Origin of the sequence: Neorhizobium sp. NCHU2750, assembly GCF_003597675.1 — a bacterium.
GTDB lineage: Bacteria > Pseudomonadota > Alphaproteobacteria > Rhizobiales > Rhizobiaceae > Neorhizobium.
The window spans coordinates 57,672-113,766 of record NZ_CP030829.1 but is presented as its reverse complement, the minus strand read 5'-3'; the positions used below and the strand labels follow the sequence as shown (position 1 = coordinate 113,766).

The following is a 56,095-nucleotide window of genomic DNA, read 5'->3' as shown; positions in this document are numbered from 1 at the left end:
GACCCAGCGCGAGCATTGGAGGGCCGTTTGGACAGGCGCGGCCAGCAACGAACTGGCCGAGACGATCGTCATAGAGACGACGGCCGTCGCACTTCTTACCATCTCCCCTCAAGACTACGATTTCGAGATGGCCAAGGCCAGGGCCTCGGCACTCTGGGCGCAGCGCAGGCGGCTGGCGGGCTGACCCGCCCTCTTCTTCGCCGCCTATTCGCCTGACAAGACGCGCGTTTTCCCGCAGCTGAGGTTGCCAACCGAGCCGTCTCACGATGGCGCCGGCCGGTCATCTGAGACCACCCTCCCGTCGCATTTTTATTCTCGAAATTGGCTTCGAGGGCTGCCGACCGGCATCTCGTGCCAGCCCCTGCCGTCGCCTAGTGAAAATTGGAACCGTTATAAACTATAGAGTTTGCCCGGCCTCGTTCACGTAAATATGAACCTTTTCATCATATTTAAATCTGAATGAAAGGCCCACCGAATGGTTGTGATACGCCGGTCCCGGAGACCCCTTGCAGTCGGGAGACTGAACAGGACCACGGCGCTTGTCGTCGTGCTTCTTGCCGCCTCGTCGGCTATGGCCCAGGAAGCCCAGCAGACGCAGGCGGACAAGGACAACACGGAGCTCAAACCGATCGTGCTCAGCGCCGGACAGCAGCTCAAGCAGATGCCGGGCGTTTCGGTCATTTCACGTGATGACCTTGAGAAAAATCCGGTCACCAACGATATTTCAGAGATCATCCGCAAGATGCCGGGTGTCAACCTGACGGGTACGACATCGACCGGGCAGCGCGGCAACCAACGCCAGATCGACATCCGCGGAATGGGTCCTGAAAACACCCTCATTCTGATCGACGGCAAGCCGGTCCTGTCGCGTAACTCTGTGCGCATGGGCCGCGGCGGTGAGCGCGATTCACGCGGTGACAGCAACTGGGTGCCTGCGGAGGCAATCGACCATATCGAAGTCATCCGTGGGCCGGCGGCTGCCCGCTACGGCTCCGGTGCCGCCGGTGGCGTCGTCAACATCATCACGCGCGAGCCGGAAAAATGGACCTCCACCGTCTCGATCTTCGGCGAGACGCCGGAGCATAAAAGCGAAGGCACGTCGTGGCGCACGACCGCCACGACCGGCGGCAAGCTGACCGACAGGACGTCGATCTTCCTGATGGGCAGCTACAACCGGACGAGCCCAGACGCCTATGACATCAACAGTTCTGTTGATGGCGGAAGCCCGGTAGCGGGACGCGAAGGCGTCATCAACAAGGACGTCCGCGGTAAGTTCAAGTTTGATCTCGACGCACAGAACAGTTTCGATATCGAGGGCGGTTACAGCCGCCAGGGCAATCTCTATGCCGGCGATTCGCAATTGAGCGTGCTCAAGGGCGAGGCATCGACGCTGGTGCCAGCACTCTATGGCCAGGAAACCAATTCGCTGACGCGATACGATCTTTCCGTCACGCATCACGGCAACTACGACTTCGGTGATTCCCTCAGCTATCTGCAGTGGGAGCGCACGCTGAACAAACGCCTGGGTGAAGGCCTGACGGGCGGGATCGAGGGTGCGATCAATACCGAGGACAGTTCCACGATCCAGCTCGACAACGTGACGGGCAAGACGGAATGGAACATCCCGTTCACGCTCGGGGTCGATCAGACTGCTACGCTTGGTGCCGAATTCCGCGGCGAATACATGGACGATTCCGCTTCGATCACACAGACCACTGGCGCTATCGTCATTCCCGGCACCTCCTCGGATCCGGCAAACCGCGATCCCAAGACCGACAAATGGGATTTCGGTCTCTACACCGAGGACAACCTCCAGATCACGGATGACTGGACTGTCACGCCGGGGCTGCGCTTCGACTACGATACGAGCTTCGGAACCAATTTCAGCCCAAGCCTCAACACCAGCTATGCCGTCACCTCCGAGATCTCGATCAAGGGCGGCATCGCGCGGGCATTCAAGGCGCCGAACCTCTTCCAGCTCAATCCGAACTATGTCTACAAGTCCGCCGGCAATGGTTGCCCCGTGAACTACACCCTGTCCGGTGGCTATAGCGGCTATAGCAGCGATGCGGGATGCTATGTTGTCGGCAATCCCGATCTCGATGCCGAGACCAGCTGGAACAAGGAAATCGGCATCAACTACAATGACGACGGTGGCATCAACACCGGGCTCACCTATTTCCGCAACGACTATCACAACAAGATCCAGGCCGGCACGGAGGCCTATGGCGGCGACGGCAGCTACTATTACTTCAAGTGGGACAACATACCGCGAGCCGTCGTTTCCGGCCTCGAGGGCAATTTCTCCATGCCGGTCGGCGAGCAACTGACTGCTTCGCTCAATGCGACCTACATGATCGAAAGCAAGAACAAGAGCGATAACCAGCCTCTCTCTCTCGTGCCGAAATATACGCTCAATGCGGGTCTCGACTGGAAGCCGATCGAGAGCGCAACGATTACGCTGTCCGGCACCTATTACGGCAAGATTTCGCCAGCGACGGTGAACTCATCCACCGGGAAGGCGATTGACGCGGCGGTGGCGCGGGATGCCTATGCGGTGGCAAACATCAACGTCAAATATGACGTCAATGATCATTTCTCGGTCAGCGCCGGGGTGAAGAACATGTTCGACAAGCGCCTGCTGCGCTCCGGCGACGGTGCCAACAGCTATAACGAGCCAGGCCGTTCCTTCTATCTGGGTCTTAATACGACGTTCTAAGCTCAGGGTAGTCTATTCCTCCCAAGGAAAAAACGGCTGGATCCTCCATGGATCCGGCCGTTTTTGCGTGAAACGGAGAAATGGCAGGCTCAGCCCGTCCTACGATTGGAGCGCGACGGCTCCGATCGCCAACCTGGTTGCGGAGATCTATCGAAGACTACAGCGCGGCTGACAGGATGATGCGTGGCGTTGTGGTGAGGCGGATACCACCATTCTCGCCGACGACCACCGTTTCGCTGAAGCCGAGGCCCTTCGCCGTCGCGTAGAGATGGAAGACCATGCCTTCTTCGAGCGCCCAGTTGGATGTCGGCAGGAAGGTGCCGGAAAAATCGCTTGTGCGCGGCGTGCGGGTATAGAGGCCGAGCGTGTAGGCGGTGACGTTGTCATAGACCGGGCGAAGCCCGGCATCGAGTGCGCCCTGCCGCATGATCGCATCGACATCGCTTGCGATCGCGCCCGGCTTCATGGCCGCAATCTGGTGATCCTGCAACTCGACCAGTTTTTCGGCCGTTGCCGCAAGTTCTGCGGACGGCCTTCCAACAACGATTGGCCGCATCATCCGCGCACCGTAATTGCCGACGCGTGGAATGAGTTCGACATGCAGAACGTCGCCCTCCTCGATCGCCTCGGTCTTGAACGCGCCGTGGAGGAATTCATGGCTGCCGGAAGCCTTGACGATCGGCCCCACCTCACCCGTATCGGCCCCTTCCCGCAAGAATACACCGGAGGCGATTGCCGCTGCATCCCGCGTGGTGATGCCGGGCTTCGCGTTCCTTGCGATCTCGGCCATGGCCTTGTCGGCAATAGCGGAGGCCTGGGCAAGCACGGCGATCTCTTCGGCGGATTTCACCCAGCGCAGGCTGTCGCTCAGGCCCGACATGGGGACGAATGTTGCTTCGGGCAGGAGCTGAGTCAGCCGCATGAAGGTCGCCGCGCTCAGGCTGTAGGAATTGGTGTCGAGACCGATCCGGGCCTTGCCGAAACCGTGGTCGAGGATGCTCCTGGCAACGGCCGCCTGTGCCTCATCGGTATCGGCAAAGCCGGTCACGTCGGTAATCCAGCTCTTCTCGCGGCACGGGGCTTCATCGAGTGCGCGCAAGGTGAACCAGGCGCCGCCCTCGCGCGGCAGGAAGGCCGCGCGATACATGGTTTCGGAGACAGTATAGCCCGTAAGCCAGGCCAGCAGCTCGCCACTGTCGACGAGCAGCAAGTCTACGCCACCCTCGGGGCCGGAAGACGCCATGGCGTTCCGGGCGAGAGCGATACGACGATCATAATCCGCCCGGGAAAACATTTCAGGCGACCTCGCAGATGTCGATTATGGTCAGCATGTAGACGCGGATCATGTCGAGGAAGTCGATGATGTCGACGCGCTCGTCAGGCATGGTGTTGTAGCGACCGCCCGGACCGCAGACGATGCCTTCCATGCCGAGCTCATGATAGAGATGGCCGGCATCCGTGCCGTAGAAGCGCGTCGGGGTGATCGCACCGGTCGGCTGCTTTTCACCGCGCACCGCTTCATAGGCGGCATTGATCGACTTAACGATGCGGCTTTCCGGCGAAACCTCGAAGGGCGGCATCAGCGGACGGCCGTCGATCTTTTCCGGGACGAGCTTTGCCTTCAGGCCGGGGAAACGGGTTTCCAGCGCACGCAGTTCGCGGTCGAGGTCGGCGAGAACGCCTTCCTGGGTCTGGCCCGGAGCATAGCGGCACGAGCCCTTGAGGCGGACGAAGTCGGCCACCTGCGGCGGACGCCATTCTTCCAGGTCACGACCGAGTGCGCCGTGCACGACGCCGACATGGCCGCGGTTGATCGAACGATGCACGTCGCTGCGCGCGCCGCTGAAGGTCATCGCATTGATGCGCGGAATGATATCGCAGGCAGCTGCGATCGCATCGACGGATTCCTCGCGCTTCGACAGGTGGCGCGTGTCACCGGTCAGCTCGATGACATAGCTCAGCGCCGCCGCATGCATGGTGACCGCTACGAGGTCGCTCGGCTCGCTGTTGATGAAATAGTCGGCCTTCACGCCGCTCTTGATCGCTGCCAGCGTGCCGACGCCACCTTGCAATTCGCCGACGACGAAGGTCAGCGTCACGTCGCCTTTCAGCTTCACACCGGCTTCCAGCAGCGTCTTGACCGCGCAGAAATAGGCGGCGTCACCGGCCTTCATGTTGGAAACGCCGATACCATAGATGAACTTGTCGTCGACGAGACCGGCGTAAGGGTCGACCGTCCAGCCCTCGGTCACCGGATTGGTGTCGAGATGGCCGTTGAACAGCAGGCTTTTGGCTCCGCCCTGGCCCTTCAGGCGGCCGATCGTGTTGAAGCGGCGGCCTTCGTCGAAAGCCTGCAGCTCGGCCTCGACGCCGATCTTCTCAAGCTCCTTGGCCATCCAGCGGGCGAGATCCTTCTCGCCTTCGGTTTCCGAATGGCTCTTGTGCTGGACCATTTTCGACAGGAAATCGAGGCAGGCCTTTTCGTCGATCCGGTCCAATAGGGACTTCGGGTCCATTGTCATGCTCCTTGGTGCATTGTCACTGGCATTTTGGTCATTGAAATTTGGCGGCGGCGCGTGGCACCGCCTCGATCAGCCGGCGGGTATAGTCGGCCCGATCAGGGCTATCGATCTCATCTGCCTTCACCACCTCGATCAGGTCGCCGCGGTACATGACGGCAATCCGGTGGGCGATCTGGCGGATCAGGTTGAGATCATGGGTGATGAAGAGGTAAGCCGTGCCGCTCGCCTTCTGCAGGTCGAGCAGAAGCTCCACGACGGAGGCCTGCACCGAAACGTCGAGCGCCGAGGTGATCTCATCGCAAATGACGAGCTTCGGCTTCGACGCGAAGGCGCGGGCAATCGCCACACGCTGCTTCTCGCCGCCCGACAACTGGTGAGGATAGCGGTTGGCATGGGTGCGCGGCAGGCGAACCTGTTCCAGCATGTCGCCGATCTGCTTTTCCAGATTGGAGCCGTCGCCGAACAGCTTCAGCGGCCGCGACAGGATTTCGGAAATCTTCTGCCGCGGATTGAGCGAGGCATCCGGGTGCTGGAAGATGATCTGCACATCCTTGCGATAGGCATTGTCCATATCGCCGAGGTTTTTGATCTCGCGCCCGTCGAACCAGATCTTGCCTTCGAACCGGTTGAGGCCGGTCATCGCCTTGGCAAGCGTCGACTTGCCCGAGCCGCTTTCGCCGACAATGCCGAGGATCTCTCCGGGATTGACGCTGAGGCTGATGGCGTTGTTGCCGGTGACCCGTTCGGTCTTCCTGCCGGTGAGAGCCGCGAGGAATGGCTTGCGGCCGAAATGCACGCTGACATTCTCGACCTTCACCAATGGTCTGTCCGCAACGGTCACGTCATCCTTCACCAGTCGGTGGGCCGGATCGGGGACGGCCGCGATCAGTTCCTTCGTGTAGTCCTGCTGCGGGTTGGTGAAAATCCCCTTCACGCCACCCTGTTCGACAATGTCGCCGCGCTTGATCACGGCCACGCGGCTTGCCGTGCGGGCAACCAGAGCCAGGTCATGGGAAATATAGAGCGAGGCGACGCCGGTCTCCGCCTGCAATTCGACGAAGAGGTCGAGGATCTGCCGGGAGGTGATCACATCGAGCGCGGTGGTCGGTTCGTCGAAGATGATGCATTCCGGATTACAGGCGAAAGCCGAGGCGATGACGACGCGCTGCTTTTCACCGCCGGAGACCTCGTGCGGCATGCGGTGCATCATCTGCGCCGGCGTCTTCAGCCCTACATGGGCAAGCCGCTCCTCGCCTTCCTTCCAGGCCTGCTGGCGGGTCAGGCCGCGATGGCGGACGAGGACTTCGGCCAATTGGGTGCCCAGCGACAAGGTCGGGTTGAGCGAGGTACTCGGGTCCTGAAAAACCATGCTGATGCGCCGGCCGCGGATGGCTTCCATCTCGCGTTCCGACCGATCCAGCAGATTGTCGCCACCGAGCAGGATTTTGCCACCCGGCTCGCGGGCATTCTTCGGCAGGTAGCGCATGATCGACCAGGCGAGCGAGGTCTTGCCCGAGCCGCTCTCGCCGACAAGGCCGAGGATCTCGCCGCGATGAATGGCAAGATCGATCGCCTTCAGCGCGTGGTAGGGGCCATTCGCCGTCTGGTAATCCAGCGAATAGTTCTCGATTGAAAGGACCGGCTGGTTATCCGTGTTGGTCATGTCTGTTTTCATGATGGGCGCCACCTCAGGTCCGCGGATTGAGGGCATCGCGCAATCCGTCGCCCAGAAGGTTGAAGCCGATCGCGACAATAGCGATTGCCACGCTTGGCCAAATCAGGATGCCGGCCGACATATGCATGTAGCGACGTGCCTCCGAGATCATCAGGCCCCATTCGGCCGCTGGCGGCTGGGCGCCGAGACCGAGGAAGCTCAACGTGGCAAACAGCATGACGGCGAAGGATACGCGGATCGTCGTCTCGACGATGATCGGCGCGATCACGTTCGGCAGCATTTCGCGGCGGATGATGTAGCTCGAGCTTTCGCCGCGGGCGATTGCCGCATTCACATAATCCTGTTTGCGAACCGAAAGTGCCACGCTGCGGGTGATGCGGGCCATGCCGGGCGCGAACGCGATGGCAACAGCGATCAGCGCGTTGATCGTGCTGGAACCGAGCAGATTGACCACGAGCAGCGCGAACAGCAGGCTCGGGATCGACATGACCGCATCGATCGTGCGCATGATCAGTTCGTCGGCGCGGCCGCCGAGAAAGGCGGATGCGGTGCCAATCAGCGCACCGACCAGCGTGCCGGCGATCGTTGCGAGAACCGCCATGACGACGGTGGCGCGGGCCCCGATCAGCAGGCGGCTGAAGATGTCGCGGCCATATTGATCGGTGCCGAGCCAGTAGGCAGCACTTGGTCCCTTGTAGCGGGCGAGCGGCGAGATGGCTTCCGGATCATGCGGCGCGACCATCGGGCCGAAGATGACGATGAAGAGGACCAGCACGACAAGTACGGTGCCGATGGCGCCCTGCGGGGTCTTCAGGAGGCGTTTCAAAAACTCAGTCATACTGGATCCTCTTGTCGAGCCAGGCGTAGAGGATGTCGGCAATGAAATTGACGATCGAATAGGTGGCGGCCATGATCAGCACGCCGGCCTGGATGGCGGGCAGATCGCGCGCCTGTATGGCGACGATCAGTTGGCGGCCGATACCGGGAATGGCGAAGATTTCTTCCACGACGATAACGCCGCCGAGAAGATAACCGACATCGAGCGCAACGATGGTGATGGTCGGCAAAAGTGCATTGCGCAGTGCGTGACGGCGTAGCACGTGCCCGCGCGACATGCCTTTCAGCCTCGCGGCACGGATGTAATCCGTATGCAGCACATCGACGAGTTCGGAGCGCACCATGCGGGAAACGTGGGCGATCAGGATGATCGAGATGACGCAGACGGGCAGGACGAGATGGGCGATCCCTTCGGCGAAATCCTCCGTCAGCGGCACATAGCCGGTCGGAGGCAGCCATTTCATCCAGTCGGCGAAGAGCAGAACGGCAATGGTGGCGGTGACGAATTCGGGCAGTGCCACGCCGGCATAGGAAATCAGGCTCACCACCATGTCGGCGATCTTGCCGCGGCGAATGGCGGCGATGATGCCGAGTGGGATGGCCAGCACCAGCATCAGGCCGATCGACAGGACGGCGAGCAGCAGCGAACGGCCGAGCGCCTCGAACATGACCGGGCCGATCGGCTGGCCGGTGCGCAGTGACGTGCCGAGATCACCATGCAGCAGATGCCAGAGCCATGTCGCATATTGCTGCCAGATCGGCTGGTCGAGCCCCATGGTCTGGCGCAGCGCATCGAGCGCTTCCTTGGTGGCGTTTTCGCCGAGCATCATGACGGCGGCATCGGCAGGCAGGATCTGGGTGATGGCGAAGACGATGAGCGACACGACAAGGAGCGTGTAGACGATCATCACCAGCCGCTTGGCTATGTAGTTCGGAGACAGGGGCGTGTTCCTTGGTCAAGTGGGCCGGACGCTCGGCGGGTGGCAAGATAGTGACATGTAACAAAGTCCCCCTCTGGCCTGCCGGCCATCTCCCCCACAAGGGGGGAGAAGACCTGCGGCATCCGCTTCGCCTCGATTTGAGGTTGGGCGGTGCGGCTAGGTTAAGCCCTCCCCCTTGTGGGGAGGGGTGGGAGGGGCCTTCATGCACATGACATTAGCCGCCCGAAAAGCGTCTGACGTTCAGTATGTTCAGCCGCGCTTCGGTGCCTTGTCGGTGAGCGAGGCGTAGTCGAGGCGATAGACCGATGCGCGCGGATGCGCTTCGAACCCTTCGACCCAGCTGCGCTTGGCGGCCAGAACGTCGAAGAAGGACGGGATGATCGAGGGAACGTCCTCGTTCATGATCTCCTGTGCCTTGGTGTAGAGCTCGGTGCGCTTGGCTTCGTCGGCGGTGCCACGGGCCTGTGCTACCAGCGCATCGAAATCCTTGTTGTTCCAGCGCGTCTCGTTCCAGGCTGCGTCGGACGTGTAGAGCAGCTTGAAGATGCCATCCGGGGTCGGCTGCATGTTGTAGAAGCCGACATAGAACGAGCCCTTCTTCCACACCTGGTCAAGATAGGTCGCATGCGGCATGGTCTGGACGTTGATGGTGATGCCGGCTTCCTTGGCCATTTCGCGCATGGCGACGGCGAGCTGGGTGCGAACGGCCGGGCGGTCGGAGGCGATCAGCGTCAGCTCCAGGCCATCGGCATGGCCGGCCTCGGCCAGAAGCTTCTTGGCTTCCTCGATATTCTTCTCGCGCTGCTTGACCTGCTTGAAGAACTGGTAGGACGAGTTGAGCGGCGTGTCGTTGCCGGTGGTGCCGAAACCTTCGGTGACGAAACCGACCATGGCTTCGCGGTCGACGGTGAGTGCAATGGCGCGGCGGACGCGGGCATCGTTGAACGGTGCGGTGTCGCAGCCGAAATTGATGTTGCAGAACTGGCCCGACGGGGTGCGCAGCGTGGTAATGCCGTCATTGCCATCGACGCGCATGAATTCCGGCGGCTGGATGGTGGAGATGATGTCGATATCGCCGGCGAGGAGAGCCGAGCTTTCAGCCGACGTATCCGGGAAGACCTGCACTTCGATGCGGTCGACATAGGGACGGGCCGGATCGTAGTACTTCTCGTTGCGCTCGACGACGATCAGGCGATCCGGCTCGTAGGAAACGAGCTTGAACGGGCCGGTGCCGACAGCCTTGGTCGACAGGCTCTTCAGGTCGCCGGTGGCAATCGCGGCCGGGATGATGCGGGCATTGGTGTAGGCCATGGCAACCGGCATGTCGGCATAGGCGCTGGAAAGCTTGAACAGCACGGTTACATCATCGACGGCGACGATATCGGCGATCGGGCCGACATTGTTGCGGCCGGGCGATGCGGTTGCCGGGTCGAGGATCGCCTTGAAGGTGGCGACGACGTCCTTGGCGGTGAAGGCGGAGCCGTCGTGGAAGGTGACGCCCTTGCGCAGCTTGAACGTCCATTCCGTCAGATCGCCATTGGCGCTCCAGCTTTCGGCGAGATCCGGCTCGATCGACATGTCGACCTTCAGGCGCGTCAGGTTGCTGTAGAGCAATTCGGTCACCAGGTATTCCGGGTTGACGCGGGTCAGGAGCGGATGAATGACGCTGGCTGCCTGGTCGACGGAAACCTTCAGCGTGCCGCCCTTCTTGGGCGTAGCGGCCTCTGCGAACCCAAGTGCGGGGGCGGCGAAGATTGCGGCTGTGCCGGCCAGGAAGAGGCGGCGTTTCATTTCCAGCATGTCGTGTTCCCTTCGATAGTCTGGATGTCTGGTTTCAGGAATGGCGTGTTTCGGGGATCGCGTCCGCGGCAAAGTCGGCTGCGAGATAGGCGAGGATGCTCTTGGCGAGCTTGATGATATCCTGCCGGGTCGTATGCTCTTCCGGGCTGTGAATGCAGCTTTCCGGCCGTCCGAGGCCGCCGAGCAGAATTTCGGGGCCGAAACCGGCCTTCTGGACGTAGCCGAAGTCCGAGCAGCTCGCCGCGCCCCATTTGCGGAAGTCTTCCGGTCTGTAACCGAAGCCTTCCGACAGCGCCTGCTGCCAGCGCGGCCAGTGCGGTCCGTCAGGATCGTCGGTCGGGATCAGGTGGCCGACGAGATCGATTGCGAGCTTCAGGTCGCTGCCGGCGATGGCGCTGCCGATCGCAGCCTCGATTTCGGCGCGGGCTTCGTCGTAATTTTCTTCCGGGGCGTAACGGCGGGAGACGAGGATCTTGAGTTCGGCCGGCACCTGGCCACCCGCCGTGCCGCCGTTGACGGCGGCAATGGTCAGTGACGGTTGAAGCGGACCGGAGGCATGCGGCGGCGGGGCAAGCTTCGATGCTCGCTTGGCCACTTCTGGCTTCAGGGCGGCGAGTGCATTGAGCACCGGCAGCGCACCTTCGATGGCATTGACGCCGGCGCCGGTCCGGTTGCCCTCGCCCGCATGAACCGCATGGCCGGTAATCGTGACCTGCAGATTGAAGATGCCGAAACAGCCGGCCCAGATGCGCGGTGCGGCAGAGCCGTTGAAATTGAGGATATGGCCCTTCAACATGCCCTGTTCAGCAAGATAACGGATGCCGGGATAGAGCCCGCCTTCCTCATCGGTGCAAAGAAGCAGCATGGGATCATAGGCGAGCGGCACGCCGCAGCCCTTTGCGGCTCTCAGCGCCAGCAGGGTTGCGGCGATCGTGCCCTTCATATCGGCTGCACCAAGGCCGTAGAGTTTGTCGCCTTCCACCGTCAGCGACAGCGGATCGCGGGTCCAGCCGGGGGCGACCGGTACGGTATCGACGTGGTAATACAGGCCGCAGACCGGTTTGCCCGTTTGGCGGCTCGCGACGAGATTGACCCGCTCGCCGGATGCCGGGCCGCCTTCGACATGCCAAAGCTCGCGCGGCAGCGTGACGCGCTTGAAATCAAAGCCCAGAGGGGCAAGCAGGTTTGTCATCAGATCGGCGAAGGGGCCATAGCCTTCCCCAGGAGGAAAGGATGTATCGACCGAGACCATGCGTGCCAAATCCTGGACCGCGATCTCGACATCGCGCTCAATCGCTGCCATGGCAGACGTCAGCGTGTCTTGCCGGATCGGCGGTTGGTTGGTCATGGCGTTACCTCGGCACCCAAGCGCCGGCCTCCCCAGCTTGCGCTTTAATATAAACTATATAGTAATACTGCGTAGATCGACATGATGAGTCAACTCCAAAGAAGAGGCAAATAATTGCCGGAATTGCCTAATATATCATCAGATGCTGGAAAGCCTGGCGAACTTTCTCTGCCCCTTTATGAAGTGGTCAAGAGACAGCTGACCGAGGCCATCATGCTTGGCAAATTGGAACCCGGTACGGTCCTGCCGAGTGAAGTGGCTCTGTCGCAGACCTACGGGGTCGCGGTCGGCACCATTCGTCGGGCGCTGATGGACCTGACCAATGACGGGCTTTTGAGCCGCCGGCGCAAGACCGGCACTGTCGTTACCGGCCGCAAGCCGCAGCATTCGCTTAGGCTCTTCTTCCAGTATTTCCGTCTGCATGGGCTCGACGGATCGCTGAGCAAGTCGGTAACGACGGTCACCTCGCTCAACCGGGCCGGATCAGCATCCGCCGATGACGCGGTAAAGCTCCAGATCGAGAAGGGCGCGCCAGTCGTGCGTTTTCATCGCTATCGCAGCGTCGACGACAAGCCGATCATGCATGAAACGCTGACGCTGCCGCTTGAGCGCGTGCCCGATTTTCCCGACAGCAAGGAAGATATTCCGCCGCTTTTCTATCTCCATCTGCTTGAGAATTACGGCATCCGCATTTCGGCCATCCGAGAGCAGATCGGTGCCGATCTTGCGACGGATATCGACGTCCGTTGGCTAGGTGTGACGCTTCCTGCCGCAATGCTGACGATCGACGAGGTCGCGTATGACCAGATGGCCGTGCCCGTATTGATCTCGGCGCACCGTGCGACGACCGCCAACCACCGTTACGTCAATGAGGTCCAATAATCGTTCAGTCGCCGAGCAATTGGCGATCATCGCCGTCGCGATGTCGCACCAACTCCTCCTTGATGGCGCGTAGCGGCTTCAAGGCCCGGTTGCGATCGGCATAGGCCACCATGTTGGCAAGGATGTCGATCGCCGCCAGATAGGCATAGCGGGTCGAGGTCGGCCGGAAGATATTCTTGCCCTCCGGCATCTCGATGGCGATCACAAGGTCCGCCGCATCCGCCACGGGCGAGCCGGCCTGGGTCATCACGATTGTCGGAATGGCGCGTTCCTTCAGCAGTTCGAGGCAATGAACAAGCCCCGTGTCGCGACCGGTGAATGATGAACCGAAGACGACCGTGCCGGGTTGGGCCGCCGCCGAAATCATCAGGTTCATTCCGTGATCGTTCGAGGCATTGATCGGGCAGCCGAGGCGAAACAGGCGATTGTGCAACTCGTGGACGATCATCGCCGAGTTGCCGCTGGCGCCGAAGGCCTGGATGAAATCGGCGGCTCTGAGGATATTCGCTGCCTTTTCGATCACCTTCAGGTCCAGTTGGCGATGGACCTCGAAGAGCGCGTTCTGCGCCTTCGATATGATGTCATGGGCCACTTCCTCGGCCGTGGCGGTCGGCGCTTCGGGTTTGAGGTAGCGCAGGCCGACATAGGCCATCTTGGCAAGCTGCACCTTGAAGTCCGAATAACCCTGGCATCCGAGCCTTCGGCAGAAGCGGGTGACTGTCGGCGGCGACACGCCGGCCCGCTCGGCCAGTTCGATGATCGACGAATTGACGACGAAATCCACATTCTCAAGCGCGAACTGGGCGAGTTTCGCCTCAAGGCCCGAAAGCCTGCCGTCTTCGTCGGAAAGGGCGTGAAACAGGTCCATCCGGTCTTCTCCTTGGGCGGCATGCGAGAAAAATGCATCGGCCTGTGAAAATGAATTTCACCGTAGCGTAATTTGATAGCATAATGCCGGCCAGCATCAACGAAACTTGCCTTGATCGCGAAAATAAAAGCAACCTTTCCCCGTGCTGCAGCATCTGTGACTGTCGGCGCATCTTTCCAACGAGGTCTTTATCGATGAATTATCCGTGGCCCGAAACCGGCACGTCGCTCGAACAGGTCGCAACCCCGATGCCGGTCATCGACGAGGATCGGCTGGCCGCCAACATCGCCCGCGTGCAGGCCTATTGCGACAGCCACGGCAAGGCGTTTCGCCCGCATATCAAGACCCACAAGATCGCAGCGGTCGCCCGCCAGCAGGTCGAGGCAGGTGCGGTCGGTCTGAACTGCCAGAAGGTCACCGAAGCGGAAGTCTTCGCCGATGCCGGTTTCGACGACATCCTGATCACCTACAATATTCTCGGAGCCGCCAAGCTTGCGCGCCTGAAGGCGCTCAACGCGCGCGTGGCAAAGCTTGCCGTCGTCGCTGACAGCGAAACCACCGTCACGGGGCTTGCCGCGACCTTCGACGCTTCCCGGCCGCTGACGGTTCTGGTCGAATGCGATACCGGCGCCAAGCGCTGCGGCGTGCAGAGCCCGGAAGCGGCCGTGGCACTTGCCGGGAAGATCGCAGCCGCTCCCGGTCTCCGCTTCGGCGGCATCATGACCTATCCTGCCGTCGGCGGCGCCGAACAGGTCGAGGCCTTCATGGCCCGTACTATTGCGCTTCTGACTGACAAGGGAATGGATTGCCCGGTCCGCTCGAGCGGCGGTTCGCCGGACCTGTTCTTTGCCCATCTCGTGCCGTCGGCCACCGAGCACCGTGCCGGCACCTATGTCTATAACGACCGCAGCATGGTGCGTGCCGGCCATTGCACCAATGACGATCTCGCCATGCATATCCTGGCGACAGTTGTCTCGCGCCCTGCCCCGGATCGCGCTGTACTGGACAGCGGCTCCAAGGCGCTGACATCGGACCTTCTAGGCTTTACCGATTATGGCGCGATTGCCGGTTTCGACGGTGCCCGTATCGTCTCTTTGTCTGAAGAACACGCGGTCGTGGATATTTCCGCCTGCACGACGCCGTTCCCGAAGATTGGCGCTACGGTCAAGGTCGTGCCGAACCACACATGTGTGGTGACCAACCTCTTCGACCGGATGGTCTTTCACCGCGGCGGCATCGTCACCCGCGTTGAGAAGGTCGATGCACGCGGCACCGTCTGGTAGCGCTTGTCCTGAAAATTTTTATCGCGCTGTGCCGGTGGAACGGGTCTGCCGGGTACCGGCCTGCACAATCCCATGAAAAAAAGGCGCCTCATGCAGGCGCCTTTTTCATGTCTGCACATCTCCCGCGCTGGCGGCTTGCGGCGTCTGATGTTTTGGAAGGGGTTGATTTCAAAATGCAATAGGGCGCCAAGGGATCTTGCAGCCAGATCGGCAAGAGCAGGCGGGCGTGAAAATATTCCCGCTTTCGTGCGGTTTAGAAAATAAATTACAAGAATTTGGACAAAATCTGAAAATCCATTGACTTTTAGGGATTTTGACGCATTATGAAGAAAATAAATTACACCGAAACGGTGAATGGGTGAACTAAGAGAAACGGGAAATCGGATTATCCGGGAGCGCCGTGACGATCACTGAAGTGGTGGTTGCCTAGGCTGCACCGGCCAGGAATTTCAGATCAGCACAACATGGCGACGGTATCGGGCTTCCTGTGGCGGGAGCCCGCCGGCCGGCGTGTATTCGGACAAAAGACATGCGCATCTTCACGGCCTCGTTGGCAACGGAAACGAACACCTTTTCTCCTGTCCCGACCGACATGAACGCCTTCAAGGCGGCGTTCTATGCCGGGCCGGGCGAGCATCCCGAGACGCCGACCTTGTGCTCCTCGGTCGTTCCGATCCTGCGCCGTCGCGGCAAGGCGGAGGGTTTTACCGTCATCGAAGGCACGTCCTGCTGGGCGGAGCCTGCCGGCCTTATCCAGCGCCAGACCTATGAGACGCTGCGCGACCAGATTCTTGCGGAACTGAAGGCTGCCATGCCGGTCGATGGCGTCGTGCTCGGTCTGCATGGCGCTATGGTGGCCCAGGGCTATGACGATCCCGAAGGCGATTTCCTCTCCCGGGTTCGCGAGATGGTCGGTCCGGATGTGCTGATTGCCGCCGAGTTCGATCCGCATAGCCACCTGACGGCCCTGCGCGTCGCCAATCTCGACATCATGGCTGCCTTCCTCGAATTCCCGCATACGGATTTCGAACAGCGCGGCGAGCATGTGGTCGAACTCGCGCTCCAGGCGTTGCGCGGAAAGATCAAGCCGGTCATCTCCACCTTCGATTGCCGGATGATCACCATTTTCCCGACCAGCCGCGAGCCGATGCGCTCCTTCGTCGATCGGATGAAGGCGATGGAGGGTCATGACGGTATCCTGTCTGCCTCCGTCATCCATGGCTTCATGGCCGGCGACGTTCCCGACATGGGCACCCGCATCGTCGTCGTCACCGATAACGACAAGACTAAGGGCGACGAGCTGGCGGCCAAGCTGGGCCGCGAACTATACGGCCTGCGCAAGACGACAGCGATGCCGATGTTCGATACCGAGGCAGGCCTCGACCGGGCGGTCGCCGTCCGCGCCGCACATCCGGAAAAGCCGGTGACGATTGCCGATGTCTGGGACAATCCCGGCGGCGGCGTGGCCGGTGATGCCACCTATATCCTTCGCCGGATGATGGAACGCGGCATGGACGATTTCGCCGTTGCCACGATCTGGGACCCGATCGCCGTCAGCTTCTGCCATGCAGCCGGTGAGGGTGCCGAGATCTCGCTGCGCGTCGGCGGCAAGTCGAGCCCGGAGGGCGGCGATCCGCTGGACCTGCGCGTCACCGTGCAGAAGGTCTTCGATGCCGGCTGGCAGAGCTTTCGCAATTCGCGCGTCACGCTCGGCAGCGCCGCCGTCATCCGTCCGGTCGGCACCAATATCGACATCGTATTGATCACCAGCCGCACCCAGACCTACGAGCCGGACATCTTCTCCAACCAGGGGATCGATTTCACGGCAAAAGCCTACATGCTGATCAAGTCGACCAACCATTTCTATGCGGGCTTCGAGCCGGTCTCCTCCGAGATCGTCTATATCGCCGCACCGACCTCCTATCCGACCAATCCGGCAACCACGCCATACCGCAAGGCGAGCCTCAAGCTCTGGCCGCGTGTGGCCGATCCGCTGGGACTGGATGCCTGACATTCCGGCCGGACAGGAAAGCCGGCCGTAAGCACCGACCAACCGACTACGGAAAACCGAAGACGACAAGGGGATGACCATGAAGAAGAGTGCATTTGTTCTGATGACGCTGGCGGCGCTTGCGGGCACCAGCAGCCTGGCTCTCGCGCAGGCCAGCGACGGGGTGTTGACCGTTGCGACGATCGGCGAACCGCCGAGCCTCGACGTGATGCAGGCGCCGACCGATATCGTGCTGATGATCGACCAGCACATTTACGAGACGCTCTATACCTATGATGCGGAATGGAAATCCGTGCCGCTGCTCGCCGCCGCGATGCCGACGATTTCCGAAGACGGCCTGACCTATCGCATTCCGCTGCGCGAGGGCGTGAAGTTCCATGACGGCAGCGACTTCGATTCCAAGGACGTCACCGCATCGCTCGGCCGCTGGATGAAGATCAACTCGAAGGGCAAGCAGGTCGCCGATATCGTCGCCAGCATGACCGAGGATGGTCCGCATGCCGTCGTCATCAAGCTGAAGTCGCGTTACGCGCCGTTGCTGGCCACGCTCTCGCAGGCCTCCGTCATCATGCCGTCGGAAGACGTCAAGGATACGCTGACCGATTTCGTCGGCACCGGACCTTATGAGCTGAAGGAGCGCAAGCCCGACCAGTATACCCAGCTCGTCCGCTTCGACGGCTACAAGTCGCCGGAAGGCACGCCGAGCAACTATGCCGGCAAGCGCGAGGCAATCGCCAAGGAAATCCGCTTCGTCCCGGTGCCGGACGCCAATACCCGCGTCGAAGGCCTGATCTCCGGCCAGTTCGATTTCGCCGATTCGCTTCCCGTCAGCGCCTATGAGCGGGTGGAGAAGAGCGGCAGCGCGAAGCCGGTGATCTTCAAGGACAATGGCTGGGCGTCGCTCAACATGAACATGAAGGAAGGTCTGCTGGTCAAGAAGCAGATCCGCCAGGCCGTTCAGGCAGCGCTCAACCCGAAGGACATGATGCTGGCTGCATTCTCCGACGATCGCTTCTTCAGCGTCGATGCCTCGATCTTCCCGAAGGGCTCGTTCTGGCATACGGAAGCCGGTGTTGCTCGTTACGGCGAAGGCGACCCGGAAACGGCTGCCAAGCTGCTGAAGGCCGCCGGTTACGATGGTACGCCGCTGCGCCTCCTGACCAGCCGCCAGTACGAGTTCCACTACAAGATCGGCGAGGTCGCCAAGGCCTATCTCGAGGCAGCCGGCTTCAAGGTCGACATGCAGGTCGTCGACTGGGCAACGCTGACCACCCGTCGCGCCGACCCGAAGGCATGGGACATCTTCATCACCCATTCCAACTTCCCCGGCGACCCGACGACGATCAATACGATCACCGACAGCTATCCGGGCTGGTACGTCTCCGACCAGAAGACCAAGGCCGTCGCAGCCTATATGGACGCCACGACCGACGACGCCAAGAAGAAGGCCTGGGAGGGTGTCCAGACCGTCATCTATGACGATGCACCGCTCTTCAAGGTCGGTAACTTCAACTCCGTCTCCGGCGTCGCCAATGGCGTGACCGGTTACGATCCGACCTACTGGCCGCACTTCTGGAATGTGAGCCCGAAGAAGTAAGGCCGAAGCAATTCCGGCAGAACCGGGTACCGGTTTTGCCTCCGGGATTGCGTGGAAACGAAAAGATAAAGCACTTCCGCCGTTCGATGAAAGGCGGAAGTGCTTTACAGGAACCAGGAACCGACTATGGCAAGGATCGCACAGGCGCTGCTGAAACGGCTGGGGGGCATGGCTATCGTGCTCGCTCTCGTCGTGACGGTGGTCTTCATCATCGTCCGCGTGACGCCCGGCGATCCTGCCGCGGTGATGCTGGGCTCGGATGCGACCCCGGCCGATATCGCGCAGCTGCGCGCCAAGATGGGGCTCGATGCGCCGCTGATCGTCCAGTATGGCCAGTTCGTTCTGGGCATATTGCATGGCGATCTCGGCCAGTCGATCTTCCTCAACCAACCCGTGACGACGGCGCTCGCCTCGCGGGCGGAGCCGACCTTCTTCCTGACGCTTTTCTCGATCCTGATTGCGGTGGCGATCGCATTGCCGGTCGGTATCCTCTCGGCGGTCAAGCGCGGCACGATCTTCGACCAGATCGTCGTGACGCTGACCATGGTTGCGGCAAGCGTGCCGAGCTTCTGGCTCGGCCTGATGCTGATCCAGATTTTTGCCGTCAGCCAGGGCTGGTTCCCCGCCTCCGGCTATGGCGGTCCGGATACGCCCTTCCTCGAACGCCTGTATCATCTCATCCTGCCGGCGGTGGCGCTCGGCATCGTCAACTCGGCGATGATCACGCGCTTTACCCGTGCCGCGATGCTGGACGTACTGGGCGATGACTATGTCCGCACCGCCCGCGCCAAGGGCGCCGGCGAAGGCCGCGTCATCCTCAAACATGCGCTGAAGAACGCGATGATCCCGATCATCACCGTCATCGGCCTGTCGATTGCCATGCTGGTTGCGGGCGCGGTCGTCACGGAAACCGTCTTCGGTCTTCCCGGTGTCGGCAACCTCGTCGTCTCGGCCGTGCTTCGCCGCGACTATCCGGTCATCCAGGGCGCGCTGCTGGCGGTGGCCGCCATCTATGTCCTCATCAATTTCGTCGTCGACATGCTCTATATCCTCGTCGATCCCCGGGTGCGCCTATGAACACCATGGCCTCCGTCTCCATGCCTTTCGCCTCCGGTCTGCGCCGCCTCTTCGGCAATCGCGCCATGCTGTTCGGCGCCATCATTCTGGTGGTCGTCGTGCTGGCTGCGATCCTTGCTCCCTGGGTCGCGCCCTATGCGCCCAACAAGCTTTCGATCGTCAACAAGCTCAAGCCGCCGTCGATGGCGAATTTCTTCGGCACCGATGAATTCGGCCGCGATATCTTTTCGCGCGCCATCTTTGCCGGCCGCATCTCGCTGCTTGTCAGCCTCGGCGTCGTCGTCATCTCGACCATATTGGGCGTGATCCTCGGCGTTGCTGCTGGCTTCTTCCGCCGGCTCGATGCGCCGATCTCACGCCTTCTCGATGCGATGATGTCATTCCCCGACATCCTGCTCGCGATCGCGCTGGTGGCAGCACTCGGCCCGTCGCTGACGACCGTCATTCTTGCACTCGGCATTACCTATGCGCCACGTCTCGCCCGTATCATCCGCGGCTCGACGCTGGTTCTGCGCGAATTGCCCTATGTGGAGGCTGCCGTTGCGATGGGCCTGCCGACATGGCAGATCCTTGCCCGCCACGTGCTGCTCAACCTTGCCTCCCCCATCCTCGTGCAATCGACCTTCGTCTTCGCGTCGGCGATGCTGGCCGAAGCGAGCCTGTCCTTCCTCGGCGTCGGTGTTTCCACCGACATGCCGACCTGGGGCACGATGCTGGCGTCAGGGCGCGAATATATGGACAATGCGCCCTGGCTGATGGTGTTTCCGGGGCTGGCCATCGTCTTCTCGGTTCTCTCCCTGCAATTGCTGGGCGACGGCCTGCGCGATCTCGTCGATCCGCGTCTTGCCAAGGAAAGCTGATCATGACCGACACAAACACGAAAAAGCCGGTGCTCTCGGTCGAGAACCTCACCACCTCGTTCAAGACACAGGATGGCTGGAAGGCCGTCATCCGCGATATCAGCCTGCATGTCGATGCCGGCGAAACGGTCGCCATTGTCGGCGAGAGCGGTTCGGGCAAGAGCGTCACGGCGCTCTCGACCATGCGGCTTCTGCCCGTCGGCCGCTCGCGCTCGGAAGGTCGCATCCTGCTCGACGGAACGGATCTCCTGAAAGCCAGCGAGGCCGAGATGCGCAAGGTGCGCGGCGGCGCGATCGGCATGATCTTCCAGGAGCCGATGACCTCGCTCAACCCGGTCTTCACCATCGGTAACCAGATCGCAGAAGCATTGGTGCTTCACCGCGGCCTGTCTTGGGCGCAGGCCGAAGCCGAGACTCTGCGGCTGATGGAGCGGGTCCGCATTCCGGCGGCAAAGACCCGTCTGCACGAATATCCGCACAAGTTCTCCGGCGGCATGCGCCAGCGCGTGATGATCGCCATGGCGCTCGCCTGTCGACCGAAGCTGCTGATCGCCGACGAGCCGACCACCGCGCTCGACGTGACGATCCAGGCCGAAATCCTCCACCTGCTGCGCGAATTGCAGCGCGAGGAAAACATGGGCGTGCTGTTCATCACCCATGACATGGGCGTCGTCGCCGAAATCGCCGACCGCACCGTCGTGATGTTCCGTGGCGACATGATCGAGACCGGCAAGACTGCCGACATATTCGCCGCGCCGAAGGCCGTTTACACCAAGGCGCTGCTTGCCTCCATCCCGCGTCTCGGCACGATGGGTTCAGCGGTCGCCCCGAAGCGTTTCCCCGAAGTGGATGCTGCGACCGGCGAGGCTGCCGATGGTCGCGAGATGAGCGCCGTCGAAAGCACCGTCGAACCGATCCTCAAGGTCGACAATCTTGCCGTTCGTTTCGATCTGCCGAACGGCCGTGTCCATGCGGTGGAAGACGTCTCCTTCGACCTGCGCCCCGGCGAAACCCTGTCGCTGGTCGGAGAATCGGGTTGCGGCAAGTCGACCACCGGCCGAGCCATCATCCGCCTGCTCAACCCGTCCGCCGGCTCGATCGTCATCGACGGACAGGACGTGACCAGGGCCGGCGCGCGGGAATTGCGCAGCATGCGCCGTAGCTCGCAGATGATCTTCCAGGATCCGTTCGCTTCGCTCAACCCGCGCATCACCGTCGGGTCCGCGATTGCCGAGCCGATCCTGGCTCACGGCCTGATGGGTCGCCGCGATGCCAAGGCGCGCGTCGCCGAACTTCTGGAACAGGTCGGGCTTTCCGCCGCCATGGCCGATCGCCACCCGCATGAATTTTCCGGCGGCCAGCGGCAGCGCATCTCGATTGCCCGCGCGCTGGCTCTCGATCCGAAATTCATCGTTGCCGACGAAGCGGTTTCGGCGCTGGACGTGTCGGTCAAGGCGCAGGTGTCCAACCTGCTGCTCGACCTGCAGGAAAAGCGCGGCCTCGCCTATCTGTTCATCAGCCATGACATGGCTGTCGTCGAGCGGATGAGCCATCGCGTGGCGGTGATGTTCCTGGGCGAAATCGTCGAGATAGGCCCGCGTGCCGCGATCTTCGACAATCCGCAGCACCCTTACACCCGTCGGCTGATTTCCGCCGTGCCCATTCCCGATCCATCGCGCCGCGGCCAGACACCGCCGCCGTTGAGCGAAGAGATCAAGAGCCCCGTGCGGCCCTTCGATTATGTTGTGCCGAAGCGGACCTACCGGGAAGTTTCGCCCGGCCATTTCGTGCAGGATGCGCATTAAGCGCCCTGCCATCATCGACTAAAATAGAAAGACGACCCCATGAGCAGCAAGAAACTCATCCGCTACGATGTCGCCGACGCGCAGGCCGGCGGCCAGCGCCGCCCCTTTGCCAAGGCCGTTCGCGCCGGCGATTTCGTCTATGTGTCGGGCCAGGTTCCGACCGTCGATGGCGAAGTCATCGTCGGCAACATCGTTGCCCAGACAGAGCAGGTGATTGCCAACATCAAGTCGGTGCTGGCGCTTGCCGACTGCACGCTGGAGCATGTCGTCAAGGTCAATGTCTGGCTGGACGACGCCCGCGATTTCTCGAGCTTCAACGCCGTCTTCCAGAAGCATTTCATCGATCATCCGCCTGCCCGTTCGACCGTCGAATCGCCGATGATGGTCGACGTCAAGGTCGAGATGGACGTGATCGCCTACAAGCCGCTGGATTGATCGGAAGGATCGGCGAAGTTCCGCCGGCTGCTTTTCCGGGGTCGTGTTGCCCCCTTTGTTCGTCACCCTCGGGCTTGTCCCGAGGATCTGACCACGTCGCCAAAACCGCAACCTCACCGAAGCCGAAACGGCAGCAGATGCTCGGGACAAGCCCGAGCACGACGGGAGGGAGCAGGGTCGCCTCGTCCACAACGTAAACCGTCTTACAGCGCCGCCCGCTTGTCGTGCCTTGCCACCCGCGCAAGCAGGTAATCCACCTCGGCCCTGGCCGTTGCCGTCAGCATCTGGCCCGGCTTGCGCTGTGCGTCCGAGGCAATCACGCCCCGACGCTTCAGCACATACTTGCGCACCGCAAGGCCAATGCCGAGTTGCTGTTCGTAGCGGATCAGCGGCAGGTGGGCGTCAAAGAGATCATGTGCCTCGTCGCGCTTTCCAGCCGCAAACAACGACACCAGTTCCGTCAGCATGTCGGGGAACCCGTAGCCGGTCATCGCGCCGTCTGCACCACGCTCCGGTTCAAAGTCGAGAAACAGGCCGCCATTGCCGCATAGGATGGAGAAGTCCCTGAGTTCGCCGGATTTCTGCATGGCGCGCAGCTTGGAGACCTTTTCGAGGCCCGGCCAGTCTTCATGCTTCAGCATCATGCATGACGGATGGTTGGTCATGACCCTGGCGATCACGCCGGGCGCCATGATGACGTTGAGGGTCAGCGGATAATCCTGCAGAACCCAAGGCACATCGTCGCCGATGGCCTCGACCGCACCGGCGAAATAGCTGACGATCTGGTCATCGGTGCGCAGTGCCGGCGTCGGGGCGATCATCACGCCGGCAGCGCCCATGTCCATCGAGCTCCTGGCCAGGGACCGCATTGCGGCAAAACCCGGTGCGGAGACGCCGACAATGACGGGAACATTCGCACGCTCGACCACCCGCTTGATGATCGCGCGGCTCTCGTCCGGTTCGAGTTTCGGCGCCTCTCCCATGATCCCGAGAATGGTAATGCCGGTACAGCCGCTCTCCTGATAGAAATCCGTCAGCCGGTCGACCGACGCGAAGTCGATCGATCCGTCGTCGAAAAACGGAGTTGCGGCAATCGCATAGACTCCGGCCGATTTGGTATTGAAGGTCATGCTGTTTCCTCTTGGCGGCGAAGTGCTACGCTACGGTCATGTCACTGAAGGCCAGACGGGAAAATGCGGCGACACGTGTTGGAAAGCCAGCACAAACTCGATGTTGCTCGCCCCAATCTCCCGCAGGCCGCGGTCCGGATGCAGCGTGGCCGTGACACGACGTCTTTATGGCAGAGTTGCGAGACTGGTTGTTGTCGCAGCTTGCGGCTTGCTATACCGACGATCAACCGGACGAGTGCGATGGCGAGCCCCCATCGACAAGCCTTTCGCTCTTGATGGCCAGCATGTCTTTGCGAACAAATGGATATTTCCGATTTTGCCGGGGCCGCGCGGCGCGTCTCGACACTTTGCCTCGATCCGCCGCTGAAAGCCTGACCTGATGTCCACTCCCCATTGTACCTGTCTTGTCGTCCAGCCCATCGCCGCCAGTGCCATTCGCATGCTGGAAGAAGCAGGGCTTGTCGTTCATGTTGCCGCATCGACGGCATTCGAGCATCTCGAACCATATCTTGCGGTCACCGAGGCGGTGATCACCCGCAATCATGGTCTTTCCCAGCGCGAGATCGAAGCTTCTCCCAATCTCAAGGTGGTCGGCGTTCATGGCACGGGGACCGACAAGATCCACAAGCCCTCGCTTGCCGCGCGCAAAATTCCGCTGGTCAATACGCCCGGTGCCAATGCCCAGTCGGTTGCGGAGTTGACGATCGCGCTGATGCTTGCCTGTACCCGCCAACTGATCGGCGCCGACCGCGCCTCGCGCACCGGTGACCATGATTTCCGCCAGCAGCACCGAACGGTGGAGCTTTCCGGCCGTCGGCTGGGCCTGTTCGGCTATGGCCATATCGCCAAGCTGACGGCGGCATTGGCGAAAGCCTTCGGCATGCAGGTAGCCACCGTGTCGCGTTTCACTCCGGCCGAAGAACTGCAATCGCAGGGTATACAATTGATGCCCGATCTCGACAGCCTCTGCGAATGGGCCGATATCGTTTCCCTGCATGGCATTCCGGAGCCGACCCCGTTGATCGATGCCCGCCGTCTGGCGCTGATCGGCCCGAACGGTTTTCTGGTCAATACCGCCCGCGGTGCCTTGATCGATGAGCCCGCACTCGCCGTTGCGCTCAAGGAGGGGATGATCGCCGGCGCAGCCCTCGATGTGCTGACGACTGAGCCGATCAGTGCCGATCACGTGCTGCTGGATTGCCCCAATCTCGTGCTGACGCCCCATATCGGCGGCTCGACGGACGAAGCTCTGGAGAATACCGGCCTTCAGGTTGCAAGCAAGGTGCTTGCAGAACTCAAGGCGATGGATTGGAGCCCGGCGTGACCGGGCGCTGATTGCGCGCGTCGTGTCCATTCTCTGTGGCGAGCGGCAATCGCAGGCTGACGCATGAAGGGGCAGGCAGTCCCCTTCCCTCCGGTCACGTCAGTTCGGTGCCCCGGTCAGACTGTAATAGGCGTAAACAGCGGCAAATGCGACGATGACGGCCAGTACTGTCAGGACGCGCTTCAGCCATGGCGGCGCCTGCCGCGGTGGCTTCGGCTTTTTCGGGCGCTGGAATTTGATGACGTTATCGCTCATGCGATCGTTGTAGCGGAGGTCAAGGCGAAAGCCAACGAGGATCGGCCGCCCGCGACGATCACAGCCGGAGTTATCGGCGACTATTGCCTTCCCGTATCAGCCTGGTTGCCGCCGCACGATGATCGCTGAGCCATATGAACCTCTTTCGATCGCAGGGCCACAATAGACAAAAGGGCGACCCGAGGGGCCGCCCTTCAATGGAACCGAGATGACGTATGGGCCGATCAGGCAGCCTTTGCGTCGCCTTCGAACTGGCCGCACCAGTCATTCGCCGAAACTACCGGCCACAGACCACGCGAGTTTACCTCCGGCTGGGAGACCGGCGGGTTGAAGCGACAGAGGCCTGCATCTGCAGGAGCCGAACCGGCGTTTACGACGTGGTCTTCATAGAACGAGCAGGACTTGCAGGACGTATCTTTGGACATGGATAGTTCTCCTTCTTCGCAATGCCGGGGATCTAAACCTGAGCCCCGAACTCATAAATCTTAGAATGATTCTAAGATAGAGAATGCGATCTGACAACAGGGAAAAGTGAATGCGTCTGGTATTTCGTCAAAATCCGATCGCGGCATTTTGACCGACGCCTGCCGGGCTTGTCGCAAATTTCTGCGTTTAACGCGCCGTTCACCACGCTTGGGGAAATTCCGCTCCCGATGTAGCGGAGCCTAACCATGATTCTGAATTCCATTGCCGAGACGTTGAAGCGCCAGTCGAAAGACCATTTCACAGGACGGCATTTCGAGGCATGGCTGATTGTGCAAGCGGTGACGCAGCCGCGGATCGGCTGATCCGGCTCAAGCGTGGTCGGCTGACCTAAAGTCGCGAACGAGACAGACCGCTGAAACCTCGCCCTCCAAGACAGGCATGCCAAGTCCACTTGAGACTCTTCGTTGAGGTAGGCGAGACACGCCTAGCAACTGTTTCGATAAGTATCGCTGATTGCCGCCGCTTCATTCCCGATCGGCCTCAAGGGGGCGCTCGTCGTCGACGTCATAGATGCGTACATCTCCCCGCATCCGCTCATGCCAGCGTGCAATGAACGCGGCTGTGTCATCGGCATGAAGATGCGCATCCAGCGCCGCGCAGTCCTGCCAGCGCTCGGCCACAAGCAGGCGGCCGGTGGCCGCGTCCAGCACGGCGGTATCGTAGGACAGGTTTCCGTCGCGCTGTCGCACGATGGAGGCCAGGATCTTTACCTCGCCGATGAAATCGGCGAGGTCGGCAGACGGCAAGGACAGCGTGCCAGTGACGATCAGCATGGAACAGCCTTCTTCTGTGCGCTTGCGGTTGGTCAGGCGACAGTCAGCGCGATCTTGCCCTGGATGCTGCCGCGGGCAGCACGCTCGTGTGCGGCCTTTGCCTCGGCAAGCGGGAAGCTGCTGTCGATCACGACGCGGATCGTGCCATCGTGCAGCAGGGGAGCGACCTCGGCGAGCTGCGCGCCGCTGGAGCGTACCTGGACCGCCGAGACGGCGACACCGCGCGCTTCCGCTTCCGCCCAGCCGTCGAATCCGAGCGGGAAGATCGGGAACAGCGCACCGCCAGGCCGCAGCGTCTTGAGGAAGCGCGCCGAGGTTGGCCCGCCGACGGCATCCACCACCAGGTCAACGTCGCGTGCCACCTCATCTGCGGCGATCTTCGCGTAGTCGATGAACTCGTCCGCTCCCAGTTCACGCATGAGCGTCTCGTTCTTGCCGGAGGCAACGGCGATGACGCGAGCGCCCTTCCACTTGGCAAGCTGTACCGCGAAATGGCCGACGCCACCGCCGGCACCGTTTACCAGCACTGTCTTGCCGTCGAGCGGCACCGGCACGTGCGGGCGAGGGGCGACCGGGTTGGGCTCGTCGTGGCCGACCGCGATCAGGAACTGCCATGCGGTCAGCAGCGACATCGGCGCAGCGGCCGCGTGCAGATGGCCGAGATTGGCCGGCTTGATTGCCGCCTGCGAGGCGGGCACGCTGACGAACTCTGCATAGGCGCCGGCGCCTTCCATACCCATTTCAGGAAAGCGCACCATGGAATAGACTTCATCGCCGACAGCGAAACCCGAAACGCCTTCACCAAGGGCCTCGACGATGCCGGATATGTCGGTGCCGAGAATGATGGGGAAGTGCGGATGCGGGCGCCACTCGGGCGGCAGATCCTTCATGCCCTCGCGAAGATACCAGTCGGGCGGGTTCAGCCCGATGGCGTGAACGCGCACAAGAAGTTCACCCGGGGCAGGTTCGGGACGCGGCGCGACCTCGTAGCGCAGCACTTCAGGGCCGCCGAATGCGTGAATACGCACTGCATTCATCCTAGCTGACAACATGGCTTTTCCTCTGCGTCATAATCTGCATAATCGGAACGATGCTCCACATATATGGAGCAGTGTTCCGTTTTGCAAGGAAGCCATGCGCGCCGACGCCCAGAAAAATCGTGACCATATTCTCGCCGTCGCTCGCGACCTTCTTTCATCTGGCGGGGAGGAGGCATCGCTGCGCGACATCGCCCGCACCGCAGGTGTCGGGCTGGGGACGCTTTATCGGCACTATCCGACGCGTGAGGCGCTGCTGGAGGTGCTGCTGCACGACCGTTTCGAGGCGCTGACGGCACGCGCGGTCGCGCTCAAGGCGGAGGTTTCGGCAGGCGCGGCCTTGGTGACATGGCTGCGCGAGACCGTGGCCATCGCACACGATTACAGCGGCACGATCCGCTCCATGGTCGCCGCGATCGAGGACGAGGGCTCTGCGCTACACGCCTCCTGCGTCGCGATGAAAGCTGCCGGCACCCGCCTTCTGCTGCGTGCGCAGGAAAAGGGCGAGGCGCGCACCGACATGGATGGGGCGGATCTCTTCGCATTCGTCGGGGCGTTGTCCTGGGTCGCGGACCAGCCGGCCCTTGCGCCACGCTCGGACCACGTGTTTGCGATCATCGCCGATGCCATTGTCACGACACAGGCCAAATCTGCAGTTTGACGCATTGCGGTCTTTCTATCGTCTTGGAAGCTCGGAATGCAATTCGCCGACAGCGGCTTTATGGTGAAATTGCCGAGTAAGACTTACCGGAAAAGTCGCTCCTATCCCCGGAGGAAGACGAGCCGAGCTTGAGGCGCGCAGCGTCTCAGGTTGGTTTTAACCGCCACCATCCATTGCGTTCTGGTTGGCGCGTCTCTTCAAGTCGTTTCCCGCCCGGGATATTCCCGTTCGGAGTTCCATACTGTCGTTGATATCAAGTGACCAGTTGTGCGATCCGGTTGCGAAGCCAGCCAAGCGCCGGATCGTGCTGGGTTCGCTCGTGCCAGGCCAGAAGTTTGGTGAAGCCGGGCACATCGAGTGGCGGCTCCAGGACAGCAAGTTCATCGGTCTTTTCGATAAGCCGGCTTGGCAGGAGCGCACAGAGATCGGAGTCCCGCAGCAGATCCAAGATGAACATGAAACTCGGCACAGCCGTGACGACGCGCCGCTTGCGTCCGATCGCGTCGAGCGCCGCATCCGTCGAGCCGCGAAACTGCGTGCCGTCATGTGACATGATCGCCTGATCCAGCGCGCAGAATACATCGAGGTCAAATGGCGCCCGAACCGCTGGATGATCCCGGCGCAGGACGCAGACATAATGTTCCTCGAACAGTTTTCGTGCGCGCAGACGATCGTGGGCCATCTCCGGCGTCACCAGCGCCATGTCGAGCAGGCCCTGCTCAAGCTGGTTCGCATAGTTTCCAATGTCGACTGGTCGGACCGATACGCGGATCCCGGGCGCCTCGGTCCTGATGGCAAGGAGCAGCGGCAGGATTACCGCGCGCTGCGCATAATCGGTGGCTGCGATGCTTACCGTCAATTCGGCCGATGCGGGATTGAACCCATCGGGGCGCAACAGCGCTTCGATCGACTGCAGCGCAGCCTTGAGCGGCTCAGCAAGGGCCATGGCACGCGGGGTGGGCAGAATGCCGCGTTGCGCCCGCACGAACAATGGGTCGCCAAAGGTATCACGCAGTCGATTAAGCATGCCGCTTACCGCCGGCTGCGTCAGGCCCAGCCGATCGGCAGCGAGCGTGACCGAATGGGTGTCGAGCAGCGCGTCAAGCGCCTTCAGCAAATTGAGGTCAAGCGCCCTGATATCTTCCATGGTGATGACAGAAATCCACTAAACTAATTTGAGTTATTCCGAACTGCCGGCTAAATCAAGCCATCATCAGGGCCTCAACTGGCTCAAACAGGGAAGATAGCATGTCTGATATCATCTGGCCTGCCGGCTACGTCCCCGGCTTTACCGATAATTTTTGCTCGAACGAAGTTATTGTCACCGGGCTTACCGCCGCCGACATCTGGCCCTTCCTAAACCAGCCGGAAAGATGGCCGACCTACTACAAGAACTCCGCTGACGTCCGCTTCTACGACGGCAAGGGTCCCGCGCTGGAGAACGGCCTGCGCTTCTTCTTCAGCACCTTCGGCTTTCCGGTCGAATCGCGGGTTGTCGAGCATGTGGCGCCCGTCAAAGGTCAGCCGGCGCGTGTAGCCTGGCATGGATGGTCGGGTGAAGGCGACAATCGCCTCGACGTCCATCATGCCTGGCTGATCGAGGATCTCTCCGAAGGACGCGTCCGCATCCTGACGCAGGAAACGCAAAATGGTGCCCCAGCCAAGGAGTTGGCGAAGGCCGTGCCGAACCCGATGATCAATGGCCACCAGGAATGGTTGGACGGTCTGATCGCCGCCGCACGCGCATCAAAGGCGTAATGCATCCGAATAGCGGAGGCCTATGGCCTCGGCGGTCTGCAAATTCACAGGAGCGAACGATGGCGAAACTTGCCATTCTAGGATTGGGCGCAATGGGCGTGCGCATGGCACGCCGGCTGGTTTCAGCTGGAAACGAAGTGGTCGTGTGGAACCGCACCATACCGACCGCCGACGCAGTGCCGGGCGCAACGATTGGTTCGTCGCCACGGAGCGCAGCGACAGGGGCTGATGCGGTGATCGCAATGGTGCGGGACGACGCGGCATCGCGAGCCGTATGGCTTGATCCGGATCACGGCGCTCTCGCCGGTCTCTCGGCGCATGCGCTCGCCATCGAAAGCTCAACCCTTACACCCGGTTGGGCCCGCGACTGGGCAACCGAAGTTGGCAAGATCGGTGGGATTGCGGTCGAGGCGCCCGTCTCTGGCTCGCGGCCGCAGGCAGATGCCGGCCAGCTCGTCTATTTCCTCGGCGGCGAAGCCGAGGATATCGCACAGGCACGGCCCCTGCTCACTCCACTGGGCCACGCCTTTCATCACGTCGGCGCGGTCGGTGCGGGCGCAGTCATAAAGCTCGTTACCAACAGCCTGCTCGCATTGCAGGTCGGAGCTTGGTCCGAGTTGCTGCCCCTTATGCAGCGTGAAGGGCTCGACATCGATGGCGCAGTCACGGCGCTATCGACTACATCATCCTTCGCACCGGTCGGCGGCTATCTCCTGTCGCTGATGCACAGCGCCAATCACGCCCCGCAGTTCCCGATCGAATTGATCGCCAAGGACATGGCTTATGTCACCAGCATAGGCGCGCCGGGTGACCTCCCACTCGCAGAGACGATGGTCCGGCGCTTCGCCGCAGCGATCGATGCAGGCCTTGGCGGCGAGAATATGAGTGCCCTCGTCAAACTGGCCCGTCCCTGAGCCAGCCAGCACCAACTCCTACGAAAGACTAGATGATGAAGCAGATGATTATTCGGCCGGGTGGCGGTCTGAAGGCACTCACGCTGGTGGACAGCCCGGAAGCACCCGCCCCCGGTCCGGATGAGGTCCGCATTCGGCTGAAGGCGAGCTCACTCAACTATCATGACTACCTCGTCGCAAGCCTGCCGAATGCAGCCGCAGACAACCGCATCCCGATGTCGGATGGTGCGGGCGTGATCGACGCAATCGGCGAACAGGTCGAAGGCTTTGCGGTTGGAGATGCGGTCGTCTCGCTGTTTTTCCCCGATTGGCAGGAGGGACCGGATGGTCCAAGCGTCTTCACCCGCGTACCCGGCGACGGCATTGACGGCTATGCTCGTGAAACGATCACCGTTCCGGCCAATTGGGTCACCCATGCGCCCAGGGGCTGGAGCCATGAAGAGGCCGCGACCATCACGACCGCCGGCCTAACCGCGTGGCGCGCGCTGGTGGTGAACGGCGCATTGAAGGCGGGCGACACCGTCGCCGTGCTCGGCACTGGCGGGGTCTCCATCTACGCCCTCCAGATCGCCCGCGCCATGGGGGCTCGGGTCTTCGCCACCTCCTCCTCGGATGCCAAGCTGGAGCGACTAAGGGCGCTTGGCGCCGATCAGGTCATCAACTATCGCGATGTCCCGCAATGGGGATCTCGCATCAGGGAGATGACGGACGGGCGCGGGGTCGATCACGTCGTTGAGGTCGGTGGGCCGGGCACTCTGGCGCAATCGATAGAGGCGGCGCGGGATAATGGCCATATCGCGTTGATCGGTGTGCTCAGCGGCTTTTCCGGAGATGTTCCGACCGCGACGCTGATGCGACGCCAGCAGCGACTACAGGGCCTGATCGTCGGCAGCCGTCGCCACCAGCAGGATTTTGTCGCGGCTCTGGAAACGACAGGCATCCGCCCCGTGATCGACCAGACATTCCCTCTTGCCGAACTACGCTCGGCATTCGAGTGGCAGGCAAGTGGACGGCATTTCGGCAAGATCGCCATTTCAATACCCTGACGGGCGGCACAAGGCTGTGCTGGAGATAGCAATTTCCGATGTGTTGATTTTCCACGGCTCACAGGATCGACTATGACAGACTGAGATCGCGCGTTTCGCGTTGCGCGACCTCAGAACATCGGATTTGGTTGCCGCCAGAGCCACGATGGACGTTGGAGATTGTGGTGTCGACAACACGATCCCGTCCCCTCGCGGCTCAGCCGAAATCAGTCCGGATGCGAACCGCGGTCGCCGCATCAGCGGGTTTCCAACCCACTGATAAATACCCCCACGAGATGAGCGATGTGCTGTTGCGATGAACCGTCTTTCTCTGTCGCAAGCGAGATCGCGGTTGCAACGCAGACAATGTCGTCGAAGCTGATGTCCGCCCGAACAACGCCCGCGTCCTGTGCTCGTGATAACAGCCGGGATCCTTCAGCGCTGGTAGCCACGCATCCAGGCGTGCCTATCCGCAGAACCGTTCCGAGCGATGCGGCAAGGCCGCGATAGACATTCGTGTGCCGAACGAGCTCCTCCAGATAGGTGCTTAGCCCGAGAAGGGGATCGAGATCAGCATCTCGCGCGCGACTGGCCGCGGCAAACGTTAAGAACCGGGCGCTGTATGTCGCCGCCAGCAGATCTTCGCGTGTGGGAAAACGCCGGTACAGCGTACCTATTCCGACACCGGCGCGTTTTGCCACGTCGTCCAGCGAAACGCCGGCACCCTTTTCCACAAAGACCTCTTCAGCCGCGGCCAGGATCAGTTCCTTGTTTCGCTGGGCATCGGCCCGCAGGGCAATTTCGTCGGCCAAGATATTCTCCAATTTGACCCTTGTTAAGTGGAGGATATCTCCATATAAAAAGTGGAGCAAACCTCCACTTATATGAAATGGGAGCAGACGACGTGACGAAGCGATTTGAGAACAAGGTCGTGGTAATTACCGGCGGCACGGACGGCATCGGACTGACGGCAGCGAAGTCCTTTGCCGCGGAGGGTGCCCATGTCTACATTACCGGCCGCCGGGAGGATCGCTTGAACGAGGTGCTCGCCATCATCGGCAACGGTGCAGTCGGCGTTCAGGGCGATGTCAGCAGCCTGGCCGATCTCGACAGGCTCTATGGCAGGATCAAGGCCGACCATGGTCGCGTGGATGTGGTCTATGCCAATGCAGGGGTCTCCGAGTCAGCGCCGCTGGGCGGCATCGAGGAGGATCATTTCGACCGGGTCTTTGCGATCAACGTCAAGGGCACGGTGTTCACCGTACAGAAGGCTCTTCCGATGATGCCGCGCGGCGGCGCCATTATCCTGACGGGCTCGGGCGCGGGGAGCAAAGGCTTTGCCACCCTGTCTGTCTACAGCGCCACGAAGGCTGCTATCCGCTCGCTTGCCCGCACATGGACGACCGATCTGAAAAGCCATGGCATTCGTGTCAACGTCGTATCCCCCGGCATGGTCCTGACACCCGCGATGCAGTCTTACCTGAAGAACAATGCCGGCGCCGAGGCCTGGATGCACCAGGCCATTCCGTTCGGCAGGCTGGCCGAGGCCGACGAGATTGCCAAGGCCGTACTGTTCCTCGCATCGGACGAAAGTAGCTTCGTCGGTGGCGAGGAACTCTTCGTCGACGGCGGCTTTGTAGCGGTGTAAATTGATCGCTCTGCATATGCCGACGGCCCCAAGACCTCGGCACGCCCAGCTCACGCAACTGGGGATGACCAGCTTCGAATTGTTTTCTGGCGCAGGCGTGCCGCGTGTCAGAGAACATTCATCGGTGCTGACATGGGGTCCTCACTCATCCACTTGCGATGCTCGGCAAAACGTTCCGCGAGGAGGTCGATAAACAGACGGACCTTGGTCGGCAGATGGCTCCGGTTGGGATAGACCGCGTTGATGGCAAACTCGACGCCGCGATAACCAGGAAGCAGGCGCACGAGCGTTCCCGCTTCCAGATCGTCAGCGACTGTAAAACTGGGTGCGAGCCATAATGCTCGGCCGTGTACTGTCAGATACCTGAGGCTCTCGGCGCTGTTGGAAAGAAACGGCCCACCGACGCGGACGCTGTGCCGTTCACCAGCCTCGTCCTCGAACATCCATTCGTCTCCGAACGGATAGTAGCTATAGCGAAGACACGTATGTGCCGCGAGGTCCGCCGGAGAGGTCGGTGGCTTGTGCATGTCCAGGTAGGACGGTGAACATACCAGGACATGTCGCCATGCCGTGAGCTTCCTGGCAACCAGTGAAGAATCCGGTGACGGCACGGTTCGAATGACGAGATCGACCCCTTCTTCGACCATATCGATCATTCGCTCGCCAATGCTCATGTCAAGCGCGACGGAGGGATAGAGCTCGAGGAATTCGTCCATGATCGGTGAGAGAAAGCGGACGATTGCGGTTGTGCAGAATATCTTGAGCACGCCACGAGGCGTACTCGTCAAAGCGCTGGCCGCCCGATCCGCTTCATCTAGATCCGACAGGATCTGGGCGGAGCGGTCATAGTAAAATTTGCCGGTCTCCGTCAGGCTTACCCTTCGCGTCGTGCGGTTCAGAAGCCGCACGCCAAGCTTGTCTTCCAGTGACTGGACATGGGTCGCGACCATCGTGACAGACATGTTCAATCGTCGGGCCGCCGCCGAGAATCCGCCGCATTCCACGACCTTGCCGAAGACCTGAAGACTGGTCAACCGATCCATTCGCCTCTCCGATTATCCGCTCTCAGCGTATGATGCTTACGCATATACGCGGATTATCAACCGAGGAATAGCGGGGCATTTTCAGCTCAACCAAAGACAGGCCACGCGGCGCGCGGCACACCCCAGGAGAATGACCATGGTTGAACTACCCCGTAAGAATGCCTTCAAGATTTCCGACGAAGCAGAAGGCAAGATCAAGTCGATACCCGCCGCACCAACTGAAGCGCCCGCAGACGCATCGGCCGCCACAGTCAAACCCAGAAAGTCCGTCATCAAGAGAGGTGCTTTGGCCATCGTACTTCTCGCAGGCGCAGCTTACGGCGTTTACTTCGGGCACGAATACTGGACCACTGGCCGGTTTATCGTCTCCACCGACGACGCCTATGTGAAGGCCGACTACACCACCATCGCTCCGAAGGTCACCGGCTACATCAAGGATGTGCTTGTTAACGACAACGATGCGGTCAAAGCGGGGCAGGTCCTCGCGCGCATCGACAACCGCGACTTCCAGGCATCGCTCGATCAGGCTCGTGCCGACCTGAAGGCGGCCGAAGCAGCGATCGCCAATATCGACGCCCAGGTCACTTTGCAGCAGTCGGTCATAGCACAGGCCAAGGCGTCACTCGATGCCTCGAACGCTTCCCTTGTTTATGCCAAGGCAGAAGCGGAAAGAAACGCGCGGCTTATTTCAAGCGGTGCCAGTACAGAATCCAAGGCACAAGAGACGCAATCCTTGATGGACCAGGCCCGAGCCTCCGTGGAGCAAGGCCAGGCTTCGCTCACCGCTGCCGATAACAAGGTTCCGGTTCTCAAAACGCAGCGCGACCAAGCGGTTGCCCAGCGCGACGAGGCCGCCGCGGCCGCAAGACAGGCCGAACTCAATCTCTCCTACACCGATATCGTCGCTGCCGTTGACGGCACGGTCGGCGCCCGCTCGATACGCGTCGGCCAGTACGTAACGCCGGGCACGCAACTGATGGCGGTGGTTCCCTTGCATGCGGTCTACGTCGTCGCAAATTTCAAGGAAACCCAACTCACCGACATGAAGCCCGGCCAGCCGGTGGCAATCAAGGTCGACAGCTTCCCCAATCTGAAGATCCACGGCCATGTCGACAGTATTTCGCCTGCGAGTGGCCTCGAATTCTCCCTGCTGCCTCCGGACAATGCGACCGGCAATTTCACGAAGATCGTACAGCGCATCCCGGTAAAGATCGTGATCGATGACGCGGCAACCGCGGGCCTCTTGCGGTCCGGCATGTCGGTGGAACCCAATGTCGACACGAAAGCCGAGAGCCAGGCGCAAGACCGGTGAGCACTATCCGCTAGCGGCGGATAATCCTTCTCATCCCTTCACGATTATCGCGCAACCCGCGTCATGCGAGATTCCGGTCATTCCGGACGGAGAAAAGTCATGGCTATTCGGCATCCCACAGCAAGCAACAGCAACCATGCGCCACAAGCCGCGCCTGCGGCTCATTCGGAGATGAGCCCGATGCGGATGTGGATCGCGGTTATCGGCTCCACGCTCGGCGCCTTCATGGCAATTCTGAACATTCAGATTGTTAACGCATCGCTCGCCGACATCCAGGGCGCCATCGGCGCGGGAACCGATGACGGCGGCTGGATTTCGACGTCATATCTGATCGCCGAAATCGTCGTCATTCCTCTGACGGGCTGGTTGGCACGCGTTTTTTCCGTGCGGAACTACCTGCTCTTCAACGCTGCGATGTTTTTGCTCTTTTCCGTCGCCTGCGCCTTCGCGGCCAATCTGCAGCAGATGATTGTTCTTCGGGCGATCCAGGGCTTCTCCGGTGGCGTCCTGATCCCCATGGCCTTCACCATTATCATCACGCTTCTGCCAAAGGCCAAGCAGCCGATCGGCCTCTCGCTGTTCGCCTTGTCCGCGACTTTCGCGCCGGCGATTGGCCCGACCATCGGCGGATATCTGACCGAAAACTACGGTTGGGAGTTCATTTTCTACGTCAATCTGGTGCCCGGTGCGCTGATGGTTGCCATGCTGTGGGCCTCTCTCGACCGCGCACCGATCAATCTTGGCCTGCTCGCCAAGGGCGACTGGCCGGGAATCATCACTATGGCGATCGGTCTCGCCTCTCTGCAGACAGTGCTGGAAGAGGGCAACAAGGACGACTGGTTCGGCTCCCCTTTCATCGTGCGCCTGTCGGTCATCGCCGCCGTCTCCCTGGTTCTTTTCCTGATCATTGAATTGAAGACCCCACATCCGCTTCTGAACCTGCGTCTTCTGACGCGTCGGAACTTCGGTTTCGGCATTCTCGCCAACTTTCTGATGGGCATCGCGCTCTATGGCTCGGTCTTCATCCTGCCGATCTATCTGACCCGTATCCAAGGCTACAATTCCGAGCAAATCGGCGTGGTGCTCGCATGGACCGGCATTCCCCAACTTATTCTGATCCCGCTCGTTCCCTGGCTGATGAAGCGGATCGATGCCCGCCTGCTGATCGTCGCTGGGTTCGCCCTCTTTGCCGCAAGTAACTTCATGAATGTCTTCATGACGGCAGATTACGCCAGTGATCAGCTCTTCTGGCCGAATGTCGTGCGCGCAATCGGGCAGGCCCTTGCCTTCACACCGCTGACAGCCGTGGCAACCGCCGGCATCGAGGGGGAAAATGCAGGCTCCGCTTCATCGTTGTTCAACATGATGCGAAACCTCGGGGGCGCCATCGGCATCGCCATGCTGCAAACGTTCCAGCAGAAGCGAGAACAATTCCACTCGAATATTCTGACAAACGCCGTTTCCAACTTCCAAGAGGCAACACGAAATCGCATTGCCGACCTGACGGCCTACTTCCTGAACCACGGCGTCGCTGATCCCGCCATGGCACAACACAAGGCAATCGTCGCCGTCGCCGGGCGCGTCAGCGAAGAAGCGAATATCATGGCCTTCAGCGACACGTTCTTCCTGCTCGGCGTCACACTCGCCATTGCGCTGTTTGCCTCACTGCTTCTCAAGAAGCTCGGGCACGTCTCCGGCGCAGGCGCACATTGAGGATACTGACATGATCACGACAATAGACGAACCAATCTCGGGCAAAAAGGGCCACAGTCGCGCTGTCGATCCCACAGCCGTTCTCTCAATTCTGGAGTGGCTCTCCGGCGACGAATGCCATGCCATTGACGAGGCCGGCCTGATCGCCGGGCTTGGAAAGCGGCTCCGCCAGATCGGCCTTCCAGTCGATCGCCTGACGCTTCACCTGACGACGCTCCACCCGGAGATCCTCGGCAGAACTTTGGCATGGGCGCCTGCCGAGCCCATCGAAATCCATGAGCGCGAACACAGCACGATGATGGCCTATACCGCGAGCCCGCTGCGAAAGGCGATGGAGTCCCGCGAGCCGATGATCTTCAACGCCGACGACAGGACATGGCAGTGGCGAAACATCGACGTCTTCGAGAACAGGCAACTGACACAGATCATGATCGCACCACTTTGCAATGACGATGGTCCCGTCAGCGCGGCCATGTTCGGAACGAGGCGCACCTCAGGCTTTAACTGGCAAGAGGTCGAGGCGATCGAGCGGATACTGCCGGCACTGCGCAATACCTGCGAGATGCGAGCTCTCCGTCAGGCCGAATTGTCGCTGCTCGACGTCTATATCGGCCCGATCACAGCGCAGCGAATACTCGCCGGGCGCATCCGCCAGGGTGAGGTGGAGACCATGGAGGCGGCTCTGCTGCTTTGCCACTTGCGCGGCTTCACCAGGCTTTCGAACCGGCTTCCGAGCAGCAAGGTCATACAACTGCTCAACGCCTATTTCGACATCGTCACCCCCGTGATCGCCGGCCAGGGCGGAGAGGTTCTGAAGTTCATGGGGGACGCCGTACTCGCCTTCTTTCCCGCCTCCAATGCCATTCTCGCTAGCGAACAGGCGCTCACCGCAGCCGGGCGCATACTCAATGAGCTTTCAAGGTTTGAGCAGGACGGCATCCGCCTCGAGGCTGGGATCGCCCTTCACTATGGGCAGGTGAGCTACGGCAACATCGGATCGGGACGGCGGTTCGGCCTTACCGTCATCGGTCCGGACGTCAATCTTCTCAGCCGGATTCAGAAGACCTGCGACTCACTCGGCAAGTCCATTCTGATGTCGGATATCTTCCGGCAGAAGTCGGGCGCCGAAGGCGCCGTCTCCGCCAAGTTCCAGGCCCTTGAAGATTTCGAGACGCCAGTCGAGCTCTTCACGATCCCGATGGACGAACCGTCAGTCCGTCGGGCAACGATGGATCCTTTGAAGGAGCGCCGGGATGTAGAGGCCAATCAAGCCCGGGCTTGAAATGCAATATCACATCTCGGCGTCTCGCGGGTCTGATCCCGCATGTCAACCGCGGGCGAATTTGGCTTCCTGCCGGAAATATTCAATCCAGGCGGTCTTTCATTCTGTGCCAAGCATGCATCTTGTTGGCGACCTGCACCGCAACAGCGTGCATGGGGACCTGCTTCATCGAGGTGACAGGAAGCGGCATCTCGGCATCGGTCCTCTTGCCCGCAGCCCAGCGCCCGATCTCCTGGCCGAGTGACATCGACAAGGCGACGCCGCGCCCGGAATAAACGCCGCCGAAGACAAGGCCCGGCGCCAGGCGATAGAGACGCGGCTGCCGGTCGGGAACGACCGCGAACGTGCCGTGCCAGTATTCCTGGACTTCTGCCGGTCCGCCAAAGGCCTTGAATGCTCTGCCCAGAAGCTGGCTAACCTTGTCGCGCCCACGCTGGGCCTCATCGAACCAGAAGGAATGTGTGGCGCCGCTGACGAGACGATTGTCGCAGTCATAATGGAAATAGCGCAGATCGTTGCGCATGTCGGAAACGGCGGGATTGCCGACCAGAATCTGTTCGCGCAGGTCCGCCGAAAGCGGAGGAGTGGCCGCCTGGAAAACCTTGAACGGGATCAGCGTGCGCTTCAGGCCCGGCCAGATGTCGCCGGTGAGCGCATTCGTTGCCAGAATGACTTCCGGTGCCGTAACACTTCCCGATGCAGTCGAAACCTTCCAGCCGGTGTCCACCCGTTCGATTGCCGTTGCCCGCGAATTCTCGAAGATCACCACGCCCTCGCTCTCAAGGGCGGAGGCAAGTCCGATCGTCATTGCGAATGGATTGATATGGCCCGAATTGTGGACCATCCAGCCGCCGAGATAGGGGCTGCCGATACGAGCGGTGGCTTCCGCGCCGTCCAGCCAGGAGACATTGGCTCCGAATGCTTTCCATTCGTCGTGGAACTGCCGGGCCCTGGCAAGGGTCTTTTGCGTATGCGCCGGCTGGATCCAGCCCTCCTGTACCTGATGAGCATCGATATTGAACCGTTGCATCAGGCCGAAGGCTACACCGGCTGCGTCTGCCACCATGCGGTTATAGCGTTCGCCCAGTCCCTTGCCATAAGCCGCTTCGAATTCCGATGGCGAGGCTTTGGAATGGTGGGATATGACAAGGCCGTTATTACGCCCGGAGGCCGCCGAGCCGATCTCGTTGCCTTCCAGAAGCACGACATTCATGCCGCTATCGCGGGCCCCCAAGGCAGATGCGAGGCCAGTGAACCCGCCGCCAACGACAATCACATCGGTTTTCAGATCACCTGCAAGCTTCGAAGCGGCAGCCCTTTTGGCAGCCGTCTTTCGCCACAGATGCGGTGTGTGCCAATCAACTTCAAACATGGATCGTCTCCTCGGTCGCGCCGCCGAGATAATGTTCGCTGATGGCGGAATGCTCTGCCAGTTCCTGTGCCGGCCCGTGCACCCGCACGCGGCCGGTGTTCAACAGATAGGCGTAGTCTCCGCATTCCAGCGCCAGTTGCACGTTCTGTTCCACCAGCAGAATGGAGATGCCGACCTTGGAAAGATCGAGAATGATATGGAAGATCTGCTGGATGATTTTCGGCGCAAGGCCAAGCGAAGGTTCGTCCAGCATCAGCAGTTTGGGTTCGGCCATCAATGCACGGCCGATGGCCAGCATCTGCTGCTGGCCGCCCGACATTCTGCTCGCCATGCCATTGCGACGTTCCTTGAGGATGGGAAAGAGCTCGAATACCTCGTTTCTAAGTGCTTCGAAGCTTCTTCCGCCGCGTCCGATATGGGCTGCGACGAGATTTTCCTCCACCGTCAGCCTCTGGAAGATCTGCCGGCCTTCCGGGCAGTGGGCGAGGCCCATGCGGACCACCTGTTCCGGCTTTGCTCCGGTAATATCCCTTCCGTCGAATTCGATTGTCCCGGCCGTCGCACGCGCTACGCCGGAGATCGAGTTCAGCAACGTCGTCTTGCCGGCACCGTTCGGGCCAAGGATGACCACGATCTCATGCTCGTCGACCTCCAGGTCGACGTCGTTAAGAACGCCGACGCGTCCGTATCCCGAGCTGAGCCCGGCGATCTTGAGCAGCGGTCTTGATGTCGTCGATGTCATTGGCGGTTCCCAAATAGGCAAGTTGGACGTCGGAGCTGGCCTGAACTTCCGCAGGCGTTCCCTGAAACAGCAGCTGGCCGTGATGCATGACCACGATGCGGTCGCAGACAGTCATGACCAGATCCATGTCATGCTCGACGACAATGATGATGCGGCCGGCTGACTTCAGTTCCGCGAGCCGCGCGGTCAACTCGGCTGTCTCGTGATGGTTCAGGCCGGCGGCGGGCTCGTCGAGCAGAAGCACGCGCGGCTGCATCACCAGCGCGCGGGCAATTTCGAGCATGCGCTGGCGGCCATAGGGCAGGCTACCGGCTTCGGCGTCGGCATAGTTCTGCAGATTGAAGAAGGAAAGCAGTTCCATGCAGATGTCGCGACGCTCCATCCGCCGCTTCGCCGCGAAGGGCGGCCAGAGAATTTCTCGCCAGACCTGACCGACCTGCGTCGGGTAGAAACAGACCTCCAGGTTTTCAAGCGCCGTCATCTGATCGAACAGGCGGATATTCTGATAGGTACGGGCAATGCCTGAATTGGCGATCTGATATTTCTTGAGGCCACTCAACTTCTTGTCGTCGAGGAGGATCTGGCCGCCGGAAACCATGTAGGAACCGGCAGTCATATTGATCAGTGTCGACTTGCCCGCGCCATTCGGCCCGATGACGCCGTGAATGAGGCCGGGTTCGAATGTCGTGGAGACGTCATCTATCGCGACGTGGCTGCCGTATTGCTTGCGCAGCTTATCAAAGACGAGTGTCATTTCCCGAAAAGCCCCCGAATGAGTTTTTCCGGCCCGAAGCTGCGCGGCACGATCCCGGCTGGTCGGACGATGATGAGTGCGACCATCAGCAAACCGAGGAACAACACGCGCCATTCTGCGAATTCGCGCAGAACTTCCGGCAAAAGAATAAGGATGGCGGCTCCGGCGACGATCCCGAGGATATTGCCGATGCCGCCGACAACGATCATCAGAACGATCAGGACGGATTCCTGCAGGGCAAAGCTGTCCGGGCTTACGAAACGTTGGGATGCCGCGAAGATGACACCGGCAATGGAGCCGATCGTGGCAGACGTGGCAAAGGCCGCGAGCTTGGCATTGGTGGTGTTGATGCCGATGCCGCGTGCGGCATCCTGATCCTCGCGAATTGCGGCCCAGGCCTTTCCGAGGATCGATTTTTCCATGCGCCAGACGAAGGTTGCCACCATCAGCACGACGACGATCAGCAGCCAGTAGATTTCCGTCGGCCTGGCGATCTCAATGCCCGCGATCGATGCCTTGTCGAGCCTTGCAATGCCTTTCGGTCCACCGGTCAGCCAGTCGAGATTGTTCATCAGGATGCGGATGATCTCACCGAAGCCGAGCGTGACGATCGCCAGATAGTCGCCCCTGAGCTTCAGCACGGGCAGGCCGAGCAGGATGCCGGTGATCGCTCCGACGCAGGCTGCTATGACGACGATCAGGAGGAATGGCAGATGCAGCCCCAATTGAGGGCTCGCCAACAGGCCATAGGTATAGGCTCCGACGGCGTAGAAGGCGACGAAGCCGAGGTCGAGAAGCCCCGCATAGCCGATGACGATATTGAGGCCGATGCCGAGAAGAATGTAGATCAAGAGGCCATTGGCGACGCGCACGTAGTAGTTCGGCAGGAATGGTGTCACTGCGATCAGCGCCACGGCCGCAACCAGGATGAGCAGCGAGAGGGCGCGGTTGCCTCGCAGCCGGGGCTGGACGGAGGTTTCGACAGACGACATCAGAATTCCCTCTTGTACACCATGCTCTCCTCCGAAACCGGCTCGCCGAGAATACCGGCTGGCCGCACGAGGAGGACGAGGATGAGAATGACGAATGCCAGCACGTCGCGATATTCGGTGCCGAGGACACCGCCGGAAATGATGGGCAGGATGGCCGTTCCGGCAACCTCGACGAAGGCCAGGATGAACGAGCCCAGCATTGCCCCGGGGATCGAGCCGATACCACCAAGAATGGCCGCCGTGAACGCTTTCAGTCCGACGACAGCACCCATCGTGGGCGACATGATGCCATAGTAGCTCGCATAGAGGATACCGCCGGCGGCACCCAGGAGAGGGCCGAAGAAGAACACCAGCGAAATGGCCAGATTGACGTTGATGCCGAGCAATTGCGCCGTCGACCTGCTCTCGGAAACGGCCCGGACGATAATGCCGGCCCGGCTGCGGTTGACGAGAAGATAAAGCGCCGCCATCAGCACGAAGGCGGCCACCAGGATGCCGATCTGCACCAGCGTCACCGTGCCGCCCAGGATCTGCAGGCGGGTGTCAGGAAAGAAATTCGGAAACCCGATCGGCTGGGGTCCGGCCATGATCTGCACGCCCGTCACCAGCGATAGGGATACGCCGAGGGACGACAGCATCGGCGCCAGGCGGTTCGAGTTGCGCAGCGGTTTATAGGCAAGCCGTTCGATAGCGACACCAACCAGCCCTACCCCGATGACGGCCAAGGCAAAGACGATGGCGAGGACGAAAGCCCCCGTGCCACCAATCCCCCCTATGAGCAGCGTAAGGACGAGGAACGCGCCGTAAGCGCCGAGCATGAACATCTCACCATGGGCGAAGTTGATCATGCGCAAGACGCCATAGACCATGGTGTAACCGAGGGCGATGAGTGCGTAGATCGCACCGATCGTCAGGGCGTTGAAGGTTTGTTGAATGAGGATTCCGAACATGGGGGTCCTGTCCACCGGCGCCTGGGAAGGCGGATAGAGGGGACAACCGCACTCCCCGCAGGGAGCGCAGTTGCGCAGACGAAACGTCGGGTGTGAGCGTGAGCCCACACCGCTCTGCCTTGCGATTACTTCGTGGCGATCAGGACGAACTTGCCATTCTCTACCTTGTAAAGATAGGAAGGAGCCACCTTGAGTTCGCCCTTGTCGTCGAATTCCAGGTGGCCGATCGCCGTATCAGCTTTCACGTTGTGCAGGGCGTCGTTCATGTCTTCGCGGGTCAGGCCCTTGGTGCTTTTCAGCACGGCCTCCAGGATCTGCGCCTGCGCATATCCGTAAATCGAATAGGGGCCGGCATCCTGCCCGTACTTGGCCTTGTACTGGGTGGCAAAATCGGCAATCGCCGGAGTGGCATCAAGCGGCGGTGCCTGCACGGCGACCGTCGCACCCTCGACATTCGCTGCGCCGGCCTGAGAGATGAAGTCTGGCGTATAGCCGCCATCCGGCACCATCAGCGTCGCCTTGACGCCTTGCTCGTGCATCTGTTTGGCAAAAAGCGCAAGCTGAGGCATGACGGCGCCGAGATAGATGACGTCGGGATTCTTGGTCTTGATCTGGGCGAGAATTGCGCTGAAGTCGACGTCTGTCGGTGCAACCGAGAGCGTATCGAGAACCTTGCCGCCGCCAGCCGTAAAGTTCTTGGCGAAGATTTCAGAAATCCCCTGGCCGAAGACCTGCTTGTCGTTGACGATCAGCGCGGACTTGGCATGGAGCTTCTGCAGCGCATATTCGGCCGGAAGCAGCGCGCCGGCGAAATCGTTCGCGACCGGCCGGACCATGAACTTGTAACCCTGCTGGGTCAGCGACGGATTGGAGCCGAATGTCATGGTCGGCAGCGAGCAATCCTCATAGATCGGCAGGGTCGACTGCGCGACGCCGGAATTGAAGTTGACAACGCCGAGAACCACATCGTCGTTATCGCAATATTTCTGCGCAACGAGCGTTCCCTGCCGTGGGTCGGCCTGATCATCTTCCTGGTCGATCTTCACCGTCACGCCGTTGACGCCGCCTGCGGCGTTCAGCTTGTCGATGTAGAGCTTGAAACCATTATGCCATGTCGTTCCAAAATAGGCCTGGGCGCCCGTGGTGGGGCCTGAAAGGCCGATGGTGATGTCTTTTGCAAAGACAGGCCCAGCGAGCATGGCAGTCGAGAGCGTAAGCGCGGCAACTAGTTTCATGTGGTTCCCCATTGTTGCAATTCGATCGCGTACAGCAGGCCGTTCCGGTCTTCTTGCCGTTGGACGCTATGGAAGCAGACAATTAGAGACACGTCAAGAAAGTGTCGACACTATTGCGTTCAATTTTTTTCTGATTTACTCACGAACTTGAGGTTGTGAGGCCGCGACGCGTCCTCGCCCTCGGTTCATCGCGCGAATAGACCTTCAGCAGCGCATCCTTGAGGGCCTGCTGTGTGGCCGAAACTGTGAGTTCAATATGCTGGCGCAACAATTCCATTCCTTCGCCCGCCGCGCGCCTTGTGGCAGCGTCGACGATCTGCGAATGAGCCGCGACAAGGGTCTTGTCATGCGTACTGTGCTCGATCTGAATGCGTCGTATGAAGCGGATGCGCGCATTGATCGCGTTCAACTGAGCGACGATTTCAGGGTTTCCGGACAGTTCGGCAATGAGGATGTGGAACCCCTCGTCCTCGGCAAGGATGTCATCCGGGGGTTGGTCGCGGTAGCCGTCGACGATATTGGCCCAGTAGGATTGCAGCCTGCCGATGTCCTCGTCGGAAGCGCGCTCGCACATCAGCCGGAAGGCCGAACATTCGATGATAGACCGCAACTCATAGAGATCGATGAGGCCTTCCGTGCTCAGACTGCGGACAAAGAATCCGCGATTGGGTGTCAGCGAAACGAAACCCTCGGAAGCCAGACGGTTGAGCGCTTCTCTGATCGGGGTACGGGAAATCGAGAGGCTTTTGGCCAGCTGCATTTCATTGATGCGCTCTTCCGGCTTCAGCTGGAACTCCACCAGAAGTTTCCGAATGGTGTTGTAGGCGCGCTCGCTGCTGTCGGCGGCCCTCCGTGTCTCCTGTTCGGCAGCGATGTTTGAAACAGGATCATTATCGATTTGCAGTGGAGTTTTCATTGGGGGGACGATCCGAAGTCGATCTACATTGTCGACAGTTGTATATGCAGTTGATGAATTTTTTAGCGCGTTACAGATGCAATCTCAACCTCTTGGAGAGGACATAATATGGCAATAGGCATTGTTGGTGTAGGTCATCTGGCGGCTGCCATGATTGCCGGTCTCGTACGGTCAGGCGGTGATAGCAGGATATTGCTGTCGCCACGGGGCAAGGCGCGCGAGTTGGCTGGGCTCTATGGTCTGGACGTCTGCGCCGATAACCGCGAGTTGGTCGAGCGTGCCGATATCGTCATTCTGGCGGTCAGGCCGGCGGATGCGCCGGCGGCATTGGAGGGACTGCCATGGCGTGCCGGGCAGGTCGTGATTTCCGTCTGCGCCGGTGTGGCATTGTCACAGTTCCCCAAGATTGCCGCACGCATCGTCAGGGCCATGCCGCTGACGGCAACCGAGATCAATGCCAGCCCCACCGTCTTTTACCCGGATATACCCGAGGCGCGCGGTCTGATCTCGCATCTCGGCCCAGCCATAGCTCTTGGCAGTGAAGACGAGTTCGAGGTGGCAACTGTCAACGCGGCGATTTACGGCTGGGCTCAGGATATTGTACGCCAGAGCGTTATCTGGGGTCGGGACCATGGTGCCGACGAAGGAATGATGCGCCAATTGGTGGCCCGGACCTTTGTCGCCGCTGGACGCATGATTGCCGAAAGCCCGGAGCCGATGGAGCGCATCCTCAAGGATCTGGTGACGCCAGGCGGGATTACCGAGCTTGGGCTTTCAGTCCTGGATCAGCACGGACAGCCTGCGGCATGGCAGGCTGCCTGCGACGCCGTGCTCGCCCGGCTGACGACTGCGGCGAAAACCTGATATCGCTTAGAACACGTCCGGGGCCGCGGGATATATGTGTCCCCCGGCCGCCTGATCCGTCGGAGATACGATCAATTCGGCAACATCGGCATGTTGTGGCAGGTTGAGTGCGCAAACCAGCACCGAGGCCACATCTTCCGGCCGCAATGGCCGCTGATGGGCATACATACGCTCCTTCAGGCCGGCAGCGTCACCGTCAAAGGCCTTCAGATAGAACTGTGTCTCCACCCTGCCCGGTGCGATCTCGGTCAACCTCACGCCCGTGCCCGCGAGATCGTAGCGGAGAACACGGCCGGCCTGCGACAAGCCGGCCTTTGCGGCGCCGTAACCGGCCGTGCCCGGAAATACGGCGGACGCTGCCGTGCTGGTGAGATTGAAGATGTGGCCGCGCTTGCGGGAAATCATCCCGGGCAGCAGCAGGCGGATAAGCTGGAGCGGCGCCGTAAGGTTGAGCGCCACCACCTCCTCGATTTCCTCGTGCGTCTGTTCCTGCAGCGGACGGACACTGGATAGGCCGCCGGCGTTGTTCACCAGAACATCGATCTCGACGCCGGCAAGCTTCGCCGCGATGCTACCATGGTCGCGCACATCGGCGGCAAGCGGGATCAACCTCTCTCCCAGTTGCGACTTGAGTTGGGCTAACGGGCCTTCGCTGCGTCCGAGCGCGTAGACGGTAAGGCCCTCGCCCACCAATGCGGCAGCAATGGCGGCACCTATCCCCTTGGATGCGCCGGTCACCAGAGCACAGCGATATGTCATGTCCACCTCTCCTTGCAGGCGCTTAAAGCGCGCCGTGTTCCGCTACACCTCTGAGGACGGAGACCAGTCCGGCCTCACGCTCGGCTTTCAGCCGCTCCTGGCTGCGACCACTGACGGCGGCGGCCGTCGACTGGGTGACGGCCGAAATCGTTGGCTCGTCGAGCGTGGCATCCAGCAGCGTGTCCCATATTGCCTGATAGGTCGGGCCGTATTTCCGCAGGAAGTCTTCCATTCCCGTCGCATTCAGCTGATTGGAAATGAAAGAGCCCTGCAGGGTCCATTTCGGACCAGGTCCATACATGAAGGCGCGATCGACGTCCTCGACGGAAGCAACCCCGTCGCGGACAAGCGCGATCGCCTCCCGCCACATCGCGCCCATCAGGCGCAATGCCAGATGGCCGGTGATCTCCCGGTTCATCACGACGGGCTTTTTGCCGATATCCTCGTAAAGCTGTCTTGCAACCTGCACCGATGCCGGATCGGTCAGCCTGCCACCGACGATCTCGACCAGCGGCATCAGATGAGCCGGATTGAACGGATGTCCAAGCACGATACGGCCAGGCAGACGGCAGTCCGGCTGCATCTCGGAAACCAGAAGGGCGGAAGATGAAGAGGCGATGACGACGTGATCACCCACGTAGCTCTCGATTTCCGGAAGCAGCTTGCGCTTGATTTCCAGGGTCTCGGGACCGTTCTCCTGAACGAAGTCCACACCCGTCATTGCCTCTGCCAGGGATGAGAACAAGCGGATCTCTCCCAGGTCGCCGGTCGGCGGCCGAACCGCGTCGAGGTCGGCCAGCAGGCTCGGGAGCAGTTCGCGGAAGGCCGCCTCCTGATCAATGGCGCGATCATAGACACGAACGTCATGGCCGGCATGGCAGAAGGCTGCCGCCCAGCGCTGCCCGATGACGCCGAACCCGACGATCCCGATCGTTTTTTTCACCACCTATGTCCTTATTTGTCGAGTGCGCTTCGGAAGGCCTCGTTGAGGTCGTTCCATGGAATGAGCAGATCGAGCCAGGCGCCGATACGTCCGGCGACGATGATCGCTTCATCGAGCAGTGCGGCAAGAGGCAGGGGCCCTGTCATCGCCGCTTCCAGCGAAAAGAGCAGTGCCGGTGTCTCGTCCATATGGCAGAAGTCGCGCAGGCGGGTCGCCGTCTTGTTGAGCGCAAGCGCCGCCGTCTGGCGCAGCATATGGTGGTCGCGGCTGCCAAGTTCTGCACGTGCCCACCAAAGCAGCTCGTGCAATACGCGCGCTTCTCCTTCGGCGGCAAACACCGGGCCGGCCGGATGCATGATGGCACGCGATGACGTCACCTGGGCAATATCGGCGGGCATGCCGGCCCATAGTCGCTGGCGGGCCGCCACCATATCGGCGGGAAGCACGGAGGGGGAAGCCGGGTCAGGCATCTCGCAGTCGACGGATGTCAGGCTGCCGGTGATGATGCGTCGCCCCTGATCGCGCTTGAGGGTCGCCGCAAGCGAGGCGATCCCCTCGATCGGAGCATCCAGCACGCCAAGCAGGGTGACTTGCGCCGTTTCGGCCTGCAGCGGAGCGAAGGTGATTTCCAGAAACTGACGCACGGGCCAGTAGAGGAAGGCTCCCGCCGGTGCATCGAGCACATGCGTTGCGCCTTCGACGTCTTCGACGAAGGGGGCATGCCAGTAGATATGGCTGCCGGCGATTTTCGGCGTGTGCAATTGCAGCGAAAGGGGAAGGGTGCGCAGCATCGCGCTGCGCGTCCTCTCGGCGGTACCGGTCAGTTTGATCGGCCAGGTCTGGCCCTCGGCCGAAAAATGAAGATGCATATTACTTTCCAGGAATGAAGAAGGATACGGGTTTGAGAATTTGGTTGCGCATGTCGGCCAGGTAGTCGGTTTCGATCACCTTGCGACGATAGGCCTGCCATTCGGGGTCGGCTTCCATGCGGTCACGGCGCTCTTCGCGGTCCGCGAGGCTGTCGTATTTCCACAGGTGGACGGTGCGGGACAGGTCGCCGATGTGAGTTTGAAAGAAGCCAAAGGGTTCTCCGAGATAGTGCCGCTGCATCGGCAGGCCGACTTCCTCGTAAAGCTTGAGGAAACTCGGAAGCATGTTGGGCTTGGCAGTATAGGTGCGATGGTCGAAGATCATTTTGTGCTCCTTGATCTCTGCTCGTGATTGCCGGACGGAAAGGCCCGAAGGGCCTGGTTCATGCGCCAGCGCTCCTGATCGTCTCCATGATCAATCGTGCTGTGAGTGCCGGATTTTCCATCTGCGGCACATGGCCGACACCGGGGAGCAGATGGACGGCCGCAAAGCCCGGCGCCTGCAGGGCGTGCCGGGACGGGATGACCCGATCGGACTGCCCCCAGACAATCCGTGTCGGGATGTCGAGCCGCGACAATGCAGGGCCAGCGTCGAAAAGCTGCGTATCGCCGGAGAACAGATGGCTGGCCAGCGTATCGAGTGCACCCTGGTTGCCGATCTTCTCCATCTGGCGGAGCACGGCTGAAGCATAGCCTTGCGGCAGGGCTGCGGCATCCGCGAGCATGAAGGCGAGCCAGCGCTCCAGCGCCGCCGCCGTCGTGGAACGGGTCAGCCCCTGGATGAAATTTCCTGCAATCTCTGGCCCGAGGCCACCCGGCGCCAGCAGGGTCAACGAACGCACGGCGATCCGACCGATACCGGTGAGGCAAAGCGCCGTCGCACCGCCGAGCGAGTGGCCCACGAGATGCGCCTGCTCGATGCCTTCATCCTCCAGTCTCTCCGATACGAAACCGGCCAGGTCTTCGACGCTGGAGGCGCTATGTGCCGCATTGGTACCGTGTCCGGGCAGGTCGATGGTGATCGCCCTGATATCCTTGCCCAGAAGTGGCAGCACCTGTCGCCAGGCGGATTTGTCTGCGCCGAAACCATGGAGCAGCACGACGGGAATCGACGCTGCGGGCGCAATCGATGGCGAAACCACGGGCGCCGCCCGATCGGGTTTCACCGCCGCCACTGAGGACCGGTGTTCAGGGTGCCGTTCCTCACGCTGGCCTATCGCCCTGGCGATATCCCGCTGCTTGATCCGGCCGTTTGGCCCGGATCCCGCGATGGCGGCAAGGTCAAGCCCGGCTTGTGCTGCAAGGCGGCGGGCGAGCGGACTGGCGACGATCCTTGTTGCGGGTGTCGCGGAGGCCGGTCCGCCTGTTCGCGCCTCTGTTGGCGGGACGGCCGCAGCCTGCGCGGCATCTGCGATTGTGTTCGGGGCCGCAGCCTGGGGCTCGGTCTCGGAAATCGTCCCGAGGACGGCGCCGATGGGCGCCTCCTGCCCCTCCTGGTAATTGATCTCGGCCAACCATCCATCGCGATCGGCCTCGATTTCGGTAGCGGCCTTCGCCGTTTCGACGGTGACGACGAGGTCGCCAGCCTTGACCCTGTCACCCGGCCGGACCGACCAGCCGATGACGAGGACGGACTCCATGTATTCGCCGCCGGCGCTCTCGATGCTTATGGGATGATTAGTCATCGGCCATCCCTCACTTCAGTGTCGCCAGAGCAGCAGCACGGATCTTTTCGGCATTGGGCAACATGGCCGTTTCCAGCGGTTCCGAGTAGGGTATCGGCATGTCGGGCAACGTCACGCGCGCCACCGGCGCATCAAGTTCGTCGAAGGCGTGGTCCATGATGGTGGCGGACAGTTCTGCGGCGTAACCACAGAAGCGCCAGCCTTCGTTGACGACAACCGCGTGATGCGTCTTGCCGATCGAGCGAACGATCGCCCCGACATCGAGCGGACGCAGGGAGCGCAGGTCGATGACTTCGGCCGATACGCCATCCTTTTCGAGCAGGTCGGCCGCTTTGACCGCCTCCACAACCATTTTCGAAGTTGCGAAGATGGAGACGTCTGATCCTTCCCGCATCGTCGCCGCTTTGCCGAGCGGGACGATCACGTCGCCATCCGGAACCTCGCCGCGGATATTGTAGAGCAGCTTGTGTTCGAGGAAGACGACCGGCTGGTCGTCACGGATCGCGGCCTTCAGCATGCCTTTCGCATCGGCCGGCGTGGACGGCGCCACGACCTTGATGCCGGGAATATGCGCCAGCATGGAATCGAGTGCCTTGGAATGCTGGGCGCCGGCTCCAGCGCCCCCTCCCCCCTGTGTCCGAAGAACGAAAGGCATCTTCACCTGACCGTCCCAGACGTAATTGTAGATTGACGCCTGGTTGACCAATGCATCGAGCGACAGCGGGATGAAGTCGGCATACATGATTTCCAGAACAGGCCGCGTACCCGTCATCGCTGCCGTAACGGCCATGGCTGTCATCGCCTGTTCGGAGATCGGCGTATCACGCACGCGGCTTTCGCCGAACTCGTCCATCAGGCCCTTCGTCACCTTGAAGACGCCGCCATAGCGTCCAATGTCCTCTCCGAACAGGAAGACGGAAGGGTCGGCCGCCATTTCCTCGCGCAGCGCTGCATTCAAGGCTTCGGCATATCGCATCAGGGCCATGTCAGTGCGCCTCGCTATAGGGGTTGCATGCTTCGTCTATGGAAAATTGCGGCATGGGATCGGAAAGTGCCGCTTCGAAAGCCGCTTCGACCTCGGCCTTGGCCGCGGCTTCTATGGCGGCCAGCTTCGCTTCGCCGACCTCATCCAGAAGAGCTGTCCTTGATACCGTCAACGGATCGCGCATCTTCCAGGCGGCGATATCCTCAGGCTTCTGGTAGCCTCCCATGTCGGATGTCGAAAACCCTTCAACACGATAGGTCTTGCACTCGATCATGGCCGGACCTTCGCCACGACGGGCCCGATCGACCATGCCAGACACGGCGCGATAGACCGCGACGGCATCGTTGCCGTCGACGATTTCCGACGGCATGCCGTAGCCGGCCGCGCGCAGAGAAATGTCTTCGACAGATGACTGGACATTCGACGGTACGGTCAGGCCGAACTGGTTATGCTCGAGTACGAAGACCACCGGCAGCTTCCAGAGGGCGGCTATGTTCATGGCCTCGTGACAAATGCCGGTCTGGGCCGCGCCGTCGCCGAAGATGCACATGGCGACGTTCTTCTGCCCCATGACCTGCATGGACAGGGCCATGCCCGTCGCGGCCGGGATACCGGCGCCGACGATGGCATTGCCGCCGATAACGCCCTTCTCGGCATCCGCCACCAGCATGTGGCCGGCGCGGCCGCCACATGCGCCGGTCTGCCTGCCGAAGATCTCGGCGATCACCGGCCGCATGGTCATGCCCTTGCCGATATAGACGGCGTGGCCACGATGGGTCGTCGTCACCTTGTCTTCAGGCTCCAGCGTGGCCGTGGCCGCGATGCCGATCGCTTCCTGGCCATCGCAGCGGTGGATCGGACCGCGGGTCCGGCCTTCCTTGTGAAGGGCGCCGAGCCCTTCTTCCAGGTGCCGTACCATCAGCATCTTCCGATAGATTTCGAGGTGATCTTCCGTCGAGGGTGTGTTCTTCACAAGGAGCCTCCAAATGCGCTCACAAATTTAATACAAAAGTGTCGACACTTTGCAAGCCTTTCTGCAAAATAGATTCAGCCAAACTCAAAAGGAGCCTGAACAATGCGTCTGAAGGGGAAAACCGCCATCGTGACAGGAGGCGGTGCAGGGATCGGCGAGGCCACCGCCGAGCTGTTTGCGCGTGAGGGTGCACGCGTTCTTGTCGTCGACAGGGAGTTTGCGGCGGCGGAGCGTGTGGCAGCCGCCATCGGCGGAAGCGCGGCAGCAACCGATGTTTCCGATGAAGCCGCCGTGGCCGCGATGGCGCGACAGGCTGCCGATCAGTTCGGCAGCGTCGATATTCTCGTCAACAATGCGGGTTACGGCATCCGGGGGTCGGTGCTGACGATCGAAGCCGCCGACTGGGACGCGCTGATGGCCGTCAACGTCAAGGGCGTGTTTCTTTGCTCGAAGCACATCATACCCTTGATGACGGCGGGGGGCGCGATCGTGAATACCGCCTCCAACGTCGCCAATGTCGGGCTTGCCGACAGGGCAGCCTATGTCGCCTCGAAGGGCGCGGTCGCGGCCCTCACCCGGTCGATGGCGCTCGACCATGCCGGGCAGAAGGTACGGGTCAATGCGGTTGCCCCCGGCACTACATGGTCGAGCTATTTCGACAGGATCCTCGCGGAACATCCCGATCCGGACGGCTTCATCGATGCGCTCAACGCGCGGGCACCGATGAACCGCGTCGCCCGGCCGATCGAGATCGCCCAGGCGATCCTGTGGCTGGCCAGCGATGATTCCTCGTATGCCACGGGCTCCATCCTCACCGTGGATGGTGGAATGACGGCCTGGTAGGCCGTCAGACAGCCGGGATGGTGGCACGCAAAGCTGCCAGCATCTCGTCCAGATCCTGGCAGGGAAGGCAGCCTGCCGCCATGAGATCGGATCGCACATCGACCGGCAAACCGGAGTTCGAATCCTTCGGTATCTCGTTCAACCGGCCACCGACGAGAACCGGCAGATCCAGGCCATGATCTGCCATGATCGCCTTGACCGCCTTCGCATAGGAGAGCGCCACGCCGTTATAGGTGCTGATGGCGATGACGGTTGCACCGGATTCCCGCGCATGCCTGACGAGGGTTTCAGGATCGACAGCGACGCCCGCGTCGACAAGTCCGGCTCCGAGCCCTTCGAGGGCTTGTTCTACCAGATACTTGCCATGCTCATGCACATCGGTCGTGCCGATGCAGACAATCGATGTGTCCGAATTGCGCAGCGGTTGTTGGCGCTCAACCCAGTCGGCCGCCTTGTGGTTGAGCTCTCTTGCCCACTCGGCATGGATGAGCGGCAGCCTTCCACGCGGAGCCTCTGCACCCGGTCCGAACAGCAGTTCCATCCTCTTTGGGCCCATGCGGCGAATGGCGAGCATCAATGCGGCAGGATCCTTCGTATCGATCCCGCGATCAGACAGTCCCTTGAGCACGGATGCCGCAAAACGCCGACCGCCCTCGACAAGCGTGGCAGCCATCGTTTCGATCGCCTGCCAATCCAGGATGGGTGCATAGAAAGGCGCGTGATAGGCGAGCCGGTGCGCAAAGGTCTGCGCATCGATGATCTCGTCGACATCGGGAATGCGCTGGTTCTCGGTGACCGGTACCGGATTGACGGCATGGCCAGAGGGCCATCGGCCCAAGGCGAGAATATCGGCCGTCAGATAGCTGGACAGGCTTGCATAATTGCCCGCCGGCGTCGACTGATAGGCGACCGTATTGCCGAAGATCATCGTGCCGGGCGCATCATTGACCTGGACGAGCGCGGCATGAAAGGCCGCCCGCGACAGCGGGTCGCTGAAATGGTGTCCATAGCAATGCGACACGCGGGCGCCGATCAGGTCCTCGACGATATATTTCTCGATGACCACCATGCCGAGCGCGCAGGCCATATCGATGAAGAGGCCGGCAAATCCGTCGTCGAGATTCGAGTGCACAAGGATCGTCTCGTCCTGTGCCGCGATCAGTCCCAGCGCGGTGACCGTCGCCTCCGTGGTGGCCACGTCGTCGTCCCAATAGGGAAGCCGGAAGGTAAAATACTGACCCAGATTGCCGATCGCCGTCGCCCCGGCCGCGATCGCGGCACGGGTGTTCTCGATCGCGCCGGGAAGACCGAGCATGAAATCGCCGAAATGGGCTGCCGCCGGGGCCGCATTGGTGATGCGTGCAAAGTCCTCTGGTCCGTTCAGAACGATGCCCGTACCGCGCGAGGCCTTGTCGCGCATGGCTTCCGGATAGCCCATCGACCAGTCGAGCGTGATGCCGAACCGGTCGACGGTGACGCCTGACCTGGCGCAGGTCGCGTGCACGGTGCGGATGGCGTCGATCGTGCGGTTGACGTCGCGAAATCCGATATGTGCATGCTGCATCACCCGCCCTTCGGCGGCGCTGCGCAGCTTCCATTCGGCCTCCGATCCCACTCCTGTCTCGGAGAGAAACAGGCAGGTCCCCAGCCGCCAGGTGCGAGCCATATCGCGGCCCAGGCCAAGCAGGTAGCGCCCGTCGGGCAGGCGCGGATCGGTCAGAGCGGAACTAGCGGTCTCGGTCATGTCGGGACAGTTTCGATGAAGCGGCGGATGGAGGCGGAAAACTGCGCCGGCCGATCCTTCGGATGGAAATGCGCGCCGGTGAGCGAGCTCAAGATTGCGCCGGGGATTGCATCGGCGACCACCCGCGAAAGATCCGGCGGCGTCAGGATATCCTCGTCGGCAGCAATGACATGTACGGGGCGATCGATGCGCGGGAGATCATCGAGCCTGTCGTGATCCAGCAACATGCGTACCCGACCCGCCGTAACCTCAAGCGGGGCAAGCGCGGTGGGCGCGGCTTTCACGGCCGCTTCGAAACGCTCACGGTGCTCGTCCAGATAGGCGGCTTCATGGCCGAAAATATGCGTCAGGCGCTGATAGGTTTCGGCAAGCCCGCCTTCGAGCATCTCTGCCCGCGCAATGAAGAGGCTGCGGAACCGCTCGTCTGCCCTTGCCCAGGAACTGCTGA

The 56,095-nt window shown here is 61.2% G+C and carries 53 protein-coding genes and 1 pseudogene (2 of these 54 only partly in view); 22 read left to right on the top strand and 32 right to left on the bottom strand.

What is annotated here, in order from left to right:
• Together NCHU2750_RS24690 and NCHU2750_RS24685 are read left to right on the top strand one after the other, a co-directional pair.
• Window positions 1–184, top strand: the 3' end of a protein-coding gene (locus NCHU2750_RS24690) for a glycosyl transferase family protein (protein ID WP_162939786.1). Its footprint begins 1,256 nt before the window's first position; only the last 184 of its 1,440 coding nucleotides appear in the window; its start codon lies off the left edge, out of view; its stop codon occupies window positions 182–184.
• A gap of 291 nt (window positions 185–475) precedes the next feature.
• The gene (locus NCHU2750_RS24685) at window positions 476–2,719 is read left to right on the top strand and encodes a FepA family TonB-dependent siderophore receptor (RefSeq protein WP_119944452.1); all 2,244 of its coding nucleotides are present in this window, start codon (window positions 476–478) and stop codon (window positions 2,717–2,719) included.
• Window positions 2,720–2,876: 157 nt separating this feature from the next.
• On the opposite strand, the gene NCHU2750_RS24680 is transcribed toward NCHU2750_RS24685, so the two are convergent.
• From NCHU2750_RS24680 to NCHU2750_RS24650, 7 genes are all read right to left on the bottom strand, one after another.
• Window positions 2,877–4,013 carry a M24 family metallopeptidase gene (locus NCHU2750_RS24680; protein ID WP_119944451.1) on the bottom strand — a complete coding sequence of 379 codons (1,137 nt, stop codon included), beginning with the start codon at window positions 4,011–4,013 and terminating at the stop codon, window positions 2,877–2,879.
• A 1-nt stretch (window position 4,014) separates the two neighbouring features.
• Entirely contained in the window at window positions 4,015–5,235 is a 1,221-nt protein-coding gene (locus tag NCHU2750_RS24675; protein WP_119944450.1) for a M20 family metallopeptidase, read from the bottom strand.
• Between the two features lie 37 nt (window positions 5,236–5,272).
• Window positions 5,273–6,904, bottom strand: coding sequence for a dipeptide ABC transporter ATP-binding protein (locus NCHU2750_RS24670; RefSeq protein WP_119944449.1), 1,632 nt, complete (start codon window positions 6,902–6,904; stop codon window positions 5,273–5,275).
• Window positions 6,905–6,929: 25 nt separating this feature from the next.
• The gene (locus tag NCHU2750_RS24665; protein WP_119944448.1) at window positions 6,930–7,754 is read right to left on the bottom strand and encodes an ABC transporter permease; all 825 of its coding nucleotides are present in this window, start codon (window positions 7,752–7,754) and stop codon (window positions 6,930–6,932) included.
• Window positions 7,747–8,694 (bottom strand): ABC transporter permease, encoded by a 948-nt coding sequence (locus NCHU2750_RS24660; protein WP_119944447.1) that lies wholly within the window; start codon window positions 8,692–8,694, stop codon window positions 7,747–7,749. The genes NCHU2750_RS24665 and NCHU2750_RS24660 overlap by 8 nt, the downstream gene beginning before the upstream one ends.
• 249 nt (window positions 8,695–8,943) lie before the next feature.
• Window positions 8,944–10,494, bottom strand: coding sequence for an ABC transporter substrate-binding protein (locus NCHU2750_RS24655; RefSeq protein ID WP_119944446.1), 1,551 nt, complete (start codon window positions 10,492–10,494; stop codon window positions 8,944–8,946).
• Window positions 10,495–10,528: 34 nt separating this feature from the next.
• Window positions 10,529–11,842, bottom strand: coding sequence for a M20 family metallopeptidase (locus NCHU2750_RS24650; protein WP_119944445.1), 1,314 nt, complete (start codon window positions 11,840–11,842; stop codon window positions 10,529–10,531).
• A 114-nt stretch (window positions 11,843–11,956) separates the two neighbouring features.
• On the opposite strand from NCHU2750_RS24650, the gene NCHU2750_RS24645 reads away from it, so the two are divergent.
• Window positions 11,957–12,724, top strand: a complete 768-nt coding sequence (locus NCHU2750_RS24645) for a GntR family transcriptional regulator (protein WP_119944444.1) — start codon at window positions 11,957–11,959, stop codon at window positions 12,722–12,724.
• Window positions 12,725–12,728: 4 nt separating this feature from the next.
• Here the strand turns inward: NCHU2750_RS24645 and NCHU2750_RS24640 are convergent, their stop codons facing one another.
• Window positions 12,729–13,592: a MurR/RpiR family transcriptional regulator gene (locus NCHU2750_RS24640; protein ID WP_119944443.1), complete on the bottom strand. Its 864-nt coding sequence runs from the start codon at window positions 13,590–13,592 to the stop codon at window positions 12,729–12,731.
• A gap of 194 nt (window positions 13,593–13,786) precedes the next feature.
• On the opposite strand from NCHU2750_RS24640, the gene NCHU2750_RS24635 reads away from it, so the two are divergent.
• The 7 genes from NCHU2750_RS24635 to NCHU2750_RS24605 all read left to right on the top strand — a co-directional run bounded on the left by NCHU2750_RS24635 (window position 13,787) and on the right by NCHU2750_RS24605 (window position 22,660).
• The gene (locus NCHU2750_RS24635) at window positions 13,787–14,875 is read left to right on the top strand and encodes a D-TA family PLP-dependent enzyme (protein WP_119944442.1); all 1,089 of its coding nucleotides are present in this window, start codon (window positions 13,787–13,789) and stop codon (window positions 14,873–14,875) included.
• Window positions 14,876–15,404: 529 nt separating this feature from the next.
• Window positions 15,405–16,886 (top strand): M81 family metallopeptidase, encoded by a 1,482-nt coding sequence (locus NCHU2750_RS24630; RefSeq protein WP_119944441.1) that lies wholly within the window; start codon window positions 15,405–15,407, stop codon window positions 16,884–16,886.
• 79 nt (window positions 16,887–16,965) lie between these two features.
• The gene (locus NCHU2750_RS24625; RefSeq protein ID WP_119944712.1) at window positions 16,966–18,483 is read left to right on the top strand and encodes an ABC transporter substrate-binding protein; all 1,518 of its coding nucleotides are present in this window, start codon (window positions 16,966–16,968) and stop codon (window positions 18,481–18,483) included.
• A gap of 135 nt (window positions 18,484–18,618) precedes the next feature.
• Window positions 18,619–19,560 (top strand): ABC transporter permease, encoded by a 942-nt coding sequence (locus NCHU2750_RS24620; RefSeq protein ID WP_162939803.1) that lies wholly within the window; start codon window positions 18,619–18,621, stop codon window positions 19,558–19,560.
• A gap of 5 nt (window positions 19,561–19,565) precedes the next feature.
• Window positions 19,566–20,420, top strand: coding sequence for an ABC transporter permease (locus NCHU2750_RS24615; RefSeq protein ID WP_502703879.1), 855 nt, complete (start codon window positions 19,566–19,568; stop codon window positions 20,418–20,420).
• Window positions 20,421–20,422: 2 nt separating this feature from the next.
• Window positions 20,423–22,225, top strand: a complete 1,803-nt coding sequence (locus NCHU2750_RS24610; protein ID WP_119944438.1) for an ABC transporter ATP-binding protein — start codon at window positions 20,423–20,425, stop codon at window positions 22,223–22,225.
• Between the two features lie 39 nt (window positions 22,226–22,264).
• Entirely contained in the window at window positions 22,265–22,660 is a 396-nt protein-coding gene (locus NCHU2750_RS24605) for a RidA family protein (RefSeq protein WP_119944437.1), read from the top strand.
• 203 nt (window positions 22,661–22,863) lie between these two features.
• Here the strand turns inward: NCHU2750_RS24605 and NCHU2750_RS24600 are convergent, their stop codons facing one another.
• Window positions 22,864–23,790, bottom strand: a complete 927-nt coding sequence (locus NCHU2750_RS24600) for a dihydrodipicolinate synthase family protein (RefSeq protein WP_119944436.1) — start codon at window positions 23,788–23,790, stop codon at window positions 22,864–22,866.
• Window positions 23,791–24,169: 379 nt separating this feature from the next.
• Here NCHU2750_RS24600 and NCHU2750_RS24595 point away from each other — a divergent pair, with 379 nt between their 5' ends.
• Window positions 24,170–25,114, top strand: coding sequence for an NAD(P)-dependent oxidoreductase (locus NCHU2750_RS24595; protein WP_119944435.1), 945 nt, complete (start codon window positions 24,170–24,172; stop codon window positions 25,112–25,114).
• Between the two features lie 99 nt (window positions 25,115–25,213).
• Here NCHU2750_RS24595 and NCHU2750_RS30670 read toward each other — a convergent pair whose 3' ends face one another.
• Both NCHU2750_RS30670 and NCHU2750_RS24590 read right to left on the bottom strand, forming a co-directional pair.
• Window positions 25,214–25,369, bottom strand: coding sequence for a hypothetical protein (locus NCHU2750_RS30670; RefSeq protein ID WP_162939785.1), 156 nt, complete (start codon window positions 25,367–25,369; stop codon window positions 25,214–25,216).
• 224 nt (window positions 25,370–25,593) lie between these two features.
• Window positions 25,594–25,794, bottom strand: coding sequence for a hypothetical protein (locus tag NCHU2750_RS24590; protein WP_119944434.1), 201 nt, complete (start codon window positions 25,792–25,794; stop codon window positions 25,594–25,596).
• Between the two features lie 246 nt (window positions 25,795–26,040).
• On the opposite strand from NCHU2750_RS24590, the pseudogene NCHU2750_RS24585 reads away from it, so the two are divergent.
• A pseudogene (locus NCHU2750_RS24585) lies at window positions 26,041–26,139 on the top strand (IS6 family transposase); the annotation flags it as partial.
• Between the two features lie 180 nt (window positions 26,140–26,319).
• On the opposite strand, the gene NCHU2750_RS24580 reads toward NCHU2750_RS24585, so the two are convergent.
• Together NCHU2750_RS24580 and NCHU2750_RS24575 are read right to left on the bottom strand one after the other, a co-directional pair.
• A complete protein-coding gene (locus NCHU2750_RS24580) occupies window positions 26,320–26,628 on the bottom strand; it encodes a putative quinol monooxygenase (protein ID WP_119944433.1) in 309 nt (102 codons plus the stop codon).
• A gap of 32 nt (window positions 26,629–26,660) precedes the next feature.
• Entirely contained in the window at window positions 26,661–27,665 is a 1,005-nt protein-coding gene (locus NCHU2750_RS24575) for an NADP-dependent oxidoreductase (protein WP_502703878.1), read from the bottom strand.
• A 97-nt stretch (window positions 27,666–27,762) separates the two neighbouring features.
• On the opposite strand from NCHU2750_RS24575, the gene NCHU2750_RS24570 reads away from it, so the two are divergent.
• On the top strand, window positions 27,763–28,326 hold the full coding sequence (locus NCHU2750_RS24570) for a TetR/AcrR family transcriptional regulator (RefSeq protein WP_119944431.1): 564 nt from the start codon (window positions 27,763–27,765) through the stop codon (window positions 28,324–28,326).
• Window positions 28,327–28,579: 253 nt separating this feature from the next.
• Here the strand turns inward: NCHU2750_RS24570 and NCHU2750_RS24565 are convergent, their stop codons facing one another.
• Window positions 28,580–29,473: a LysR family transcriptional regulator gene (locus tag NCHU2750_RS24565; RefSeq protein WP_119944430.1), complete on the bottom strand. Its 894-nt coding sequence runs from the start codon at window positions 29,471–29,473 to the stop codon at window positions 28,580–28,582.
• A 101-nt stretch (window positions 29,474–29,574) separates the two neighbouring features.
• On the opposite strand from NCHU2750_RS24565, the gene NCHU2750_RS24560 reads away from it, so the two are divergent.
• The 3 genes from NCHU2750_RS24560 to NCHU2750_RS24550 are packed head-to-tail and all read left to right on the top strand — an operon-like array spanning window position 29,575 to window position 32,044.
• Window positions 29,575–30,084 carry an SRPBCC family protein gene (locus tag NCHU2750_RS24560; RefSeq protein WP_119944429.1) on the top strand — a complete coding sequence of 170 codons (510 nt, stop codon included), beginning with the start codon at window positions 29,575–29,577 and terminating at the stop codon, window positions 30,082–30,084.
• Window positions 30,085–30,143: 59 nt separating this feature from the next.
• Window positions 30,144–30,998, top strand: coding sequence for an NAD(P)-dependent oxidoreductase (locus tag NCHU2750_RS24555; protein WP_162939784.1), 855 nt, complete (start codon window positions 30,144–30,146; stop codon window positions 30,996–30,998).
• 35 nt (window positions 30,999–31,033) lie between these two features.
• Window positions 31,034–32,044 (top strand): zinc-dependent alcohol dehydrogenase family protein, encoded by a 1,011-nt coding sequence (locus tag NCHU2750_RS24550; RefSeq protein ID WP_119944711.1) that lies wholly within the window; start codon window positions 31,034–31,036, stop codon window positions 32,042–32,044.
• A gap of 236 nt (window positions 32,045–32,280) precedes the next feature.
• Here NCHU2750_RS24550 and NCHU2750_RS24545 read toward each other — a convergent pair whose 3' ends face one another.
• On the bottom strand, window positions 32,281–32,835 hold the full coding sequence (locus tag NCHU2750_RS24545; protein ID WP_245480508.1) for a TetR/AcrR family transcriptional regulator: 555 nt from the start codon (window positions 32,833–32,835) through the stop codon (window positions 32,281–32,283).
• Between the two features lie 92 nt (window positions 32,836–32,927).
• Between NCHU2750_RS24545 and NCHU2750_RS24540 the strand changes: the two genes are divergently transcribed.
• Window positions 32,928–33,671 carry an SDR family NAD(P)-dependent oxidoreductase gene (locus tag NCHU2750_RS24540; protein ID WP_119944709.1) on the top strand — a complete coding sequence of 248 codons (744 nt, stop codon included), beginning with the start codon at window positions 32,928–32,930 and terminating at the stop codon, window positions 33,669–33,671.
• A gap of 107 nt (window positions 33,672–33,778) precedes the next feature.
• On the opposite strand, the gene NCHU2750_RS24535 is transcribed toward NCHU2750_RS24540, so the two are convergent.
• Window positions 33,779–34,714, bottom strand: coding sequence for a LysR family transcriptional regulator (locus NCHU2750_RS24535; RefSeq protein WP_119944427.1), 936 nt, complete (start codon window positions 34,712–34,714; stop codon window positions 33,779–33,781).
• Between the two features lie 136 nt (window positions 34,715–34,850).
• Between NCHU2750_RS24535 and NCHU2750_RS24530 the strand changes: the two genes are divergently transcribed.
• From NCHU2750_RS24530 to NCHU2750_RS24520, 3 genes are all read left to right on the top strand, one after another.
• The gene (locus tag NCHU2750_RS24530; RefSeq protein ID WP_119944426.1) at window positions 34,851–36,026 is read left to right on the top strand and encodes an HlyD family secretion protein; all 1,176 of its coding nucleotides are present in this window, start codon (window positions 34,851–34,853) and stop codon (window positions 36,024–36,026) included.
• A gap of 99 nt (window positions 36,027–36,125) precedes the next feature.
• Window positions 36,126–37,739 carry an MDR family MFS transporter gene (locus NCHU2750_RS24525; protein WP_119944425.1) on the top strand — a complete coding sequence of 538 codons (1,614 nt, stop codon included), beginning with the start codon at window positions 36,126–36,128 and terminating at the stop codon, window positions 37,737–37,739.
• Between the two features lie 10 nt (window positions 37,740–37,749).
• Window positions 37,750–39,021, top strand: coding sequence for an adenylate/guanylate cyclase domain-containing protein (locus NCHU2750_RS24520; RefSeq protein WP_119944424.1), 1,272 nt, complete (start codon window positions 37,750–37,752; stop codon window positions 39,019–39,021).
• Window positions 39,022–39,103: 82 nt separating this feature from the next.
• Here the strand turns inward: NCHU2750_RS24520 and NCHU2750_RS24515 are convergent, their stop codons facing one another.
• The 7 genes from NCHU2750_RS24515 to NCHU2750_RS24485 all read right to left on the bottom strand — a co-directional run bounded on the left by NCHU2750_RS24515 (window position 39,104) and on the right by NCHU2750_RS24485 (window position 45,982).
• Window positions 39,104–40,393, bottom strand: a complete 1,290-nt coding sequence (locus NCHU2750_RS24515) for an NAD(P)/FAD-dependent oxidoreductase (RefSeq protein ID WP_119944423.1) — start codon at window positions 40,391–40,393, stop codon at window positions 39,104–39,106.
• Complete coding sequence (locus tag NCHU2750_RS24510; protein ID WP_245480507.1) at window positions 40,386–41,135, bottom strand: ABC transporter ATP-binding protein; 750 nt, start codon at window positions 41,133–41,135, stop codon at window positions 40,386–40,388. The genes NCHU2750_RS24515 and NCHU2750_RS24510 overlap by 8 nt, the downstream gene beginning before the upstream one ends.
• On the bottom strand, window positions 41,059–41,889 hold the full coding sequence (locus NCHU2750_RS24505; protein WP_119944422.1) for an ABC transporter ATP-binding protein: 831 nt from the start codon (window positions 41,887–41,889) through the stop codon (window positions 41,059–41,061). Before NCHU2750_RS24505 ends, NCHU2750_RS24510 begins: the two co-directional genes overlap by 77 nt.
• On the bottom strand, window positions 41,886–42,881 hold the full coding sequence (locus tag NCHU2750_RS24500) for a branched-chain amino acid ABC transporter permease (protein WP_119944421.1): 996 nt from the start codon (window positions 42,879–42,881) through the stop codon (window positions 41,886–41,888). Before NCHU2750_RS24500 ends, NCHU2750_RS24505 begins: the two co-directional genes overlap by 4 nt.
• Window positions 42,881–43,831: a branched-chain amino acid ABC transporter permease gene (locus tag NCHU2750_RS24495; protein WP_119944420.1), complete on the bottom strand. Its 951-nt coding sequence runs from the start codon at window positions 43,829–43,831 to the stop codon at window positions 42,881–42,883. Before NCHU2750_RS24495 ends, NCHU2750_RS24500 begins: the two co-directional genes overlap by 1 nt.
• A 125-nt stretch (window positions 43,832–43,956) precedes the next feature.
• Window positions 43,957–45,066: a branched-chain amino acid ABC transporter substrate-binding protein gene (locus NCHU2750_RS24490; RefSeq protein ID WP_162939783.1), complete on the bottom strand. Its 1,110-nt coding sequence runs from the start codon at window positions 45,064–45,066 to the stop codon at window positions 43,957–43,959.
• Between the two features lie 139 nt (window positions 45,067–45,205).
• On the bottom strand, window positions 45,206–45,982 hold the full coding sequence (locus tag NCHU2750_RS24485; protein ID WP_119944418.1) for a GntR family transcriptional regulator: 777 nt from the start codon (window positions 45,980–45,982) through the stop codon (window positions 45,206–45,208).
• Between the two features lie 108 nt (window positions 45,983–46,090).
• On the opposite strand from NCHU2750_RS24485, the gene NCHU2750_RS24480 reads away from it, so the two are divergent.
• A complete protein-coding gene (locus tag NCHU2750_RS24480; RefSeq protein WP_119944417.1) occupies window positions 46,091–46,846 on the top strand; it encodes an NAD(P)-binding domain-containing protein in 756 nt (251 codons plus the stop codon).
• A gap of 6 nt (window positions 46,847–46,852) precedes the next feature.
• Here the strand turns inward: NCHU2750_RS24480 and NCHU2750_RS24475 are convergent, their stop codons facing one another.
• From NCHU2750_RS24475 to NCHU2750_RS24445, 7 genes are read right to left on the bottom strand one after another with little or no spacing between them, the layout of a single operon-like run.
• Window positions 46,853–47,605, bottom strand: coding sequence for an SDR family oxidoreductase (locus tag NCHU2750_RS24475; protein ID WP_119944416.1), 753 nt, complete (start codon window positions 47,603–47,605; stop codon window positions 46,853–46,855).
• 22 nt (window positions 47,606–47,627) lie between these two features.
• Window positions 47,628–48,548, bottom strand: coding sequence for a 3-hydroxyacyl-CoA dehydrogenase NAD-binding domain-containing protein (locus NCHU2750_RS24470; RefSeq protein ID WP_162939782.1), 921 nt, complete (start codon window positions 48,546–48,548; stop codon window positions 47,628–47,630).
• A gap of 11 nt (window positions 48,549–48,559) precedes the next feature.
• Complete coding sequence (locus tag NCHU2750_RS24465; RefSeq protein WP_119944414.1) at window positions 48,560–49,417, bottom strand: hypothetical protein; 858 nt, start codon at window positions 49,415–49,417, stop codon at window positions 48,560–48,562.
• 1 nt (window position 49,418) lies between these two features.
• A complete protein-coding gene (locus NCHU2750_RS24460; RefSeq protein WP_119944413.1) occupies window positions 49,419–49,742 on the bottom strand; it encodes an NIPSNAP family protein in 324 nt (107 codons plus the stop codon).
• 58 nt (window positions 49,743–49,800) lie between these two features.
• A complete protein-coding gene (locus NCHU2750_RS24455) occupies window positions 49,801–51,102 on the bottom strand; it encodes an acetoin dehydrogenase dihydrolipoyllysine-residue acetyltransferase subunit (protein WP_119944412.1) in 1,302 nt (433 codons plus the stop codon).
• Between the two features lie 10 nt (window positions 51,103–51,112).
• Window positions 51,113–52,087: an alpha-ketoacid dehydrogenase subunit beta gene (locus NCHU2750_RS24450; RefSeq protein ID WP_119944411.1), complete on the bottom strand. Its 975-nt coding sequence runs from the start codon at window positions 52,085–52,087 to the stop codon at window positions 51,113–51,115.
• Between the two features lies 1 nt (window position 52,088).
• Window positions 52,089–53,060: a thiamine pyrophosphate-dependent dehydrogenase E1 component subunit alpha gene (locus NCHU2750_RS24445; protein ID WP_119944410.1), complete on the bottom strand. Its 972-nt coding sequence runs from the start codon at window positions 53,058–53,060 to the stop codon at window positions 52,089–52,091.
• A gap of 102 nt (window positions 53,061–53,162) precedes the next feature.
• Between NCHU2750_RS24445 and NCHU2750_RS24440 the strand changes: the two genes are divergently transcribed.
• Window positions 53,163–53,903 (top strand): SDR family oxidoreductase, encoded by a 741-nt coding sequence (locus NCHU2750_RS24440; RefSeq protein WP_119944409.1) that lies wholly within the window; start codon window positions 53,163–53,165, stop codon window positions 53,901–53,903.
• Window positions 53,904–53,907: 4 nt separating this feature from the next.
• Here the strand turns inward: NCHU2750_RS24440 and NCHU2750_RS24435 are convergent, their stop codons facing one another.
• Complete coding sequence (locus tag NCHU2750_RS24435) at window positions 53,908–55,647, bottom strand: cobalamin B12-binding domain-containing protein (RefSeq protein ID WP_119944408.1); 1,740 nt, start codon at window positions 55,645–55,647, stop codon at window positions 53,908–53,910.
• On the bottom strand, window positions 55,644–56,095 hold the 3' portion of the coding sequence (locus tag NCHU2750_RS24430) for an alpha/beta fold hydrolase (RefSeq protein WP_119944407.1). The gene runs 346 nt beyond the window's last position; the window shows 452 of its 798 coding nt (coding positions 347–798); the start codon falls outside the window, past its right edge; its stop codon occupies window positions 55,644–55,646. The genes NCHU2750_RS24435 and NCHU2750_RS24430 overlap by 4 nt, the downstream gene beginning before the upstream one ends.

Excerpts from the sequence above, each read along its gene's own strand:
- NCHU2750_RS24530 (WP_119944426.1), top strand. The coding sequence starts at position 34,851 with ATGGTTGAACTACCCCGTAAGAATGCCTTCAAGATTTCCGACGAAGCA.
- NCHU2750_RS24650 (WP_119944445.1), bottom strand. The coding sequence starts at position 11,842 with ATGACCAACCAACCGCCGATCCGGCAAGACACGCTGACGTCTGCCATG.
- NCHU2750_RS24465 (WP_119944414.1), bottom strand. The coding sequence starts at position 49,417 with ATGCATCTTCATTTTTCGGCCGAGGGCCAGACCTGGCCGATCAAACTG.
- NCHU2750_RS24515 (WP_119944423.1), bottom strand. The coding sequence starts at position 40,393 with ATGTTTGAAGTTGATTGGCACACACCGCATCTGTGGCGAAAGACGGCT.
- NCHU2750_RS24490 (WP_162939783.1), bottom strand. The coding sequence starts at position 45,066 with ATGAAACTAGTTGCCGCGCTTACGCTCTCGACTGCCATGCTCGCTGGG.
- NCHU2750_RS24555 (WP_162939784.1), top strand. The coding sequence starts at position 30,144 with ATGGCGAAACTTGCCATTCTAGGATTGGGCGCAATGGGCGTGCGCATG.
- NCHU2750_RS24655 (WP_119944446.1), bottom strand. The coding sequence starts at position 10,494 with ATGCTGGAAATGAAACGCCGCCTCTTCCTGGCCGGCACAGCCGCAATC.
- NCHU2750_RS24475 (WP_119944416.1), bottom strand. The coding sequence starts at position 47,605 with ATGACATATCGCTGTGCTCTGGTGACCGGCGCATCCAAGGGGATAGGT.
- NCHU2750_RS24550 (WP_119944711.1), top strand. The coding sequence starts at position 31,034 with ATGAAGCAGATGATTATTCGGCCGGGTGGCGGTCTGAAGGCACTCACG.
- NCHU2750_RS24595 (WP_119944435.1), top strand. The coding sequence starts at position 24,170 with ATGTCCACTCCCCATTGTACCTGTCTTGTCGTCCAGCCCATCGCCGCC.
- NCHU2750_RS24670 (WP_119944449.1), bottom strand. The coding sequence starts at position 6,904 with ATGACCAACACGGATAACCAGCCGGTCCTTTCAATCGAGAACTATTCG.
- NCHU2750_RS24615 (WP_502703879.1), top strand. The coding sequence starts at position 19,566 with ATGGCCTCCGTCTCCATGCCTTTCGCCTCCGGTCTGCGCCGCCTCTTC.
- NCHU2750_RS24580 (WP_119944433.1), bottom strand. The coding sequence starts at position 26,628 with ATGCTGATCGTCACTGGCACGCTGTCCTTGCCGTCTGCCGACCTCGCC.
- NCHU2750_RS24495 (WP_119944420.1), bottom strand. The coding sequence starts at position 43,831 with ATGTTCGGAATCCTCATTCAACAAACCTTCAACGCCCTGACGATCGGT.
- NCHU2750_RS24575 (WP_502703878.1), bottom strand. The coding sequence starts at position 27,665 with ATGAATGCAGTGCGTATTCACGCATTCGGCGGCCCTGAAGTGCTGCGC.
- NCHU2750_RS24565 (WP_119944430.1), bottom strand. The coding sequence starts at position 29,473 with ATGGAAGATATCAGGGCGCTTGACCTCAATTTGCTGAAGGCGCTTGAC.
- NCHU2750_RS24500 (WP_119944421.1), bottom strand. The coding sequence starts at position 42,881 with ATGTCGTCTGTCGAAACCTCCGTCCAGCCCCGGCTGCGAGGCAACCGC.
- NCHU2750_RS24635 (WP_119944442.1), top strand. The coding sequence starts at position 13,787 with ATGAATTATCCGTGGCCCGAAACCGGCACGTCGCTCGAACAGGTCGCA.
- NCHU2750_RS24600 (WP_119944436.1), bottom strand. The coding sequence starts at position 23,790 with ATGACCTTCAATACCAAATCGGCCGGAGTCTATGCGATTGCCGCAACT.
- NCHU2750_RS24610 (WP_119944438.1), top strand. The coding sequence starts at position 20,423 with ATGACCGACACAAACACGAAAAAGCCGGTGCTCTCGGTCGAGAACCTC.
- NCHU2750_RS24605 (WP_119944437.1), top strand. The coding sequence starts at position 22,265 with ATGAGCAGCAAGAAACTCATCCGCTACGATGTCGCCGACGCGCAGGCC.
- NCHU2750_RS24435 (WP_119944408.1), bottom strand. The coding sequence starts at position 55,647 with ATGACCGAGACCGCTAGTTCCGCTCTGACCGATCCGCGCCTGCCCGAC.
- NCHU2750_RS24485 (WP_119944418.1), bottom strand. The coding sequence starts at position 45,982 with ATGAAAACTCCACTGCAAATCGATAATGATCCTGTTTCAAACATCGCT.
- NCHU2750_RS24480 (WP_119944417.1), top strand. The coding sequence starts at position 46,091 with ATGGCAATAGGCATTGTTGGTGTAGGTCATCTGGCGGCTGCCATGATT.
- NCHU2750_RS24625 (WP_119944712.1), top strand. The coding sequence starts at position 16,966 with ATGAAGAAGAGTGCATTTGTTCTGATGACGCTGGCGGCGCTTGCGGGC.
- NCHU2750_RS24680 (WP_119944451.1), bottom strand. The coding sequence starts at position 4,013 with ATGTTTTCCCGGGCGGATTATGATCGTCGTATCGCTCTCGCCCGGAAC.
- NCHU2750_RS24450 (WP_119944411.1), bottom strand. The coding sequence starts at position 52,087 with ATGGCCCTGATGCGATATGCCGAAGCCTTGAATGCAGCGCTGCGCGAG.
- NCHU2750_RS30670 (WP_162939785.1), bottom strand. The coding sequence starts at position 25,369 with ATGAGCGATAACGTCATCAAATTCCAGCGCCCGAAAAAGCCGAAGCCA.
- NCHU2750_RS24535 (WP_119944427.1), bottom strand. The coding sequence starts at position 34,714 with ATGGATCGGTTGACCAGTCTTCAGGTCTTCGGCAAGGTCGTGGAATGC.
- NCHU2750_RS24520 (WP_119944424.1), top strand. The coding sequence starts at position 37,750 with ATGATCACGACAATAGACGAACCAATCTCGGGCAAAAAGGGCCACAGT.
- NCHU2750_RS24505 (WP_119944422.1), bottom strand. The coding sequence starts at position 41,889 with ATGACACTCGTCTTTGATAAGCTGCGCAAGCAATACGGCAGCCACGTC.
- NCHU2750_RS24440 (WP_119944409.1), top strand. The coding sequence starts at position 53,163 with ATGCGTCTGAAGGGGAAAACCGCCATCGTGACAGGAGGCGGTGCAGGG.
- NCHU2750_RS24685 (WP_119944452.1), top strand. The coding sequence starts at position 476 with ATGGTTGTGATACGCCGGTCCCGGAGACCCCTTGCAGTCGGGAGACTG.
- NCHU2750_RS24510 (WP_245480507.1), bottom strand. The coding sequence starts at position 41,135 with ATGACATCGACGACATCAAGACCGCTGCTCAAGATCGCCGGGCTCAGC.
- NCHU2750_RS24455 (WP_119944412.1), bottom strand. The coding sequence starts at position 51,102 with ATGACTAATCATCCCATAAGCATCGAGAGCGCCGGCGGCGAATACATG.
- NCHU2750_RS24665 (WP_119944448.1), bottom strand. The coding sequence starts at position 7,754 with ATGACTGAGTTTTTGAAACGCCTCCTGAAGACCCCGCAGGGCGCCATC.
- NCHU2750_RS24675 (WP_119944450.1), bottom strand. The coding sequence starts at position 5,235 with ATGGACCCGAAGTCCCTATTGGACCGGATCGACGAAAAGGCCTGCCTC.
- NCHU2750_RS24630 (WP_119944441.1), top strand. The coding sequence starts at position 15,405 with ATGCGCATCTTCACGGCCTCGTTGGCAACGGAAACGAACACCTTTTCT.
- NCHU2750_RS24560 (WP_119944429.1), top strand. The coding sequence starts at position 29,575 with ATGTCTGATATCATCTGGCCTGCCGGCTACGTCCCCGGCTTTACCGAT.
- NCHU2750_RS24460 (WP_119944413.1), bottom strand. The coding sequence starts at position 49,742 with ATGATCTTCGACCATCGCACCTATACTGCCAAGCCCAACATGCTTCCG.
- NCHU2750_RS24590 (WP_119944434.1), bottom strand. The coding sequence starts at position 25,794 with ATGTCCAAAGATACGTCCTGCAAGTCCTGCTCGTTCTATGAAGACCAC.
- NCHU2750_RS24570 (WP_119944431.1), top strand. The coding sequence starts at position 27,763 with ATGCGCGCCGACGCCCAGAAAAATCGTGACCATATTCTCGCCGTCGCT.
- NCHU2750_RS24640 (WP_119944443.1), bottom strand. The coding sequence starts at position 13,592 with ATGGACCTGTTTCACGCCCTTTCCGACGAAGACGGCAGGCTTTCGGGC.
- NCHU2750_RS24525 (WP_119944425.1), top strand. The coding sequence starts at position 36,126 with ATGGCTATTCGGCATCCCACAGCAAGCAACAGCAACCATGCGCCACAA.